The organism is Dawidia cretensis (genome assembly GCF_018598175.1).
In the GTDB taxonomy this organism is placed as follows: Bacteria; Bacteroidota; Bacteroidia; order Cytophagales; family Cyclobacteriaceae; genus Ohtaekwangia; species Ohtaekwangia cretensis.
Map to the genome: position 1 here is coordinate 173,015 of NZ_JAHESE010000006.1, position 57,671 is coordinate 230,685.

Sequence of the window (57,671 nt, forward strand, 5' to 3'; positions counted from 1 at the left end):
TTCATTCGCGACCTTGCCAACGCGCTGCACCCTATGGGTAAGATCATTACGGCTGCGCTATCGGAAGGATACGGGGGCACGAACGTACCCACGGCCACGCTTCAGCATTTCGATTTCATCAACATCATGGCGTATGATGCCACCGGCCCTTGGAATCCTAACGCGCCAGGTCAACATTCATCGTATGCCTATGCGCAGAACGCTATTACTTACTGGCAGGGACGTGGCCTGCCCGTAGCCAAGACTGTATTGGGCGTGCCTTTCTATGGATGGGGCTTTGGCGCAGCCTTTCGCAACGGCGATTATTCATATTCTGAACTCGTCAATACTTACGCTGGCGCCGAAAACCAGGATCAGGTAGGTAGCACGATTTATTACAATGGTATACCTACGATTAAAGCTAAGACTACATTGGCCCTGCAACGCGGTGCCGGTGTGATGATCTGGCATCTGGCTGCCGATGCCACCGGCGCGAAGTCGTTGCTGTTGGCCATCGATCAGGTTATCAAAGGCAGCGGTACGGACACGCAGGCTCCTACTGCACCTGCCAGTCTGCGCAGCACGACCACCAGCGCTACCAGTGTAGCCCTGGCCTGGAATGCCTCGACAGACAATGTGGCTGTCACCAGCTACGAAGTATTCCGGGGTGGCGTATCGGTGGGCACTACCGCGTCTACAGCCTTTACCGCGACCGGCCTTACCGCCAATACGAGCTATAGCTTTACCGTAAAGGCAAAAGATGCCGCCGGAAACGTGTCTGCGGCCAGCGCAGCCCTTACGGTAACGACCGGCACAATGGCAACAAACATTGCCCTGAATAAAACGGTGACGGTTTCATCGGTGGAAATAGCAGGGCTCGAAGGCCCGAAGGCTGTGGATGGCAATGCCACCACCCGGTGGTCCAGCGTACAGGCTGTCGATCCGCAATGGATCTCGGTGGATCTTGGCGCGAGCTATTCGGTAACAGGAGTTAAAGTAACCTGGGAAGCCGCCTACGCCACAGCGTACCAGATTCAAATCTCCGCCGATGGGTCAACCTGGAACGATCTAAAAAGCATTAGCGGCAATACGGCCCTGGTGAACGACCACGCCGGCCTGAGTGGAACCGGTCGATACCTACGCATCCTTGGCACTGCGCGCGGCACGGTGTATGGCTATTCCATTTACGAGCTGGAGATATACGGCACGGCTGCCCCAACATCGGCAAACCTCGCACTGGGCAAAACGGCGACGTCTTCCTCCATCGAAGGCACGGGTCTGGAGGCTTCCAAGGCCGTCGATGGCAACGCCACCACCACACGTTGGGCCAGCATCGAAGCGGTAGATCCGCAATGGCTGTCTGTCGATCTGGGCGCCAGCTATGCCATCAGTTCCGTTAGGGTTACCTGGGAAGCAGCGTACGCCAGCACCTACGCGATAGAGATTTCTACCGACGGGTCGACCTGGAACAATCTAAAAAGTATTACCGGCAACACGGCGTTGGTAAACAATCATACGGGTTTGAGCGGCACCGGCCGGTATATACGTATTTACGGCACCGCCCGTGGCACTGCATGGGGATATTCGATCTTTGAGCTGGAAGTTTACGGCACGGCAGCTGTCCAGGCCGCATCGATCGCGCCCCTTACTGACGCCAGCATCAGCGTTTACCCCACCCTGACCGAAGACCACGTAACGATACAACTGCCGGAAGGCGGGCAGCACCTGGCCGTCGTTACCGTAGTGAACGCTTATGGCAGGTCGTTCATCTCGCAGACGGTTACTGAAAACAAAACTACGTTACAGCTCTCGTCGTTACCGCAAGGGCAATACATCATCCAGGTAATATCCGGGCAGGCCAAAGCTGTCAAGCGGATCTGGAAGAAATAGATATGATAGTAGCCGGTAAGTATTTTCTTACCGGCTACTATTTCACCTGGGTGATGTGAGACTAAAACTACGCTATGTTAAAGGTAACGCCTGTTAATTTTTCGGTCAACTTCCACAGTTGTTTGGCGCTGGCTTCGTCTAACGAATACGGCTTTACACCATTGGGTATGGATGAATCGACCGCTAATTGAGCAATATCAACATCTTCGAGGTACACGCCGCCCATCTCTTTTAATGATGGAGTCGTTGCAGCCCACACTGTTGTCGCCGCACCCTGCGGAATAGTTTTTAGCGATGCGATCACTTCCGGTAAAAATTCTCCTTTTTCATCTACAAAGCCAAATTGCCGTAATATTTCTATTGGCGCTTCCCGGGTTAATTCTGTTCCAAAGATATTGCCGGGATGTATTGAATATACTCTTACCCCGAATGGTTTAGCACGTTCGTCCAATTCCAGTGAGAACAAGTTAACAGCGGTCTTTGAGTGTCCATAACCCTGCAACGTGTCATATGCACGATGCTCAAAATTGGGGTCTTCAAAATTGAACGGTGCAAAATGGTGTCCGAGAGACGATAGGTTGATGACTCTTGCACCATGTGCTTTTTTTAGCGCACTCCACAGTCTGGCAGTAAGCTGAAACACGGACAGGTAATTGGTCGCAAGCTGCGATTCTATCCCTCTGGCATCACGTCGCAGCGGTACAAACATGATTCCTGCGTTGTTGATGAGCAGATGCAACGGTCTGCCTGAAGTCAAAAACTTATTGGCGAAGGTGTCTATAGATGCCGGATCGATGAGATCCATTTCTTCTATTTCAACACGGGTGATTCCTTGCAGGTTTTTCTTTGCTTTTTCAACGTCTCTTGCCGGTACGATAACGGTTGCCCCCGCGTTAGCAAGGGTTTTTACCGTTTCTAACCCTATGCCTGTGTTACCGCCTGTAACGATGGCTATCTTTCCTGTAAGATCAATCCCTTTGATTACATCACTTGTCGTGGATGTGGCGTTAAACCCGGAACCCGTTGGTTTCTGTAACGCTCCTTCATAGTTGTTCTGTTTCATTTTGATCGTTATTTCATTAGAGTCCGTAAATACCGCCGGAAGCGGAAATTCTCTCCCCAGTAAGCCACGCCGATTCATCAGACGCCAGGAATACGGCTACTTTCGCATGTCTTCCGGCTGCATGCTACAAAGCTAGATCATGAACATATCTTTCGGTAACTTTGTTACAAAAAGTAACAGTAACCCTCAGGTAACAAAGTAACATATGGAGTGCAAACCGGAATTTCAGGACGATCGCAAAAAAGAAATGCGGGCTGTTCACGATGCCATGGATGTGCTGAACGGGAAATGGAAGATCTATATCATCTCCTCAATCTGCCACTACAACAAAAGAAGGTTCTCTGACATTTTGGAAGACGTAGTCGGTATCTCGAACAAAATGTTGAGCAAGGAGCTAAAAGAGCTGGAGATCAATAAATTAATTAAACGAACAGTTTTAGAGACGCAGCCTATAACGGTTCAGTATGAGCTGACGGAACACGGCAAAACATTAAAGACTATCATTAGCAATCTGACAGATTGGGGAATGAAACACCGAAAGGAAATTATCGGAAAAGATTAAATACCCCGTTACTGTTATTTAGTATCCACCCGTATATGTCCGCCGGATTTAAACACATCATGCGATACAAAGTATCCTTTCATGGTCTTTCCGTTCAAAACGATTTCACTCATACGCCGGCCGTTGCCTTTGTGCTCGACGATTAGCGTTTTGCCGTTTGGCTGTCTCCATTCTATTTTATCGAACATTGGCACTGTTACAATGTACGTCGGATCAGTTGCCGAAAAGGGATACAGTCCCAGCGCGCAGAATACATACCACGCAGACATCTCGCCGGCATCGTCCATCCCGCATAATGCAAGACCCTCGTCACCGATGCCGTAGAGGTTGTTCATGATTTGATCGATGATCTTCTGCGATTTCTCGGGTTTACCGATGAAATGATATGCAAAGGGAGCTTCGTGATCGGGTTGGTTGCCGTGACAGTATTGCCCTATCATCGATTCAACATTTCTTGCGATGTGTTTCGGATTCCACGGCAATGTGAAGAGAGAGTCGAGCTTCGACTCGAAAGCGGCATTTCCCCCATAAAGTGAGATGAGACCGGGCATGTCATGCGGCACATAAAATGAGACCTGCCATGCATTTGCCTCCCGGTACATATACTCGTAGTACGGATATTGGGGATTGAAATTTTTGATCCACTCCCCGCTCTCCAGTCGTCCTCGCATGAAACGCGTTGACGGGTCAAATACGTTTCTATAATTTTTCGACCGCTGCATGAACACCCTGTAATTTTCGGTGTCTCCAAGTGCCTCGGCCAGCTTCGCTACGGAATAATCGTCATAGGCATATTCGAGGGTCTTCGATACACCCGCCTTGGCCTTCGTTTCTACGTGCGGCTTCGCGATGTCAGGATCTGCTATGTACCCCTTCTGAATATATTCTTTGATATGGGGCCGCGCACCACCTTCCAGATTGGCATTTCGCAACAGCAATTGATACGTGCCCTTTACGTCAAAGTCTGTGATGCCGCGCAGGTATGCCCCTGTGATGGAGGATGCTCCATGGTCACCGTGGAAGAATGTCGGTATAAATCCCGTTTTATCGCCCACGTCCTTGAGCGACTTGATCACGTCAAGCGCCACGCGCGGAGAGACTATTTCCAGCAGAACATCCTTGTTGCGATAGGTATCCCAGAGGGAAGGCTCTGTGTAATAATTAAAATCGGCATGCACCACGTTGCGTTTAGCGTCGGTGTATTCTCCGTTGACGTCGCTTCGGAGCGCAGGCCAGAGGAGTGATCGGTAAAAGCACGAATAGAACATTGTCCTTTGTTTTGGTGTGCCTCCCGTCACCTTGATGGTGGAAAGAATATTCTCCCAGGTCTGCTCCCCTTCCTTCCGTATCTGGTCGAACGACTTAACACCGATTTCTTTCTCGAGATTCTTTTTTGCGTTCTCTATGCTCACAAAAGATAGAGCGATCTTCATTTCAACAGGCGTGTTGCTCCCGTTTTTCACATGTAAGATGGAGTAGCCGTCCTGACCCGATTTATTCTGCACGTCCAGCTTTTCAACTTCTGTATTGAGAATGGCATAAAAGAAGATTTTCTCGCCCCGCGTTGTCTGATAGCCTTTAATAGCCCGGGTGCCGTCCTGTTCGATTGTCCATTCGACTACCTTGTTATTAGCGCGTGCGAGATCGAAGATAATTTTCCGGTCTGTGTTGTTTTTGTATGTATAGCGGTGATAGCCGCACCTCAGCGTGGACGTAAGCCCGACGTTGACGTTGTAGTCATCGAGGTAGACTTCATAGTACGCAGGCGAAGCCTTTTCCCGCTGATGGCTAAAGTGCGATCCCGATTTGTATGAAGCGGCCTGGTCTGCCGATACCGGCAGCACGGGGATGTTACACAAGTTCCAATGCCCTTTGTTCGTGTGCGTGAATCCATAAATAACATTGTCTTCGTACTCATACCCTGCACCGGAGCCGTACTCTGTCATAGGACTTAGCTGAACCATGGCATTGGGCAGCGATGTTCCCGGAAACACCAATCCCGCCCATGACCGCCATCCTTCCGGCAGCTTGTAGCCAAGGATAGTCGAATCGGTAAGGGGTGCCGTCCCGATAAGAGGATTCACATAGGAAATGTATCGGTTATCGGTCTGGCTAAAACACGCATAGCCTGAGACAAAAAAGCAAACCGTCAGTGATAAAAATCGATTGAGCATATTCGGCAATGTTCTTGTAAATCCTTACGTAAAAAAGGAATCGTAATTTCGAATTTAGCATGAAGATGTCATCCGTGCAATCGAGAGCAGGAGGAATGGATGTATTAGCCTGTACAAGGTGCTAACGCATGGCTTATGGGGAAGTGGTCGACCTGCTCTGAAGCCCGTCAATGTGCCGGATCAGGTCAGTTCCTACACCAGAATCTTTGCCTGCGGCATGCCGTTCATGCAGGCGCCGACCAGGTTTTTTGGCCGACGCTGCAATGGGACAGTTACCGCTACTTCAGTTCTCTGATCTTAATATTCTTAAAGGACACTCCGCTGTCGTGATCTTGTAAGGCTATGTGTCCCTTCCGTGCTTTACCGAATCCGGGCATGTCCTTAAACTTGCTTTTGAACACCATCTCATCCCACTGTGTTGTATACATTTCGAAGTCAGCGATTTGATAGCCGTTGAGCCAAAACTGGCATTTGCCTTTGTTTACAATCAGGCGCGTGTTATTCCACTCTCCCGCCAGATTTGTTGCCACCAGTTTGCTTTCTATCAAATCATATAAGTCGCCGGCCCGATGTTTTTTAATTCTTGCATCCGGATGACAGAGATTGTCCAGCAGCTGCATTTCCGGGCCGGTCTCCCAGGGGTTGCTATACTCTTGTGAGCTCGTAACATGAAACATAATTCCGCTGTTGCCACATTTTTCGATCTTCCAATCCAGGGCCAACTCGAAGTTTTCGTATTCCCCGGCAGTAATGATGTCGCCGCCGGCAACATTATTCGGCTTGCCATACGATTTGTTCAATGTCAGGACGCCGTTGCGTGCCTGCCATGCGGGTCCTGCCTTTGCGCCTTTGAATGACTGCCAGCCGGATGTCGTTGTACCGTCGAAAAGCAACTTCCATCCTTCCTTTTGTTCTTGCTCGGTCAGGGTATTGACTGAAAGCGCCTTCGCCTGATTTTTAAAACCTGGTGTAGCTGCCGGTATACTGTTGAGGGTATACCATCCTTCCGTCGACCATAGGTTTCTACCGGTGTTGCTTCTAAACATTCCCTTCAAACGTATATACACCACGTGCCCCGGTTGCATGCCCTCGATTTCGAGGAATACCTTCTTCCGGTCGGGGGAAATATTGACGGTTTTGACTGTCAGGAATTTCTCATCGAGCTTTGGCCCACCGTAATCTGCAGTAGGCTTATAATACCATTGCTTGATTTCATAATCCGTTGCCGAGGTGCCATCGGTATCCGCGAGCGGCTCGGTCATTTCAATCTCCATGCCATTCGACCGGGCTCTGACAGCCAGCATTTCAAAGGCGGGATTACCCGTCCAGATCAATTTCTGAAGCCCAAACCATTTTCCGCCGGCGTGCGCCCAGTTGCCCGGGTTGCCAATCATGCCTGCATACAACGCTCCGTCAGGTCCCCACACAGCGCGGTTTACACCGCCTTCAAGTCCCTGGGTGAAACGAAACACAACGCCCTGCAAATTGCCGTCCACTTTCTCCATAAACACACGCTTAAATCCACCGTGCGTTACTTCTCCATGCAACATCTGTCCTTTATAGGGGCCAACGTTAATCGGTACCGGCTGGCTGGGCGAATTGCCGATCTCGTCTTGCGGAAGCCACACGATGGGCAGCTTTTCGGTTAGTGAAGCCGTCCCTGCCGGATCAACCGAACGCGAACCGTACCACGAGCCATTGGTAATATGTACCAACTTACTGGACGGCAGCCAGTCACCCTGGTTGTCGGCAACAAACAGCTCTCCTTCTGCATTGAAATTGATTCCATTGGGCGTACGAAGGCCGCTGGCGATAAATTCATGATGCCCATCTTTCTTGGAGATCTTAATTACTTTTCCGCGGTCGGGAATCTGAGGCTGTGTGCTGGCACCACCGGGATTGATGGCCGTCGCCAGCGCTGCGTAGAAATATCCGTCTTTATAGGCCAGTCCAAAGGCGAACTCGTGAAAGTTAGCAGAGACCTTCCATCCGTTGCATACTGATTCATATCGATCGATTATTCCATCCTGATCCGTATCGAGCAGTCGGGTCAGCTCATGCTTCTGGAGCACATAGATGGTATCATTTATCACCTTTATCCCCAGAGGCTCGGCGAGGCCGGAAGCAATGCGGGTTACTTTTATTTTCTCCGGCGCGTGACGTGTTACGCCTTCCAGCTTGTAGACCGGTCCTGTTGAATCCCAGGTGCAGAGAATCAAACTGCTATCGGATAAGAAATCCATTCCGCCGACCTTCGGCTCAAAAGAAGAAGGACGAGCCTGCTCCACCTTAAAGGATGGATGTATGCCGGCCTCATCCCGTCGATCACCGGGAATACTCCGCACCAACTCGCCTGCCGGCACGTACGGAACGGACCGCTTGAATTGTGCAGTAGTGTGCACCAGGCTCTTGTCGTCGATCACAGCAAACTTACCCGCATCATGCGTGGCCCACTGTAGCGACAATGCCAGGCCCCCGCCGCCCTGATAGAAAATAATCTCTACCGGATGCTTTCCTTTTTTAAGGACGATCTCTGCTTCCTTCGCCTCTGCGGCATGAAAGCCATCATTGTCAATGAATAGTTTGTTGTCCAGCCACATGCGCGACCCATCATCACTCACGAGGCGGAACACGAAGTTATCGTCCTTTTCTATAGTGATAAAACCTTTGATATGCAGCAGCATATTTTCACGCGACTTCGGGACATTCTGGAAGCTCTCTTCGTTAAAATGTATGGACGGCGCAACGGCTGTATAGATCGGATCTGCATGTTGGGGTAACTCGTATAGATTCGTATTTGCCGATTCGATGGTGTAAAGCGATACCGCCAGGCCGGGGTACTCTTTATTCTTGTCGCCCTTCTCAAATTCGTTCTTTTCATCCAGTTGAACCTGTGTGAAGGGTGTCGATACGCCGATGCCATTATCTGGTGGCGTTTCCGTTCCGAGTGTTTCGCCATCCAGCGATAGCACATAAGAGACCATCTTCGCGGCGTCCTGCTCCATCAGGTCCGGGTGTGGAGACATGGGAACGGCGCCCCAGTTACCCGCGCCACCTGCCATCACTTTTTCAGTCAGCATCTTCACGTTTGCTTCGGTGAAGGTGTACTTTTTAGCGATGTCTACGTAGGACGGCCCAACGGTTTTGACCTTTTCGTTATGGCAGGTTTTGCAATCGGAAGTTTCAATGAGCACCGCGCCTTGCGCCAACAGGTCGCCTGGCTGAGCATCGTCTTTTTTATCGGGCTGCTCTTCGAATCCGGGATGGAAAAATACCTTGAGGACAGTATTGTCCTTTTCATTCAATAGCACCTCCACCTCGGCGCCGTATGTCGTTCCAGCCTGGCTCTTGTTTTCTCCGGAGCTGATAACGTTTACTTCACCGTTGCACGCGTAATCATCCGCTTGCTGCATGTTTGAGAGCATTGTCCTGATCTTGACCCGTGTATTCGCGGGGGCATTGACGACCCGGAATGTACGGAGCAATCCCGGCTGATTCGATTTCGATTCATATTCCGGTGTCTCGTCGACAAAAATAGCATCGCCTTTTTCATTCTCCAGTTGAAAATGAAAGGTGACGTGATCGTTCTTTATACTATAGCCTCGAAACTGCGGAGCGACCGGAACATCCTTGCCGTTCATAACCAGATACCAGAACGAGCTCTTATCGGGTTGTGTGAAATAGGCATATCCTTTTGAGGAAGGTTGGGGGCCGTGATGAGTGGTGTAAACGGCGCCATCGAACACGACGCCACCTTTCCACGCCTTATACAGCTGACATGCTTGCGCATCGTAGCTCACATAGAGATTGTCATGTAACGCCACCGTGACCATTCTCGGCTTGTTGTCCAATACGGATCGAAATACCCAGGGATCGCGCGGTCGTTCGACCCTATTTCCAGATTCACAGCCGGCCATTACCGCAAACAGTAACGCCGCCAGTACTACACCTTTCACTTTACTAATTTTCACCATTGAAATAAGAATGATATGAAGACCCTGGGGGAAAACCACCCCTTGATGTCTCCGATGTTTTTTTATAAATTTGGTAGGTTTTAGTTCATGCAAATGGACATAACTACCCCGACAGTTTGGATACGAGCGGCAATTCATAGTCAAACCCGGGGATTCTTAATGCAAGTCGGTGATGTCCCAACATCACCGACTTTTTTTTGTATGTCTCTACTTCATAGGAACTTAGCGTTAAAATCAGCGAATTCATGTCGCCTTGACGAACAGAACAAGCGCTAATATATCCTCTTACTTTATAGTGCACAAACCTGGAGTTTTTTACTCTCTCCACGTAAAAAAAACGTCACGGCTGCTGAACAAAATACCAGAGGTGTAGTAACCAATATAAAAGTGGGCGCACAAAGCCGTGCGCCCACTTGTACAAACCAGCGTTTTACCCGCTGCCGTCGTCCCGATGCACTATTGGGTATCAGGAAAGCTGAATTACTGTTTTACGATAGAAATCGTCTCTTTCAATTGGTTGATGGTTATCTTATACGTACCGTCCTCACCTTCCTTCAGCTTGAAATTATTAATCGACGTACCGGTGGACGTAAACGATAACCGTGTCGCTGTCAGGTCAGCGCCGGAAGTTGGTGCGGCAAAAAATGTGGTATTCAACGCATCCTTCGCCACCGGAAATGTGAACTGGCCGCGCCCCGTTGAGGTAAGCTCGCCGGTCCACGTAAATACATGGGGATCGTTCGGATCTACCGTCATGGCTATTGCGTTCCCGGCGTCCCATCCTGCAGCGGTCGCGTCTCCGAGGATGTAAAGTTGCTCAAAGGGCTTATACTGCGTTATCATGATAGAAGGGTCCGGACCGATGTTGAGAAGAATTTTATAGGCATCTCGAACGGGAATATCCCATTTATTATCCGGGCTACCACCTTTAACAAGGTTGACCTCTGTGCTGGACAAATCGGGGTGATTCACCAGTGGCATATAGAAATCTCCCTGGTAGCTTCCTGTCGCAGTAGGAATTTTGAACTCGCCGAATATAACCTCGTTATACTTAAACTGATAGATATTGGTAGGGTCGGCAAACATTTCATCGGGGTTATTAATATCCCAATCTTTGGGTGTCGATTTACCTACAATCCACAGTTTTGTATACGGCGGCGGCGCAACATCCTTCGACACGGCTGTTGCCATGAAAGTAACCGGATCGGATTTAACAATTTTATCGGTTGCGAGAGCCTTCCCGGAAATTTGTGCCGTTACTTCCGCGGCCTGACCAACTTGCAACCCTAATTTATCGAGCAGGACATTATTAAGGTCCATATTTGCGAATTCTTTACTAACGTCGGTTGACACGTCGAACGTTGCAGTCTTTGCACCTGCGGTAAGGGTGAGCTGGCCTTCTACAAACATATACCTTAACGGTGCCCAGAACATCGTAACCGTTTCGCCGGAAGGATTTACCGGATCAACGACCACGTCCGCCTCCGAAACTGACAACGCAAGGGGCGGCTCAGGAAACTTACGAGCGGGTGTAACCGCAATTGTAACTACATTTGACGAACCAGTTTTGGTACTACCGACATATTTCCCGTATATGAAAACATCAACGTTCGTCTGTTTCCCTACTTCCAGTGAAAGAAGATCCAATAACACTCTATTAATTTCCGCCTGAACGAACCTTTTGCTGACAGCAGATAAAACGTTCACCGAGTCCGTCTTTCCATTTGCGGTAAAAACCAATTTATACTCGACGCGCGAAGTTTTCTCGGCGTGCCACGTAAAGGTAAGTGCCTCTACCGTTGGCCGATCGTAATCGATGACCACCTCAGATTCTGAGGCCGACAAAACGCCGACGTCTAATGGCACTTGTCGTGGGTCATCATCACTGCAAGAAATTAATGTCACCAGCGACAGAAGTGTCACCGCGTAATAAAAGCGGCTTACGTAGTTCTTATTTTTTTTCATACATGATTCTTTTTAGGATAGCCTCTCGTTCGACTGTTCGTTACCAAAAAGGATTCTGAACCAGGTTAGGATTTCTATCGATTTCAGATTGCGGTACCGGAAACCAGTAGTGCTTCTTGGTGAAGACGCGCGTTTGATACACCGTACGTTTATAAAATGCGTTCGGATTATTGCGGTCATCAGATTTCTCTTTGCCGAAGAAATTCATACCCTCAAAATCACCATTCAAAACTTCTTCGCCAATTTTCCATCTACGTATATCGGTATAGCGTATACCCTCACAGTTAAGCTCAACACGTCGTTCCCTCCGGATAGCGTCGCGCATGGCGCTCTGTCCCGGATCGGCAGCTAAAGGAGGTATGCCCGCACGCACGCGAACCAGGTTCAGGTAGGTAAGAACATCCGCGTGGCCGGGGTCTGTCTCGTTCAGGGCTTCGGCGTAATTGAGGTACGCCTCGCCCAGCCGGTAGAGAATTCCGGGTCTGTACGGGTTTGTTCCGTTCCGTGGATCATAATCCGGATGCACCTTCTTACGGACCAGATAACCATTTTGCGGCGCATCCCACGTTGGCCCGCCATCCTGCTGTTCTAAAAAGAAGTTCGTTTTTCGCTTTTCCCGACGGTGCCATTCCTCATTAAACATAACCGAGATATAAAAGCGGGGTTCACGGCGACAATACATATTATAAGTACCCGCCAGGGTGATCTTACCGGGCGCCTCCGCTATGTTCTCCCATTTTGTATTTGTCCGAACTTCGTCCGCAGCCGAAAAGCCGTCTGCCACATACCCGGAGGCCGGGTCCTTAATCGGCAGGCCATTTTCCATATAGAATGCATCCACGAGCGACTGGGTGACACCTAACCCACCGTTACCACCGGTGCCCCGGGGATTAGCATGTTTGTCATATTCGGAAGAGTTGACATCTGTCCGGGCGAACAGAATCTCATTATTGCCATCAATCGATTTTTTAAACATCATGTTCTGATAGGAAAGGAACGGATCAATGCTGGCGTCTTTATTATACTCGTAGTAAAGTTGGTGGCCAGCCTCATGCGCCTTTTCGATGAGCAACCTGCTTGCGTCGGTTGCACGTGTCCATTTTCCGGCGTCATAGCTGGAATTATAGAGCGGCATGCCTTTGTCGTTCACGAAGCCTTCGTAGTCGGGGTTACCGTTTACCAACGGGCTGGCCGCAAACAACAACATACGCGCTCTCACCGCCAGGCACATAATAGAAGTGGCCCTGCCAAATTTGCTGTTATTAGAATACGCAGCCGGCAGTTTTGTCGACAGATCTAAAAGCTCGGTATCGATCCAGCTGATCACGTCATCGAAAGGCGTTTGGCCGAGAAACAATTCTTCCGGCGTGGCATCGCTCTCGGTCAGGCCCGTAGTAAACGGGATAACACCATACATTTCCGTCATGAGCCAGTAGTAGTAGGCAATGAGAAAACGTGCTTCATACTTCATCAGCTCGACTTCCTCCTGTGTGACCTTTTGTTTTTCATTTGGCTTGACGTTATCGATAAAAATATAAGCCGATCGGATACGCTTCGGTAACACGTCCCAGTAATTAGGCTCCGTGTTGGCCGGCGTCCAAATCCCTTGTTGCCGGTCCACTACCCACCAGCCGAATTGTGCCCACCGGTAAGAAGGATTCAGGTCATCAGACAATGGATCATAGCCTATATGCCGGGTAAATCCCCAGTACGGGTCTGGAACACTGGAATAAACTCCGGCCAGCCAGTCTTCCGTGCGAACCTTGTCGTTAAATACCATTTCCAGTGTAAGTTGGTCATCTGGCATTTTGTCCAGATAATCCGAACATGACACAGCTGTAATCAGCAAAACAGCTAATAATATATTCTTCAGGAAATTCATACACATTCTGTTAAAGGTGTTTCAGCTTAAAATTCCAGGTTGATTCCCGCGGAGAAGGATTTCATGATCGGATACCGGAAACCGTTGCCCGTATTGATCTCCGGGTCCCACAGGTCAAATTTTGATAACGTCAGGATGTTGTTGCCAGAGACGAAGATCCGGGCGCTCTTTGCATGGGCCCTTTCAACAAATTTCTGCGGCAGGCTAATGCCTATTTCAACATGTTTCAGGCGCAACATACTCATGTCCTGAAGCCACCAGGTAGAAGGCCTGTTGTTGTTGCCGGCGGACTGAAATGATGCCCGTGGCCAGAATGCCTCCGGATTCGGGTTCTCTATCGTCCAACTATCGTCCAGCGCCGTTTCATATACATTGCCTGCAGCACCCCCACCAGAGCCCGGCAGGAAAAAGTCACCCCCTAACACTCTATACGTTCTGGCATTGCCTTGAAAGAAAAATCCAAAATCAATATTTTTATATCGGGCGTTGATGCCGAATCCATATACGATCTGCGGGTCAACGGTCCCTTTTAAAGCAGTCCGATCAATATTGGTTATGACACCGTCTCCGTTGAGGTCGGCATACTTAATATCGCCGGGACGAACCGGCCCGAGCTCAGCGCGCGGCAACGTACTGACCAGTACACCCTCCGCAATGTTTTCAAAATCGGCGTTGGTATATAATCGCTCCGCTACATAACCAAAATTCTGATCCACGGATTTACCGGTTGTAGAACGATATGTGCCGATTACGGAGGGGGCCTCATCCTGCTCAACGATTACATTTTTAGCATATGTAAAGGTGCCCTGTCCCGAAACAAACCAGTTTGAAGTCAATTGTTTATTTGCACTCAGCGAGAGATCAACCCCCTGATTCTTCACTTTACCATAATTTGCATTAGGCTTTTCAACAAAACCTGCCGAACTGGGAATTGTCTGGCGTTGCATGAAAATATCTTTGCGCTGCTCCTTAAAAAGGTCAACCTGAAGTAACACACTGTTCCAAAGTCCTAATTCAACACCCAGGTTTCCCTTCGTAACCGTTTCCCACGTGAGATTCGATACGCCTTTGATTCCTTCCCGTCGGCCAGCTCTGAAGTAGTCGTTATTCACGCCCCAACGATATCCATCGGTATCGCCGATCTTTGAGATGTAGGCGAAACGATTATTATCCCCAAACCTGTCGTTGCCTACCTGGCCGAGTGATGCTCTGAACTTCAGCCGCGATATGATTTCTTTAATCGACGACATAAATTCTTCCTCCGTTACGACCCAACCGAGCGCCGCGGAAGGAAAAAATCCAAAGCGGTTATTTTCTGCCAGGTTTTCAGAACCGTTATACCCAAAATTCGCTTCCGCGATGTATTTACGTTTGAAGGAGTAGGAAACACGCGCGGCAATACCTTGAAAGCGAAAAGGCAACGTTTGACCATTATCATAGCTTCGTTGGTTGTACAAAAACAGACCATCTAAATAATGGTTACCGATGTTATGGCTATAGTTTAAACTGCCTTCTATATAGACGCTCTTGTCGCCGAACTCTTGTTTAGGTTCATGACTTAGAAAAACCTGACCGAACCGGTCGATATCAAGCTCCAGTTCACCGTTTTCATCACGGCCTATGGCCGGCTTATAATAATCCGGGTCTTTTTTGCGCACCACGCTGTTTGCAGAATAGCGATCAAAAGAAAATAGAATGCGGCCGGTCAGGCCGGGGATAATCGCATCCATCGCCTGCTGAACAGAAAAAAGCGACTCAATCTTACTGGCACTTCCCCGTTCAAAACCCGTCTGCGTAGCAACGGACCAGGGATTTGTACGATCAGCATTCATCCGGGGAATTTCGCCACTTGAATACTGGGTTGGATGAACATGCGGCGCGGTTTGAAAAGCCTGATCAAACAAGAAGTCCATGGATTGTGGTGGACGGCTCGTCTCTTGCAAATAACCACCGATGTTTACCCGCAGCAACGTTGTGGGCGTAACGTCGAGATCCACATTCGAGCGGATATTATAGCGTTTTAATTTCATGGAGGAATCCCATTCCTGGTTGTGGTCACGGGCGACAACACCGGTTTCGCCATAATGCGAGCCCGTGATGGCATAGCGTAAAAAGTTGGTACCGCCAGAGGCCGTTAAATTGATCCTGCTGTTCGACGCGTTTGCATTCGTTATCGCATCCAACCAGTTCACGTCTGGATACAGATCCGGATCGACGTGGTTGCGCGTGTTGTTAATACGGTCTTCAGAGTAGTTTGGGAGTTGGCCCTGGTCTATCGAAATATCGTTCATCAGCGTCATATAATCGGCCGCTCCTATAAACTTGGGCAGCTTCACCGGGCTTGTAACACCTTGCTCATACCGCAATACGATGGAGGGTTTGCCCACCTCGCCCCGCTTGGTATTGATGAGTACCACCCCGTTGGCACCACGCACACCGTATACGGCACTGGCGGATGCATCTTTTAACACCGACACCGATTCTATTTCCGCTGGATCGATCGTATTCAACGAGCGCTCGACGCCATCTACCAACACGAGTGGCGCACGAGACCCCTGAAACGTAGAAATGCCGCGAATCCAGAAATTTGAATCATCATAACCAGGTTCGCCCGAACGTTGTACACCGATAATGCCGGCAACCTGCCCGGCAAGATTATTACTCAGCGATCGGGTTGTGCCATACTGAAGCTGCTTTTGAACATTCACTGACGAGATAGCGCCGGCGCTGGTATACTCCTTCTGTGTGCCGTAACCAACAATCACCACCTCGTTCAGCGCGGCTAAATCAGTAGTCATCTTCAAGTTCACGGATGGCTGCTCGCCCACCGCGACTTCTTCTGTCTTATAACCAATAAAAGAGAAGACGAGAACGACGCCCCTGTTGACATTACCGAGGGAATATTTACCATCGGCATCAGTAACTGTTCCAATCAGTGTCCCCTTAATCGTAACGCTAACACCGGGAAGTCCCATCCCCTCTTCGTCGGAGACTGTCCCCGTAATGGTTTCCACGAGCTCAATCGTCGACGACGCTTGCTCCGCGTTTTCAGCTTCGCTTTTAACATTCTGTTTCGTTAGAATAATGTAGTCTCCCAACAACCGGAATTGCACATCCCTCGGATTAAATATACCCATCAGAACATCCGACAATTTCTCGTCAGTGTACTCAACCGAAACTTCTTCATTAACTGAAATCGTTTGCGGGTTATAGGTAAATTTTATACCGACAGATTTTTCAATCTCCGATAAAATCTGCTTAATCTTTTTTCCTTGAGTATTAACGGATACGATCTCATCCAACACGCTCTGTCCGTATGCCTTGGTGGGACTTGCTGTCGCCATCCCTGATACTAAAACTATGAGCAATACCTGTAATACTGTAAGCCTCATAATCATCAAAATCAAACGCCAGTGTGTCTGACACGTCTTCATAAATTTTAGGTTTTAGGTCATGAAAAATGAACTTAACTACCTCTGGAGGATTGGATACGAGCGGCAATTCCTAGTCAATCCTCCTGAGTTTAATGCAAGCCGGTGATATTCTGACATCACCGGTTTTTTTTGAGTATTTATTATTTCATAGGCAAATCATTTCATTTTAAGTGGTGGACTTTATTGACAACCTGCACTATTGATGACAACATTGGCATCAATAATTTCATAGCTGGCGCCGATCGTTTCACATATTATTTTGAGCTTGTCACGCAGGGATTCCGACCCGAGCGGAGCCGTTATATAGCAGTTCTTCATAACCTCCTCATTGAAGATTATTTCAACTCCGTATGCAGACTCAATCGTCTGAAATGCCCTGGCAATCGGCACATTGTCAAATACAAAGTCCCTGGGTGCGATCCCGGTCGCGCCCAGAAACTCAGGAGATTCGATCAATGTCTTTTCAAATTGACGATTCTTTCGTTCATATGTAACTTGCTGATTCGGCAACAGTATGACCCCGCCCTGCTTGTTATTTTTGATAACATCAGTCGGTGCAGAGACAGATACCTTGCCGGTCTTCACAGACACGAGAATATTTTCGCCGTTTTCAGGAGACTCTACGCGGAAACTGGTTCCCAATACCTTGACTACGATTTCATTGGAATGTACAATGAATGGTTTATAGGGATTCTTTGTCACCTTAAAAAAGGCCTTTCCAAACATGTATACCTGGCGGGAGGAGTCATTCAAAAAATCCTTTTTATACTTCAGCTTACTCTTACTCTCCAGCACGATCGTACTTCCGTCTTCTAATTGAACTTCCAGCGGCTGGTCCGTTTCGTTTATTCGCTCGATGAAGTCATCACCCTGCTGATTATACGCAGACGGATGCTGATCATTGACGACCAATCGTGACTCAAACCAAAACACAACGGATGCAGAAAGGAGAAGAACGGAAGCCAGGACTACTGCCCATGTCATTTTTGAAACAGTACGTTGGTGAGAAGGCTCCGTTTTCGCTTCTACCCTATTCTGGATTTTAGCCCACATGGAATCAACCTGCGCGCCGTCGTAGTCAATCTCTTCCGCTGCCTTCAGGTTAAGGACTAACGTCCGGGCTTTGTCAACTTTTTCCTTTATTTCAGGATGCGTAGAGATATATAAGTCCCAATACTTTACAGCTTCGGGATCTGATTGTTTGACCCAATCTATAAAGCTTTCATTTGAAGCAAGATCTTCAACGGTGAGATTTTTGTGGTCCATTCGGTGTAATGTAGTTCTACTTGCTAAGCGCTTTCAAACATCTAGTGCACGAAATGGCGGGGTTTTACTCTCCTAACTCAAAAAAAATTTAAGAAAAAGAAAAAACTGGTGACAGACACCTTAAGATTAAGCTTGAGCTTGCGGATGGCTAAAAAAATGAAGTTGGCGGCCGACTGATAGTTTACGCCCATTATCTTCGCAATTTCCTCGTTCGAAAAGTCATGATAATAGCGAAGATTGATCGCTTCCTGCTGCCTTTTGGGCAGTTGCTTGATGAGCGTTCGGAGGTTTTCCATTTGCTCCGACTGCACCTCAAAGCGTATCAATTTGCTTTCGTGCGAAGGAGAGGCGAGGTTTTCGAACAACTCAAGATCAAGTGTATTGGTAAAGTCGTTTGATTTTGTATTCCGGTAAATTTTGTAGCGAAGCGCCTTGAATAGATACAATTTAATAGAGTTGGGCTCCGTGATGCGCTCGCGGGTATTCCATAATTCAAAAAACAAATCCTGAATGCTATCCTCTACAAGCGTACGGTCCCATGAGATCTTGCTGCCGTAGTTAAGCAATGCCCCCGCATAAATGCGGTATAAGGCGGCAAATGCCGTCTTGTCTCCGCCTTTAAATGAACGCCAGATGTTATCGTCGAGCTGCGTATCGCCTTTGGACATGCTACACAGTTTAAGGGTACTTCCATGCAAGTTAAAATAAAGTTCCGTTTCCGCAAACGATTTTTCGTAGCTTTAAAGCGTAACGACATCCCATGCTCAAACACACATTTGCCTGGACCCTTACTCTGTTGCTGTGCTCGCTCAGCTTGTTCTCTTGCCGCCATGCTTCGGAGAATAAACACTATACCATTGGTTTTTCGCAATGTACCGGTGGTGATGCCTGGCGGAGGCAGATGCTTTCAGCGATGAAAGGAGAGCTTCTCTTCCACCCTGAGATTGAATTGCAATATCGGGATGCACATGGCGACAACGCCAGACAGGTTAACGACATCCGCGACCTTGTCAAGAATGGCATTGACCTGCTGATCGTGTCACCCAACGAGGCCAGCCCAATCACGCCCGTGGTGGAAGAGGTCTTTAAAATGGGAATCCCCGTCATTGTAGTCGACCGGAAGATCAGCTCCAGTTTTTATACGGCTTACATCGGCGCAGATAACTATGAGATCGGCGAGCTGGCAGGGTCATACGTTTCGGAAGTGCTGGGTGGCAAGGGTAAAATTATTGAGATCTGGGGCCTGCGCGGATCAACGCCTGCCGTGGAAAGACATAAAGGATTTGTACACGCACTGTCAGGCTTTCCAAATATAGACGTTGTAGCCGAGTTTGATGGTGCCTGGGAGATTGATACAGTCAAGCATGGACTGGCTGCAGCGACTACGCAAGCGACCACGGTAGACCTGGTGTTTGCGCATAACGATGTAATGGCCTACGGTGCTTACGAGGTCTTTAAAGAAGCCCGACCCGGTAATGATACAAAGTTCATTGGCATCGATGGCCTGCCGGGGCCAGCGGCAGGAATCCAGCTCGTCGACGACAAGATCTTGTCTGCAACGTTCCTATACCCCACGGGCGGCGAAGAAGCGATTCGCACCGCGAGCAAGATTCTAAAGAAAGAGCATTTCGAAAAAGACAATGTACTGCTCAGTACAGTCATCGATCCAAAGAATGTTCGCGTCATGAAACTGCAAACCGATAAGATATCGAGTCAGCAGGCGGATATCGTGCGGCAGCAGGAGAAGATCAATGAGCAGGTCAATGCCTATACCAAGCAATCTGTGCTTATTTATATACTGTTGGCCAGCCTGGTGGCAACGATCATTGGGGGCGCTGCCGCAATCCTCGCCTGGCGTGAGAAGAAAGAAATAAACCGGCAGCTTGAAGCCAAGCGAAACCAGATACTCGAGCAGAAGAATGAGATCGCGGAAATGGCAGAAAAAGCTGAGCTGGCCACACAGGAAAAGCTGAAGTTCTTCACGAACATTTCCCACGAATTCAAAACTCCCCTGACCTTGATCCTCGGTTCGATCGATGAGATCATCGCAAAAAATACCGCCGACAGAGTAACGTCAACCGACAACCTCCGGCTCATCCGCAAAAACGCTATCCGGCTGTTGCGGCTGGTAAACCAACTGATGGACTTCCGGAAGATCGAGGACCGGAAAATGCCGCTACGGGCCAGCGAGCTGGATCTCGTAGCCTTTATCGAAGAGGTCATGGCGGCTTTCAATAAGACGGCCGCCCGGCGCAACATTCGGTATACGTTGCTGGGCAATGCTGATCGACTGCTGGCGTGGTTTGATCCCGATAAGCTCGACAAGGTGATCTTTAACCTACTGTCGAACGCGTTCAAGTTCACCCACGACAACGGAAAGATAACCCTGACCATTTCGGTGGATGAATCTGGAAAGAATGCCGTCATTTTTGTAGAAGATAACGGCGTGGGCATGTCGAAAGACGATGCAGACCATGCGTTCGACCGCTTTCATACCGGCGAGCATTCTGCCGGCACGGGCATAGGGCTGTCGTTGTCAAAAGAGTTTATGGAGCTGCACCATGGCAGCCTGATGCTGAGCAGCGAGCTGGGAAAGGGGACGCGCTTCTGTATTATGTTGCCGCTGGGCAAAGTCCATTTGTCAGACAACGAGATCGCCAGTCGCGACGTAGCCTTTGTACACGACATCGACTACGAGGCCATAGCCGATGACACACACCTGCCTGCCGCAGAGATCGACGTTGAAAACGACGTGACCATCAAGGAGCACACTATTCTTATTGTGGATGACAACCAGGAAATGCGTTTCTTTATTCGAAAGAAATTGCAGCCGTTCTATAATATACAGGAAGCACAAGACGGCGTTTCGGCCCTTGACAAGGCTTTCAGCACGGTGCCCGACCTGATCATTTGCGATGTCATGCTGCCGGGTAAGAACGGTATCGATGTGACCACCACCTTGAAGAACGATTTGCGAACCTCGCACATACCGTTAGTCATGCTCACGGCGCGAGGCTCTATTGAGCACAAAATTGAAGGTGTGAAGACCGGTGCGGATGAATATATCGCCAAACCATTCGTTTTTGAATATCTCAGCGAACGTATCAAGGCCTTGATCAAAAGCCGCAAACTGCTGCGCGACCACTACATTCATGGCCTGAATGTCAGTACCGTTACCACCGCCCCCGGCAACCTCGACCGAAAATTCATCAACGACTTTACCGCACTGATCGAAAAGAACGTAGCCAACGCCGACCTGGCGGCCAACGAGATTGCCCATGAGCTCGGCATGTCCCGGGTACAGGTATATCGCAAAGTCAAGGCCCTGCTGGGATTCAGCATCAACGACTACCTGGTAAACGTACGACTCCAGAAAGCAAAATACTTGCTCATGAACACGGATAAAAGTGTTGCGGAGATAGCCCAGGAAGTCGGCTTTTCATCTCCGGCCTATTTCTCAACCATCTTTAAGAATAAAGTGAGACAGTCGCCTACAGAGTTCAGGTCGAATAAAATGAACCTGCACCCCACGAATTGAAACAAATTTAGAAGGCTGGAACAATATTAGAAGTCAGTGCCCGCATTTCCCAACCCGGATTTGCATCAATAGCCTGCAAGCGCGCTGCGCTGCATGCGTTTGCGACGGTTTCTTCTTTTATAAAAGATTGATCCAATTCTGAAAAATGTTGGTACTTCATCGCAAACCGTATTCCGGTTGCGCCGATACTTTGCAAGAAACTTCCTGTGATGAAAAAAGTTCTTACCTGGTCAGCGATCGCTGCGTTTGGCGGTTTTCTTTTTGGACTCGACACTGCCGTTATCTCCGGAGCTGAGCAAAGTGTGCAGCGGTTGTGGAACCTGAGTGTTTTCGAGCACGGGTTCACCGTGTCCATTGCGCTTATCGGCACCGTGATGGGTGCCATGCTCGGAGGATATCCTTCCGACAGACTGGGGCGACGAAAAACATTGTTCTGGATCGCCGTGCTTTTTCTCATCTCCTCGCTGGGTTCGGCGCTCGCCATCGATTGGTACACATTCCTGATGTTCCGCTTCATGGGTGGCATTGCCGTCGGGTGTTCTTCTGTAACCGCCCCCCTGTATATCAGCGAAATTTCGCCCGCATCGCATCGCGGAAGGCTCGTGGCCATGTTCCAGTTCAACGTGGTACTGGGCATTCTCATCGCATTTGTTTCCAACTACCTCTTACAAGACGTCCATGCCAATGCCTGGCGATGGATGCTCGGCATCCAGGCGCTTCCATCAGCCGCTTTTCTGGTGGCCGTCTTGTTCATACCCGAAAGTCCGCGCTGGCTGATCTTCAAAAAAGGAGCTGTCGAAGAAGCAAAAAACATTCTCCGGCAGATCAATCCCGCACAGGCAGCGGCCGAGCTGCAGGCCATTCAGCAGGCATCCACGCGGACCGCCCACGGCGAGCGATTGTTCTCGAAGAAATACGCGTTCCCGATTGCGCTTGCGTTTCTCATCGCATTCTTCAATCAGGTGTCGGGCATCAACGCGATCATATATTATGCGCCCCGAATCTTCGAAATGACCGGCATGGGTGCTAACGCTGCATTTCTTTCAAGCGCCGGAACAGGCCTGGTGAATTTTATTTTTACACTCATTGCCATCAACGTGATCGACCGGTTTGGAAGAAGGAAACTGATGCTGATCGGCTCCGTCGGGTTGATCATCACACTGGCTATCGTAGCACGGGCCTTCTACCTTTCCGACTTCGGCAGGTTTATCGTGCCGTTAAGCTTGTTCCTATACATAGCGTTTTTCGCATTTTCGCAAGGGGCTGTTATCTGGGTCTTTATTTCCGAGATCTTCCCCAATGAAGTGCGTGCGCAAGGTCAGGCACTAGGAAGCTTCGTTCACTGGTTCATGGCGTCGGTGATCGCCTTCAGCTTTCCGTATATTACTGAAACACTGGGCGGCGGAAATACATTCCTCATCTTCGCGGGCATGATGGTCCTGCAACTGATATTCGTGATCCGGCTTATGCCCGAAACACGCGGAAAGACGCTGGAGCAGGACGTGGTGCTGAGCGAAAGAAGCGCTCATGACGACGTACCACAACTTGCAGAAAAAGGCTTGAGAACAGGCAAATAAAAAACAGAAGCAAATCTAAACACATGAGACATATACTTATTACAGTGTGCTGCATGGCCTTCGTATGGGGCGCACTTGCTCAAACACCTCCCGAGATTAAAAAAATAAAGATCAGGAAAGGCGATCTATACCTGAACCTTCCCGTCAACGCTGCCGATCCGTCAGTAGAAGCTACCGTTACGGTTAACGGCAAACTACTCGACCGCTTCACGATCCACCTAGCCAAAGGAGCCCCCCAGTTCTGGACGTACGTCGATGTATCGGCATACCAGGGAAAGACATTGCAGGTAGCACTGAAAGAAAGTGATGTTAAGGCCACGGCAAGCGGCCGGTTGAATAACGTCGTGGCGGGTGCTACGTATCCCGGCCAGGACAGCGTTTACAAAGAGAAGGCTCGCCCCCAGGTTCATTTCTCCGCGCAACGTGGGTGGATCAACGACCCCAACGGCCTGTTGTATCACGACGGTGAATATCACCTGTTCTTCCAGCACAACCCGTACGGATGGCCGTGGGGAAATATGCACTGGGGACATGCCGTCAGCACCGATCTTCTCCACTGGAAGCAGTTGAAAGAAGCTATCTTTCCCGTAGTGAAAGAAGGCGTTGTGGACGACGCCGCATTCTCCGGCACAGCTACTGTTGATCCCGACAACACCGCGGGCTTCCGCAAGAACGGTATAGATCCGATCATCGCAACGTACACCAGCACCGGGCGTGGCGAATGCATTCAACTTAGCTATGACAACGGCAGGACGTTTGAAGACTATGCCGGCAATCCCGTCTTGAAACACCGCGGCGAAGGCCGTGACCCAAAGGTATTTTGGTATACCCCTGGCAAACATTGGGTAATGGTGGTATGGGATGCGAGCGTGCCCAAAAAGATGAGCCCGGGACAGGAAGTCATGGTACGCGAGCATTCAATCTATACCTCTCCCGATCTGAAAAAGTGGACGTACCAGTCGGGCGTAGAAGGATTTTTTGAATGCCCCGATCTCTTCGAGCTGCCTGTGGAAGGAAAGCAGGGTGTGAAGAAATGGGTCATGTATGACGCCAATGGCCGCTACGTTGTGGGCGACTTCAATGGTAAGGCATTCACCGTAGAGCAGCACTTTACAAAATATGAGCACGGCGGAGGACACTTCTACGCCGCGCAAACGTTCAATCATGCACCCAACAACCGGAGAATCCAGATCGGCTGGGGTCGGGATATCACGCATCCCAATATGCCTTTCAACCAGGCCATGCTGTTCCCCACAGAGCTTACCCTTCGAATGACAGATTCGGGTTATCGCCTGTGCCCTACCCCGATCAAAGAGATCAGCACCTTGCACAAAAACAGCCAACGTGTGAGCGACCAGGTGGTAAATGCCGGTAACAATGCCAGCATAACCGTAGGCGCGGATGCCCCTGTGCACATCGTGGCGGAGTTTGAGCGCGGAAATGTACCGATGGTATTGAATATATTTGGAAACGAGATACGGTTCGATAACGAATGGATCTTTTCAGCCACCACCACGCGAAACGAGCAACCTGTGATATATGCGCCTAAGTCTCCCATCTTCAAAATAGAAGCGATCGTCGACAAGAACATGCTGGAGTTTTTTATCAACGACGGCGAGCTATATTATGTAACAGCATTCAATGGCAGAAAGAACGATAAAGTAGAAGCGCTGGCGACCGACCGTGATCCTAACCGTAAGTTCCTTGTCAAAAAGCTGGAGGTTCACGAGCTAAATTCGATCTGGACCACGAAGTAATCCGCTATGAGCATTCGTTCCTTAGCATACGGTGAGATCCTGTGGGATATCATCGAAGGCGAACCCTTCCTGGGAGGGGCGCCTTTTAATTTCGCAAGCCACCTGGCGCGATTTGGCGCCACATCGTATATCATTTCGCGCGTGGGCGATGATGACCTGGGTAAAAAGGCCACTACCATGGCCCTTCAATACGGCGTCGGCACACGCTATATCCAGCAAGACGCAACATTGCCGACGGGGACTGTAGAGGTAATACTGCAGAACGGCCAGCCCGACTATACCATCTTTGAGAACGTTGCCTACGATAATATTCAGTATCAGGAATTCGCGGAGAAGCCGGACACTGCCAGCTTCGATGTATTTTACTTTGGCTCGCTGATTCAGCGAAACAGCGCGTCTGCGCTAACACTGAAAGGCATTTTGAGCAACTATTGCTTCCAACACGTTTTTTATGACGTCAACTTACGGAAAGGCGGATACTCAAAAAGCATCATTCACGAATCGCTTTCCAAATGTACCATCCTGAAGCTGAACATCGACGAGGTGCCCGTGGTATCGGAAATGCTTTTTGATCAGACACAAGATCTCAAGAGCTTTGCTGAGCAGATTTCCAAAAAATATGAGATCTCCGTTGTTATCATCACTGCCGCCGACAAAGGGTGCTTTGTATTTCACCAAGGTATACTTCACGAGGTGGCGGGCATTCAGATCGAGCTATGCGACGGCGTCGGAGCAGGCGATGCTTTCAGCGCTGCCTTCGTCTATAGCTATGTGAACGGAAAGAATGTTGCGGAGGCCGCCCGGATCGCCAATCGCATAGGTGCCTTTGTCGCCAGTAGGCAAGGCCCCATACCGGATTATCCGGACGAGATCATTCATCTTGTCACAGCCTCCTGACAGGTTTATATAATCTCCAGGATCATACGTATACCCCGCTAACCGGCGGGGTATTTTTTTGCCGTACAACTCCTCTTCCGGGTTGTTACACCGTGCTTCCAGCGTTGTTACTTCCACGCGTGATACAAAACTCGAAGTATGTATCAATTTCAAAAGCCCCGGCATTCAAAAACAGCAGTATACCGATTTAGAAAAGAAGATTCTATGCAATCGTTGGCGGAATTTCCACTAAACGTGCACACTTGGTCCAATACTGAAAAACCTTGATACAAGACGGAACATGGATCGCTGCCGGGCGCTATACTTTTGATCGTCTTCGTACCCCTATCATAACTCCTAAACTCTAAACCTATGAATGTAAGAACTTTACTAGTAATGCTTCTCACCTTCGCGATGCCCTATGCGGCGCTGCCCCAGTCGATGGTCACCGGCACGGTAACAGAAGCCGGCTCCGGTCAGGGCTTGCCCGGGGTTAACGTCTCCATACAAGGAACAAGCTCGGGAACGGTGACCGACGCCGACGGGAAATTTTCCATCGCCGCCTCTTCTAACAATGTGTTGTTGTTCTCCTTTATTGGCTACAAAACCCTGCAGGAAAAGGTCGGCGACAGAACGCTCATCAACATCGAGCTGGCCGCCGACGTTTCGGAACTCGACGAGATCGTCGTTACCGGCTACTCCACACAAGAAAAGAAAGATCTGACCGGCGCTGTATCGGTTGTAAAAATGAATGAGATCAAAGACATGCCAACCGCAAACCCGATGAGGGCGTTGCAGGGTCGCGTACCCGGCGTAACGGTTACCGCCGATGGTTCGCCCGGCGGTGTTGCCACCGTACGGATCAGGGGTATCGGCACGCTCGGCAACAACGATCCGCTTTATATTATTGATGGCATGCCAACAAAGAATGGGCTCGAGCAGATAAACCCTGCAGACATCGAGTCCATGCAGGTTTTGAAAGATGCTTCCTCCGCCACGATCTATGGCTCCCGGGCGGCTAACGGTGTGATCATCATCACGACCAAAAAAGCCAAAGCAGGTTTCAGCAAGGTGACATTCAATTCTTCTCTGTCGACGCAAAACTATACCACGCAGCTCGATATGCTCAACACACAAGAGCGTGCGCGCGTATATTGGCAATCGGCTGTGAACGATGGCGCCGATCCGAATAATCATCAGATCTATAACTTCGATTGGACGACAGTAGACGGCACGCCGGTATTGAACGGGGTAATCCTGCCGGAGTTCATTGATGCGCAGCAAACCATGCGGCCTGCCGATACCGACTGGTATAACGAGATATCGCGTACGTCGGTGATTCAATCGTACGACATCTCGATTGCCAACGGTGGCGATAGAAGCAGCACATTCTTCTCGCTCAGCTATTTTGATAATAAAGGTATTGTCAAAGAGTCGCAATCGAAGCGCTATACAGCACGGTTGAATTCTGAATACAACTTTTTTAATAAAAAGCTGAAGGTAGGTGAAAACCTCATGGCGACACACTTTATCAATACCCTTATTCCCATAAACGATGTGATGTATACAGCCCTGGTGCAACAAACGCTTGTGCCTGTACATACTATGACGGGCGGTTGGGGCGGCCCCGCACCCGGCATGAACGACCGCCACAATCCTGTCCGGCTGATCGAAGACAACAAACAAAACAAGGGGTACTTCGTCCGGCTGATGGGCAATGCCTATGCCGATCTGGAAGTTATTCGCAACCTTCATCTACGAACGAGCTTTGGAATAGACTACCAGACAAATTATGAACGCACCCTACGGAAGTCGTACGTTTCGGGTTTCCTTTCAGACCCCTCCAACCAGGTCAATACCAAACAAGATGTGAGCGGAAACTGGGTGTGGCAGAACTCGCTTACCTATGATCTCGAGCTCGGCAAGAATGCCTTCAACTTCCTGTTAGGGTCCGAAATGATCCGGTACGTGGGCCAGGATTTTTGGGCATCACGCAGAGGATATGCACTGGAAAACATCGACTACGCATATCTCAATCCAGGGTCTTCTAACAAAGACAACGGAGGCGGCGGATCAAGCAATGCATTGTTGTCGCAATTTGCCAAGGTCAACTACTCCTACGACGACCGTTACCTGGCGTCTGTTACCGTTCGGAGAGATGGATCTTCACGTTTCGGAAGCGACAACCGCTACGGTATCTTTCCCGCGTTCTCCCTGGGGTGGAGGCTAAGCGAAGAACGATTCATCCAGGAGAACCTTCCCGCCGCAAGCAACCTGAAGCTGCGGTATGGCTGGGGAAAAACCGGCAACCAGGAGATCGCCAACAATGCCACCAATACTCTGTATGAATCCGTTTATGCAACAGACGGTATCTGGAATTTCGACCGCGGCACAGCCTACGACATCGGCGGCGCAGGTACAGGGCAGTTACCCACAGGCTTCGCGCTGATCCAGCAGGGAAACAGCGGACTGAAATGGGAGACTGCCATTCAATCGAACTTCGGTATCGACTTTGGATTCCTGGACGAGAAAATTGCGGGCTCCGTTGATTACTTTATTAAAAAGACCTCCGACATTCTGATTGAGCCGGCCTACCTGGCCGTTATTGGTGAAGGTGGCAAACGATGGGCAAACGGCGCATCCATGGAGAACAAAGGCATTGAAGTGTTGCTCTCGTACAGCGAAACGATCAACGATGTGAGCTTCACCATCACCGGTAATATCTCTACCTATCGCAATAAAATAACCAGGCTCCCCGACGAAATATTGGGTTCCTATCCGGGCAACGGCACCGACAAGACAATCTTGGGCCGTTCCGTCAATTCGATCTTTGGCTATGTAGCCGACGGGATATTTAAATCACAGGACGAGGTAGAAGCACATGCCGAACAGGTAGGCAAAGGCATTGGACGTATGCGGTATAAAGACCTGGATGGAAACGATGAGATCACTGACCGCGACCGGGACTATATCGGTATTAAAGATCCAAAATTCAGCTACGGTCTTAATGCTTCGGTGACCTATAAAAATTTCGACCTTAATTTCTTCTGGCAGGGCGTTCAGGGCAACGATGTAGAGAACTCCTACAAGACACTGACAGACTTTCCCACACTCTGGGCCGGAAGCAACTGGGGCGCCCGATCACTGGATGCCTGGACGCCGCAAAATCCAAACTCAACTATCCCGGCCGTTACGCTCGTCGATTCCAACAACGAGGGAAGAGTATCTACCTACTTCGTCGAAAACGGGTCTTATTTAAAGCTTCGGAATGTACAGCTGGGGTATACCGTAAAGGGATTGGCCAAGACGGGCATTCAAAACCTCCGGTTCTATGTGCAGGCGAACAACCTGGTCAACATCAAGAGCAACTCATATACCGCACCCGATCCCGAAAACGCGGGTAATGCATATCCCATACCGGTTATTTATACCGGCGGCCTCAACCTATCCTTCTAAACTACAAAGACACTATAGCATGAAAAAAATAGCACGGTGGTTTTTTGTCATCACCTGTTTCGGGGTGACATCCTGTGAGGACTTCCTGAATCAAAAACCTCAAGGCTTTGTTTCGGGAGACGATCTGAACACACCTGAAAACCTGGAAAAGATGGTCATCAGCACATACGCCCTACTCGGCAGCGATCAATGGCCGTTTGTAGCATCACTCTGGCCTCAGGGCAGTGTGCGGAGCGATGACGCCTATAAGGGCGGCGACGGGCCGAACGACCAGGCAGAGATGCATGCATACGAAGTATTTGCATTGAACAGAATAGATAACCCGCACATCGATGTAACGTGGTTTCGATTATACGTAAACATTTCGAGAGCGAACGATGCATTAAGAAGGTTGAACGAGGTGGATGAAGCAACATTTGCACTAAAGAAAGTACGGCAGGCCGAAGTGCGCTTTCTCAGAGGACATTTTTATTTCAACCTGAAAATACTCTTCAAATACATGCCGTATATCGATGAAACCATTCCCAAGGAGCAATACGGTACAATCTCGAACGACGTCTATTCGAACGACGAGCTCTGGACTAAAGTCGCGGACGATTTTCGGTTTGCCGCGGAGAACCTGCCCGAAGAGCAATCAGAACCAGGAAGAGCGAACAACTACGCCGCCAGGGCTTATCTCGCAAAAGCACTTCTCTTCCAGGCTTACCAGCAAAATGAGCAAAATCAGGTGACCAGCGTCGACCGTGCGAAACTGGAGGAAGTGGTTACCTTGTGCAGCGCGCTGGAAGGGGTGTATAATCTGCACGACGACTTCGCCAGGAACTTCCTGGAAGAATATGAAAACGGCACCGAATCGATCTTTGCCATCCAGTATTCTAAAGACGATGCAACACCACTGGGCCGGATAGACTGGAGCCACAAGCTCAACTACCCCATGAATCCTGAATTCGGCTGTTGCGGATTTCACGCCGCCAGTCAGAACCTGGTAAATGCTTTTAAAACCGACGCAAATGGACTTCCATTGTTCGAAACATTCAACGACGAAGATGTCCGGGCCGGAACGACTGATTTTCAGACCTTCACATTCGATCCGCGGTTGGATCATACAGTCGCTATACCCGGCCATCCATACAAATACTCAAGCTATACGTTCGCCAACGCGTGGGTGCGCTCGCCGCAAATCTATGGCTACTACATGAGCTTAAAAGAGACCGTGGCGCCTGACGATGCATCCTTTCAGAAAGCGCCACCTTTTATGTCGAGCTCAAAGAACTGGGATATATTGCGTTACGACGAAGTGCTGCTCTGGAGAGCGGAAGCCCTCATAGAGCTCGGTCGGCAGGACGAGGCATTGCCCTTTATCAATGCATTACGAAAACGCGCAGCCGAAAGTATGGCGTTGCTGGAATATGAAAATAGCACGACCTTCTCGAATTATCACATCGACGAATACCAGCCCGGTGTTAATTGCAACTGGACACAAGACTTTGCCCGCCAGGCGCTGCGTTGGGAAAGCCGGCTGGAACTGGCCATGGAAGAAGATCGCTTTTTCTATCTGGTGCGTTGGGGTATCGCAGCAGAGACGCTGAACGCGTATTTTGATCAGGAAGAAGAAAAAGCCTCTTTCCTGAAAGATGCTATATTTACAGCAGGACGAGACGAATACCTGCCGGTTCCACTGGCACAAATGAACCTCAGCAGAAATTTGTATAAACAAAATAGCGGTTGGGAATAACGGATAGCTACCGATGGTACTGGTAAATAAAGATAATATGAAGGTTATAGGTATAGTGCTTTTAGGGTTGATCTCCTCGCTGGCTGTTGCCCAGAAATCGAAAACTGTCATTACGTATGCAGACCTGATCGAGCGGGTGTACGACCTGGACCATCTCGCGGAGCCTCCGTTGAAAGGCGAGCGATCAGGGACGTTCACCAGCTACGACAGGGCTGCGAAATACGATGAGAAGACCAATACCTACGTCAACTGGGAAGCCAATGACGACGGGCGCGGGTTCATTCGGAAAGAAGACGGCGGATATGTTGTCTTCGAGAGCGACGGCCCTGGTGTGATCTGGCGTATTTGGAGTGCGCTGGCCAAAGAGGGAAAAGTGAAGATTTATATTGATCATGCTGCCGTTCCTGTCATTGACGAGCCCTTCCGGGCATTATTCGAAAGCTTTAATAATACGATGCCACCCATGAACCTCACAAGCTTTGTGATGACGCTTTCGCGTGGGCGAAATCGGTTTTTACCGATACCCTATAACAAGCATTGTAAGATCGTGCTGGAAGAAAACTGGGGCGCATACTATCACATCACCTATTCCACAATGGCCGATGGCTCGGTACTTCCGGTGTTTACCGGAAGTTATACACAAGCAGATGCTATCAAGCTCGCCGAGGCAGATCGTTTCCTGTATAATAGGGGCTTCACAAGAAAGCGATACGACGGTGAGAAAATCGAAAACATGACTATTGTGGCGAAAGCCAACAGCGTGGCCCCCGTAAAGACGATTGTTGGAAACAGGGCGATAAATCGTCTTGATCTTATTCTCGACGAAACCTACCCGGCCGATACCACAAAACAAAGACACCTGTTGGAAAATGTGTGGATCAGTGTTACCTGGGATAACGCCGCCAAACCTTCCGTTATGGCGCCGATAGGCTTGTTCTTCGGGGCGTTAACGGGTACACAACCCTACCGAACACATACTGTCGGCAGTGTCGATGGAAAGTCATTCTATTCAAACTGGTATATGCCCTTCTCGGAAAAGGCAACCATTGCCCTGGTGAGCAAAAGCCGCAAAGCGCACACGCTAAAATGTTCCATTGCACATGCGCCCGTCAAAAACGCTGCAAAAGACCTGCTGCGCTTCCACGCCACATGGACTGACGGCAATGGCTTCGATGCGATCAAAGCACAGGGAAGAAAGATCGACTGGCCCCTCCTGATCACAAAAGGCGAGGGACGGTATTGCGGCATAACGTTGCACGTCACCAATACATGGAAAGATCCGGCAGCCCTGCCAAAAATGTGGTGGTATGGAGAAGGTGGTGATAAAACAATAGACTGGTGGTGGGGCGAAGGCGATGAGAAGTTTTTTGTGGATGGTGAGAAATTTCCTTCCTCCTTCGGAACGGGAAGCGAAGATTACATAGGCTACGCATGGTCGGCCGAACCCCCTTTCCCACTATTCGACAGCCCCTTTGCTGCACAGCCCTATACCCCTATCGACGGCAACGGCCACACCGTGGTGAGCAGATTCCAGATCGCAGACAACGTTCCTTTCTTTGTTTCATTCGAGGGCACGCTGGAGAAATATAAAGATGACAAATGGGGCAAAAACCTGGAGAATGTTTGTCGGTATGAATGTGTGCGCTACTGGTATCAAAAGACGGAGCAGCAGAAGTGATATTAACCAAAACGAAGAGGCTGTCTTCAAAAGGCAGCCTCTTTATGTTCACATAACGGAATAGCGTCTTACTCTCCCCGGAACTTCGCGTACAGTTTGGGGCAAATCTTTTTTTGGCTTTCCAGATTTTCTTCCTCCCAGGTGAATTCCATTTCCTTCACGGTATAGGAAATGGTTTCAACATAATCATAGAGATCCTGGCCGGTCTTATTCTCAAAGGACGTTATGGGCACATAAGTCAGACTTTCGAACTCATAGTCGTTTCCTTCTTCCACCAGATCCGCCAGCGAGTCGGGATGCTCAATGGCCTTATAATAGACGTCTTTACCAGCCGATATGAGCCAACACCTGAAGTATTCAAAACCATCGTCAGAGGCGCCGCCGTTAATGATATACGCTGCACACCACAGCTCAGAAGTATAGGCCTTCTGCTCCAGGTCGCTTGTTCGCAAATAGAATCCCACCATTTCCTTGGGCGTGAGCTTTTCAACCTCGCCAATCAGGTGTTCTTCCATTTCCTCCAGGTCCTCAGTGGCCTCTTGCGCCCGGTGAATAATGGACCAATACCGGTCTTCATCCAGCAGGTCTGCAGTCTTTTCGAGCGGAGGTGCATTTGATTCCGATGCCATTTATAGAATGTTTAGGCTCCCAAATTACTAAAAAGTCACAAGTTCACTGAATTTGACACCGCTGTTAACAATAAAATAATTCCCCGCTCTAAATAGCGATTGATCCGGTCAACTATTCGCACCGATCGTTCATCCGAGACGAACCGTTAAAAGATTAGTTCTGATTGGTTTTTAATTGCTTCATTAACGGAACGGAATAACCAACCTGTATTTGGTGGAAGCCTGTACGCCAAAAGCCATGCTGCCAGTTGTATTGGTAGCGAAAAAATAATTTACCCGTGCCTTCCGTCTGGGGTTTCAGCGAAAGCTGCATCAGCACATGCTTATAAAGAATTTTCGAATCTCCGCCATCGTCCGGCGTTTCGGCAAAAGTTGGAATGTTTGCCACCTGCGAAAATGAATTATCGCGCAGAAAGTAGAAATTGAGACCGCCACCCAAACTAAATGTATATCGCTCATCTGTTCGAACTTCCCAAACAGCCTTGAAGGGCGTAACAGTGTACGTATTCACACCGTACTCATTGACAAAGTCTGTTGTCTCAACAGCATTGTTAGAAAACACCCTCAACGAGTCCCGCACCGAAACTCTACCATACCGAAAACCACCATTGACACAAAGTGAGCTCTTCATCGGCGGCACATCGATTATAAACCAATTTATATCCGCACCCACACTAAAATTCTCAAATCGTTTTAACTCGAGTGTAGAGGTAAATTTTATTGGATCGTATGCATTGTTGGTGAATTGATCTTTATAATTCAAAATAAGGAATTTATTGTTATCCTCAATCTTAGACACCACAATAGATGGCAGGAGAAACTGAAACGCTCCATAAGAATATTGCGACTTTTTAAATCTTCCATTGCGTCGGCTATTCAAATTCAACCGTTTATCTACTTCAAACTGAATCAATCCATTCGGCTTGTCTTTATCAAACCCCACAAAATCACTAAACGTTTTTAATTCAAATAACTTGGATGTACTTTCCTTGGAAAGCTCTATTTGCCTGCGAGGGTCCGTCTTGAAGTCGAGGGTTATGACCTGGTTCGCAGGACTATAATCCCGCCGTCCAACCTCATGTTTTTGCTCATAACGGGTTATCACATCGCGAAGTCCCATATAGTATCTATCCTTATCTTCCGTCGCATACAGACTTACCCCTTCTATGATTCTGTAGTCTCTTTTTGATGCAAAACCTATCGGATAGGCGTTTTCAAATTTAAGAACAATATTGCCATACGCTACGTCCACTTTGACATTCTCGATATATCCCTCATCAAATTCAATTTCTACATTCATTATATCATACCGATTAACCGTGTCGGTTATTACCTTATCCCATTTTTTTGTCCACTTGCTAACGACCACATCGTTTCCAAAGAAAATTTCACCAGCTTTTGGCCGGTAATCGAAAGATCCGATCATGATCTCAGCGCCTTGAAAAAACAAGAAGATCGACTCCAGGTTTATCTTATCAAATTCCGCCATAAGCTCTTCGTACGTTTTCCTCGGAGCGGATGTGATAGTCGAGTCTTTTTCAGTAGCAGTCGAGTCTTTCTCCGTAGAAGTCGTGTCACGCTTGTGCTGACCTGAATCTGGTTGGACGACTTTTTTAAGCTCGCTTGCCTTGGGGACCTTCCCTTTCACCAACAACGCTGAGAATTTTTCTCTCGCCTTCGCCACAAAGGATGAAAGATTATTCGGCCGAACCAGAAAAGTCTCTTTCATATCGGGATCATCATCCATCTGTATTGTATACTCAAAGGCTTGATTTCCAACGACGCGCGCACGAATGGAATAATCTACAATCGTACCCAGCTCGTGTGGATTGAGCTCGAATGGATACGACAGGTTCGTACGATTGGGCGATGTGGTCTGCGCGGCAACGTTGCCTGCTGCCGCCAGCACAATACCAAGAAAAAAGAGGGACAGGAATTTCATTGTATGCGCGAAAGATTAAGCGTCAGTGTATCGTAATCAGAAGATGCCATTTTAAACTTCGCTGTCAGGAAAGAATCACGCACATGCAATGTATCCACAAGCGAAGCAATCGTGTCATTTTTAGCGGTCATGAAACCGCCGGAGAACATAAAGTCCGTTGACGCCGCATCGATACCATAACCCACCAGGCGATTGAAATCACGCGGGCTTTTAAACTCCAGAGAAAGCTCACCATCGTAAGCAACAAATCCCTCGACCCTTCCCAAACCGACCGGGACAGAAGCGAGCGTAAGCAAAAATGTACCGCTATAATAGCCACGACATTGCGGCTGACCGGTGATACCCGCGCCGGCATCCAGTATCTTCAGATCGACATTTGCCCCGTCAAGAATAGTTCGCACAGAATAGCCCAGTGGTATAACTTCCGTATCCTGGGTAGACTCACTGATTTGAAACAGCAGAAGGCTGTCGACGGCGTTCCCGGGTTTTCCATAGACCTTTGTAAAAAACCACATCGCACTCTTCTGTGCGGAGGGAAACTTCGTAATGCTAACAGAATTAATAAACGAGTCTGCAGGAAGCTCGATCGTTGAGAGTATCTCCTGGTAGACCCTGAATTCAGCAACGCCCGGATATACTTTTGTGAAGGCTAATGACGGGGGCTGTGGCTGATTGAAATTATCGTCATAATAGCCCTCAAAAATCGAGCAGCCAACGGCCACGAACAAGATTACAGGTAGAAAATAAAAAGTTTTCATAAGCAAAACATCCTCCGGCTGGTTCGATTAAAAACAAAAAAGCCCATCCCTCCATAACCAATAGATTGGTTACATGGAAAGATGGGCTCTACTTTTGTTACTTCGAAAGTATAAAATCCAGCTACATTTTACAACGTCAATCGATACTAATTACGTCCATGAATCCTGATACTATGTCCCAGTTTAATGTTCGATAAACACTTAATCTATTTCAATACTTTAAACCTCTTTACAACGCCATTTCCTTTTCCAAAAGTTTCACCAATTCGTCTTTATGGCTCGGCTGGGGCGCATTGAAATTTACGATCTCACCTCGTTTATTGATGATCACGAACCTGGGTATGAGGTTCGCGTTGTACGCTGCCTGTACCTTGCCTTCGCTATCGATCAATTGTAACCACGTGGGCTTGTCCTTCTTGAGGGCATTCAGCCATGCCTGGCGACCATCCGCCACAGCAATGCTTATAAAAGCGATGCGCGAATCGTCCTTATACTGATTATATACCGCTTCCAGAAAAGGAGTCTCTTCCCGACATGGTTTACACCAACTGGCCCAGAGATCGATATAGACAACCTTACCTTCAAAATTAGCCAGGCTATACGCCTGACCCTGCTCGTTCTTCAGCGTAAAAGCAGGGGCGGGTTTTCCAATACTGGTTTGCAAAAGATAATCCGCTCTCTTGGTAAATTGTTCAGCAATTGATTTTCGATAAAAGTCATCCGTGAAATAAGGAAGATAAGGTTGGAAAAGGTTCCCCAGCGTGTGTAGCCTTTCGAGGCTCTGGCACGAACCAACCTCATTTGACATCTTGCGGTACAGCGAATTATCCCTGACTTTTCCAGAATATACCTGAGCGCTTTTTTTCAGAGGATAAAGATCCTCACCTTTTCGCGCAGGTTCTTTCAGGTAATCAAGTCTAACCAGGTAGTTCAGGTACTCCCCAATAATCCAGGTTTTGTATTGCGTCGATATCAGATATGCATCGTTGTCAATCTTAGGCAGCTTACTATCACTTTTCCCAACCAGGTCTTCGCTTTCAGCAACACTCAATTGATAAATATTGGCATGCGCCATCAAGCAGTAAAGCTGCGTGAAGGCATTATCCAATTCAATACTGCGCTTAAAAAAATCAACATAAGCATCATCTTTCGGTATAGGGCCTGAAAATACAACCTGCGCAATGGAGTCGTTTATTCGCTTTTCCCGTTTAGCGTATCGCACCAGGCTTCTCTTGCTGCGTTCATACCAGGACGTATCGGGTTTGTGATTTCGGTACCAATCATTCTTAAGCTCCCGGTACCGGTTGCTGGTAGCGCCCTTACCTGTAATTTTAACCGTTGCAAAAAGTGTCTCGAAGTTCGTAGCGTCGCCTGTGATCACCAGATCGTACCCGGGCGCGATAAATATATCATTGATCTGCGTTTGATTCTGCTGTATATTGGTTCGTTGGGGATGTGTACACCGATAAGTCTTCAGAAAAAATGTGCCGTCAGGATCTAAGAAAATAGTATCGATGCTGTGTACACCATGCTCATCATAAAAACCTATTTTAAGTTTCCTTTCCGGGCTGTTGCTTAATTTACCTCGTATGATCAGAGGCTCCGGCGTGACTTTATTTGTCTGAGCCGTCGCCAGCAGGCTGTTGACGAGCACTAGTATGATCACCAATTTTCTCATGACTAAATATCTAAAAAAATTGTAGATTTTACCTATGCGTCAGGTCATTCATTATTTCCCGTCGATGCCAAAATAAAATCAACAATGGGCGTAGGATTCGGAAGGCTATGCGGGTGATGTTTAAAACCCGGCTTAATTAACACGATAATATTCCCCTTCAGAGCCCTAACCTTCTCCGCAAAAAGCAATGTGTTTGTTTCTATAGGCACTGCCTCGTCGGCGTCACCACAAACGTGCAACATGGGGTAATTTCCCTGTACAATCTGCGGCACCTTGTCAATGGGGCCAACCCGCGCGACCTGTTCTTCGGCGGCGGACTGCCGCACCGGCCACCACCGCAAGTCCAGCAGGGGGTTGTCGACATATACACATGCCACATGTGTGGGATTTTCAGCTGCCCAGTTATATACATAAACAGCTCCCCGACTCATGCCCTCCATCACAGCCTTTTTATGCAGCCCGTCCCGGGTGAGCATGTCGTAAAATGCATTCCAGGTATCCACGGCCTCTTTGTTGCCCAATAACTCGGCCACGTCACAGTAGACTACGTGAAAGCCAAGCTCTAACAGCGCAATCTCCGTCTGTGGCTCATGACCCCAGAATCTCGCGCGCCAGATCCACCGGTGCCCCTTATTGGCCAGTTTCGGCTTCACAACCTTGCAGTCTCTCCCCTTCCAGGTAAACTCCACACATTCGTAGCCATGATACGATACCGTCTTCCCTTCTATCTTTATGCGTGCCGGCAGATTGAAGCCAACATCGCGCGTTTGCCGGATCACCGCCTCAAGCTTTTCCGCCATCAATGTAGTCCCCTGCAGGTTGGGATGAATTTTATCGGGGAACAAACCCGCCTTATCCATTAGAATAGAATGCATATCCAGCACCTCCACCCTTTCTGAAAAAGCCACGTTCCTCACCCGCGGTATAACGCGATTAACAATCACCGGATCCCAAATGCCAGTTGAATCCGTTACGAACGAAGGCACCGGCAGTAGCAAAATGATCCGCGGGTTTGACGGTAAAGCTTTGAACGCAGCAATCATTTCCCGGTAGTCAGCTTCATACTCATGCAGATAGATGCGGTTGATCAACTTGCTGTCATTCCCACCCAGATCGATGATCACGAGGTGGGGATTACGTTGCAGGGCTTGTTGATACTCCTTCGTTTTATGATACGGAAGATCGCCGCGTTTAAGCAAGGTAGCTCCCGGCACGCCATAGTTTGTCACGGCGTAACGCTCACCCAGGGCCATTTGCAATTGAGCGGGGAAAGACTCGCGGGCAGGATTCTCCAAAAGTGAACCGTGGGTAATACTGGCGCCCAGGCAGGCTACGCGAATCTGCGGCTGAGCATGGAGCTTTGATACCGGCACCACCACCAGTATGGCAGCGTAAAGCGATAGTCGGATAATGACATTCATGACAGCGAAGATACCGTCACACAATTAACAAGCGCTTAATCGCACAATTAACAAACGCGTCGGGTGTTCTGCTTCAAGGAAAATTATTGCCGCTTGTATAAGCGTACTAAAAACCGGGCTGAGCGGTGTCAGAAGTTTCCAGGCCGTCCGGTTGGAGAGTCCGGGATGTTTGTGTTATTGAACGGAAAAAAGATGCTCCCCTCCAGCGCTGGCAGACAGCGCTGTAAAGGCACTTAATCTCGCAAACCTTTGTCAGCAGGCCCGCTGGGTTCGTCCAATCGGCCTGAACGCTCGCATGCCCCATCAAATGAACCGTTTCTGCCGCCAGCCGGTCGTTGGACCGTGTGTCAAAGACATCGCCGTAGGAGCATACAAAAACCAACAGAAGGGTTCCTGCGATGAGCGCCATGGCGCGACAGAAGCTTTTTCGAAGAAGGATCATAATGTGGTCACGTTGTACTATATAGTACCGAAACACTCCAAAAAGGTTGGAATGCCTCCATCTTCATGGTGGTACCTCAACGGTGGCCTCTTTGCGTTGCGGCGACTTGTTCGGTGGCTGTCGCCGTCGACACAGCATCACTATCCGGTTCGACATGACGTCCATGCGCCTCCGCATACACCTGCGTAAACTCGGCACCAAACAGTACGATCAACCCGGCATAGGAAACCCATAGCATAATGAGAATGACTGTTCCCGCCGCGCCATAAGCAGAGCCTGGATTTGTATTGCCGAAATAAAGACCCAAGGCAAACTTTGCCACTACAAAAAGAATGGCCGTCAGAAATGCGCCGACCCACACGTCACGCCAGCGAATCCTGGCATCCGGAAGAAACTTAAAAATTGAAGCAAATAAAAGCGTGATGACACCTACCGAGACAGCGATATCGAGAACATAAAATACGACCGCGAACGCTTCCGACAGCATACTATTCACCCATTCGCTCACCGCGGTGAGCGCTGCGGAAAGGAACAACGAAACCAACAACAAAAATCCTACAACCAGGATCAACCCGAACGAAAAGACCCGGTCCTTCACCAGCTTCAGGATTTTGCCTTTCGGCTTCGGCTTTACATCCCACATTCTGTTAAGCACCTGCTGCATCTGGTAAAATACACCTGTCGCACCAAATAGCAAGGTTGCTATACTTAGCACGGTTGACAATACAGTGCCTTTACTTTTGCTCCCCTCCAGGATCATCGCTTCAATATCCTTCGCGGTATCTTGCCCTACCAGACCACTGATCTGGCCGCTGACCTGGTGTGTCACTGCATCAGACCCAAAAATAGCACCGGCGAGGTTGATAATGATGACCAAAAGCCCTGGCAGCGAAAAGATAGTATAGTATGCAATAATAACACTGTTATTAAAAGGCTCCCGATCGCTCCAACGCGAGAAGGTTTGTTTGAGCAGCTCCCAGAATGACGAAATTCCTTTCCACAGTTTATTCATAGTAGAAGTATTATGCGTTCTTCCGTTTGTCCAGATACCCTTCCAAAAGATTACCCGTAACCGCACGCGCGCTCTTCCAGAGCGTACGCGCACTGATAACGTTATCCAACGATGGCTTAACGGATCGTATAAACGCATTTTTGAATATGCCCAGCAACGCCGCCCCCACACTTACATTCGGATTCTCCAGCGTTCCCTGGAAAGGGATCTTCGTAGCAATCTCGCCCTTCCGGTGATTTTCGAGCAGCTTGAGCGCCAGGGACACACCACGCTCCCACACTTTCTGTAAAAAACCACTGCGCCGGTCCGATGCACCGGTAAAGTCCAGATCCTTGAAGATCGGCTTTATGTACCCCTTGAAAGCACCGCTCGCCAGGCCCATCTCCGCATAAACATCCAGCCTGCCGTTGCTGACATCCACACGGGCATAGCGTCGCAGAAAGCCGTTGAGCAATACCAGGTTCAAGCCCTGAAGCTCTAACGTGACGGCAAACGTCAACGTGTCGGCCAGCGGCAGAAGATTGGCATGAAGAACGGCGTGGCCTTCGTATACGGTTGCCGTTGCTTCTATGGGTGAAATGTGTTTGGGTATCGAGCGATTTGTCAGACTGTGAATGCTAAAGAATAGTGATGTGATCGGAATATCGGCGTGCACATCCGCAACGGTGCCGATATACTGAAAGTATCCGTCACGCACTTCAATGTCCGCGTGAAACGCGGGGAGCTGCCCTAACAGGGTTTTCAGATTGGCGGGTTCTTTACCATGGGCTGCCGACGTTTCAGGGTTCTTATCTTCGACCATCACTACGCGCGGCTCGTTCACCTGAATGATCAAATCCTGCATGTGCCGGAAAAGCGCCGACCATCGAAAGGCGATGACAATGTGGGGAATGAAAACAACAGGCTCTTGCCCAGGTGCACGACGACGGTCCATCCGAAGATCGTACACGTTGACCCTACTGGCGAAGAGATTGATACCGACACGATCTACCTGCCCTGTAAAGTCGTCCAGTCCGCGCAATATTCGGTTAAACTTCCTGCGAAGAAGAATTGGCAGTGATAAAACTACTACAGCGACTGCCAATACAATTATTGCCGTTATGGAGAGCGTCCATACCATAACAACTGACAAAAAAATACCGTGCCCATCGGGTTACGATAAGCACGGCGCTGTGCTTAGTGCACTATGCGAGCTTCATTCCGCAGGAATGTTTCTTATGACTGTCGTCGCGTCGGAATGTTGAAGCCTGCCGACAGCATGAACTGTGTCGAAAAGAAATGGTGCTGGGCACGTCCCCGTTCGTACAGCTTGACATCGGTATAGTTGGCAAAGGATTCCCGAATGGATGGCTCAACGAAGAAATACTCAAAAAAGTCGTAGTGTATAGCAGCACCGGTACCAATCACCCAACCTGAAAAACGGAAAGGCCCGTCGTTATGCTTGCCCATGATGTTGGACTCAGTCTTAGGCACCAACGCACCACCGCCCAGGCGCGCTACCGCGCTGAGCTTGTGCTTCTGGTTCTTAGACGTTTTCAGCGTGTACCGCTTCAGTAAGCTGATCATAAGATAATTGTTGCCGTTGGTGTGCTCGAGGTGAACGAAGTCTCGCGTAACCAGCGTATCACGATCGTAATACTGGTCGTCGATCCATCCCTTCATATGTAACATCTGGTTGTCGCGCACCACATACTTCAAGTGGTTCCAGCTTACTTCGATTCCCAGGTCGTGCTTGTCGTTGAAAAAATAACCAGCGCTGATGACGTACTGTGGCACCGTGGGAGCAGTCTTAAAGAAATTATCCCAGTCAGGCTGATCTTTAGCCTTCGCATGATAGAAGGTAAAGTCATAATTCCCCGTCTGCCGATCCAGGAAACGGATCGTACTGTTGGAGTATACATCCCGATGATACCCCCAGTTAACGAAGAACGTACCGTGTAGGCCCTTTTTCGCCGCCGGCGCAGAAGCTCCTTCAAGTTGCGCGTACAGAGACTGGATGAATGACAAAACAAAAACTAGTGAAATAATGACAAGCCGCATAGAATCAACCCTTCGTGAAAAACGGGTGCAAATAAAGGGAATATTTTACCCAAAATGAGTATCCCTTCAAGAACAGAAAATATTTGTGTGTATTAAATAGCCCAATTTGGGCATTATTTCAGGTAGCACAAACGTTGTAACACATCAATTCCCCCCTAAACGCGGGACATTTTTAAGCGTACCATAATGATGCTTTTAGTGCCCATCAAATGACTTTTTAAATGGGACCGAAACAAATACATTTAAGTTAACATACGCCCGGCCCATGATCATCCGGAAAAACACCAAAGCCTTTAAATCGATTGTAGAAATCATCACGGCCTGCGACCAACGTGCCGACCGCAACAAACTGATCCGGCTCTACATTACGAAGGCCGGACACACGGTCGAAGATCGCATCAGCATCGAAGCGATCGAAGAAGAAACAGACGTGTTTTATAATCTTACATTCGCCGCGGTAATAGAAAATCTGAAATCCTCCGACCACCAGCTACACGGCAGCGACGACATTCCAGGCCTGTACTTCTTTCATACAACGTCCAACAAGGTCTGGGACCAGAATCCCTTCGAGTTCGACGACCGGGTAACAAAGGAATTCGCAGATCTAGAGCAGCTACCCGTCACACGGAAGAAAGGCACGCCCATCAAACCTCCCGCGCCTGCCAAACAAAAAGGCAAAGCCCAAAAGAAAGAAGCTGCACGCAAATCCGCACCCAAACAACCGGCCTATAAGCTCAAACAAAAGATCGAGTTCACGGACCTGAACAAAGTAGTGTTCAAACGCTCGGGACTTACCAAGCGCGACATACTCGATTATTATAACAACATTGCCGATTATATACTGCCTTACCTCAAAGACCGCCCACAACTCATCCGCTTGCGCTCCGAGCGCGGCGGCCTCAACGAATACCGGTCTGCCGAAGAGCTGACATCCGGTGCAGATGATCTCCCCACAAGCATCCAAACAACAATTGCACACGGCAAGACAAAACAAAACGTGCTGGTTTGCAACACCAAAGATCACCTGCTGTATTATATTGAAAGAGGGGCCGTAGATTTTTACCCGCAGCTTGTCCGCATTAAATCGCCATCCTATCCGGACTACTGTGTGATCGGCATCGAGGCCGGAGGAAATACTCCCGATAAAGTCATCGACGTCGCCCGCATGGCCCATCACATGCTCACCGCACTGAATGTCCCTTCCTTCATCAAGACCGATGGCGTTTCCGGCTTTCAGGTATACATACCGCTTGATGGAAAAAGTAATTTTGACGACAGCCTGACCCTTGCTCAAAACATCTGCCGGCTGATCCTGCTAAAATTCCCGGAACGCGCCATCCTGCGCGAGCCCGGTGAATACAGCCTGGGAAAGATCATACTGGATTATCATCTCAACGAAGATCAGCAAGCGATCATTGCCCCTTACGCGCTGGCGGCAGACACCGCCACGGTCGCCACTCCCCTCTACTGGGAAGAAGTAACAAAAGGGCTCTCGATCGAGAAGCTCCAGTACAAAACTCTTCTCAAACGGCTAAAAGAAACCGGCGATCCCTTCGACGATTTCTTCAAAAAAAGAATCAACGCCAAAGAGATCGCCGGGTATATCGAAAAGTACTACGCCTTTCTTTTTTAAAATGCACTTCTGGCGTCACCACAGGTCACGCAAATATCCTACATCAAGCCTTCCCTCTCAACAACACTTCCAAACTGATCGGCATCAAATTTACCTCAAACTTGCGCACGATCAGACTCATGATGGGGTCGTTCTGAATCTTCTGCAAGATCCGCTCGGTTTGTTTTTCCGTTTCGCCCATCACCATCTGGTCTTTCAACCCCAGGTGCTTGACAGCAAAAAAGAATCCGGCGATCACGTATGGACCGAAGGGTGTATGCGGAATGTCGAACGAGGTGCCCGTCATGTTAAAGACTGTATTGGGAATATACTCGCCGGTGTGCTCGATGTTGCGCAGTCGCATATAGTAGTTGGCGGCTTCCGTCCGGGAGGCCATGCGCGGATCGCTCATACACAGCAGGCCCGCCAGGGGCTTTTGCTTTCGGTTCTGATTAATGAGAATCTCCTTGGCAGCACGATCGTTCTGCGCATGCTTGCGTATCTCGGTCTGCACGGTGTCCCAGAAGGGCACGGCGGGCTCGCCACCATCGACGCGGATCAGCGAGTGGATAGCATAGTCCAGAATACCACAGGTGATCTCGATGTTCAGCATCTTCAGCTCTAGGTCGGTGCTGATGGCCTTCTCCAGGATAGTACGCTGGTGCCGTGGGTGCGTTCGCAGCAGGTCAATGCTGCTGATCCAGTCACCCGCCAGGTAGCCGTCGTAAGCATAAAACTCTTTCAGCAGGCGTTTGATCTTGGTGTCGTTGTCGATCACCATCGCCTGGCCGCGGATCTCGACCGAGGGTCGCTCTTCCACCAGCATCTGTTCGATCTCCACTCCGACCGATGAAGCACCCAGCATACCGCAATTGAGCGGCGATCCTTCTACGATCTTCAATTCGTGCACGTGACTGATATAGTGATCGTTGGAATCTTCCGTCAAGTGGCCGTGGGTCTGAATGTGCACATAATAGCGGATGGGCACCCGTGGGTCGGCCTGGCGTTGCGCCTGCTCGAAGATACGCTTGATATCCATGACGATATCGGGCGAAACAAAGGAACCCGCCGCGCGCACGGTATGCAGCTCTACCGCTATACCCTGGCGGGCAAACTCGTCCGTAATGCGCTCGATAACATCCAGTTGCAATTGGCTCTGGTCGCGCGCATCGGCGCAGCCCACGAGTACGTGTACTTGTTTTTCGTTCATGTCAGCAGATCTGCTCGTTTTGGGGTGTCAAGATACGGCAAACCAGCCGTCAGTTGCCACGGGGTACGTGCGATTCCATAAACTTTTTGCTCGCCGCATCCCGGTTATTCAACACTTTTTCGCATTCCTTGTTCACATCGGTGAGCGTTGTATTGGCCGCCGTCAAAGACGTGTTGATCTCGTTTACCGCCTTGGTTGATTATTTCGCAGCATGGGGACTAAGCTCGATCATATCAGTCAGTATATTCACAGCTTCTTCCACGTATACATCTTTTTGCAGGTTGGTAATCCACGACTGATTAAAATCTTTTGCATAATCATCGGCCGCCAGGCGCTGACGGTCCACACTGCCGTTGCTCACCGTAAACACGCGGCTGGTTTGCTCCAGCGATTTTTCCAGCATCCGGTATTGCCGCTGCATGACAACCTCGCGGGCGTACAACGCCTCCCATAACAGCGGCACGGGCTCGTTTTTAGCGTGGAACTCGTCCGCCAGCCAGCGCCGGCCCTTGACAATATGCTGAAACGTTGTCGACGTCCCTACGCGCACACCACTGCGCGCGCGCAGCGAATCCAGCGGCAGCGGCGGCAAGGCCCGGAAGTACGTGCGTTTCAGGATCGAATCGGCCGGCAGCGCAAAAGGCATCGCCGACTCGCGCACACCCGGTATATCAAATACCTCCGGCAACGAGATGTCAGGCGTTACGCCCGCACCCTGTGCAGTGCCTCCAGTCACGCGGTATATCTTGTCGGTCGTAATGCTTGCAAAGCCGGGACCATCCTTGATCGTCGCTAAAGAAGGGCCCTGATCCTGCGTGGGATCCAGCGGAAAGAAATTCTGCGCCGTAGCCTTTCCAAACGTGCGTGTACCCGCAATCACCGCGCGGCGATAATCTTGTAACACCGCCGCCAGAAATTCCGAGGCCGAAGCACTCTGTCCATTCACCAACAATACCAGCGGGCCGTCGTATACCGTACCACGGTCGAGATCCTTGAGCGTGATGATATCCTGTTGCCGGTTTCGCAACATGCCCAGCGGACCTTCGTCCAGGAAAATGCCGGCCATGGCCACGGCTTCCATCAATGAACCGCCGCCATTGTACCGAATATCGAGGATCAACCCGTGAATGTCCTCTTGCCGCAGCTTCATCACCTCCTTGGCCACATCGCCGGCACACCGCGAGCCTTCGCTCTCGTCATCCCAGCGGGTATAAAAATCGGGCAGTGCGATATAGCCAATCCGGTGCCTGCCATCCAGCACGTAACTGCGCACGTAATTCTCTTCCAAAGAGATTTTCTCCTTCTGCAGCCTTACCTTCTTCACCACGCCGCCCTGACGACGCACCGTAAACTCCATATACCGGTGGTTGGCATCTGCCAGGATGGCGTTGGCTTCGTCCAGCGTAAAACCTTCAATATTCGCTTCCTCCTCGCCGTCCCAACGTAAACCGGTCAGCACATCCGACGCATGGATATCACCCGACTTCCACGCCGGGCCTCCCGGCGCCAGCGCCGTGACCAGCACATCGCCGCGTTCATTCTCATCGAGCGTGATACCAAAGTAATATCCCTCCGTGCTGAGCGTGGACAAAAAGTTCTCCATTTCCGTCACCGGCATATAGGTGGTATGCGGATCGAACACCGCTGCAATACTTTGGAAGTACTGCGCCGCCACATAATTTTCAAATGCACCCGGGTGTTGCAGAATACGGCGCACCGTGCGAAGCTCGTATGCTGTTACGCGCCGCCGCGCGTCGGGCTCATGCCGCGTAAAAAACCCTTTCTCGGGTCCGTCGTACCCCACCCGCACATCCACCAGGCGTTGTAAGGTTTGGTGCTTGAGCCACAACCGCCACTTAGCCTGTAGCGCTGACGGATCGGCCGGCCAGTGAGCGGTGTCGATGGAAACATATTCTTTAACCGTGCCGGTAAAGGCGGCAGCGCCGATTTGCGTAATCATGCGTTCGGCCCGTTCGAGCGCCTGCCGGTACAATGTCGTTACCTGCGGCAGAAACGCCCAGCCGATGCCCACCAGCTCGTCGTCGAGATGGCCTTCGTGGGCAGTCAACGTCTGCAGGTCGGCAGCGGAGAAATACAACTTGTCGGGATCGAGCTGACTGGTAAACTGCGCAAACACCTGACGCGAAAACTTGTCGTCCAGCGCCTTGGGCGCGACGTGCTGCTCACGCAGAATCTTTGCCAGCAAAAGCGCTTCCTCGTGGTGATTGCGAGGCTTCTGTGCATATACCGAAGTGGCCAGGAAAGCCAGAAAAACAAAAGACAGACGATACGCCATGACGGGGTAATTTCATGAAATTTTCCATCTTTACCTAAGCAAAAAACCGGCGTCATGAATCGTCACCACAAGGCTCTCCGCAAGACCGCGTCACCAGAAAACAAGAAAGTTCCAGTGTAGTGTATACTAAAACCAAAGCGACGGATGCCGCACTGGCAAATTCCGCACAACCTCATCCTCTTTCGGAGCATGCCCCAGCTTCTTCCACGTATCAAACCAACTCCCCTCCCCAAACACCCACGCCCCAAACAACAATGCCGGCCCCGCCACCGGCCACTGATCAAAGTACATCACATCCTTTGCATAAGGCCACGCCTGCTTATCATGCAGATAAGGATATAAAAACGCAATCCCCTTCCCAATAGACCGCCCATCCGCCGTCTGATAATGCCACAGATCCTCTCTTTTCGTCGAAAGAATCTGACAGACCATCACCATAGCGTCCAGATTAAAAATAGAATACCCATACGGCTTCGTCCTTTTCAACTCCAACGGAAAGCTTCCATCCACCGCCATCTGCTCCGGCAACAACACCGTCTTAAATCGCTCCCGGCAAAAGCTCAGTAAGCGCTCATCTCCCGTCAGCCTGGCAAACGCAGCCACCTGCATCACCCAACACGTCCCGTGATTATTCTTCGCATTCATCTCCTCCTTCCCATACGCATGCGTCGTCAGCCAGACGAGATACTCTTTAAACCAGGCAGTAACCCCTCGTCGCGTATCCGCATCAAATGACTTTGCCCCCATCATCACCATCACACCCTGCGCCACCTCCATTAAATGAATAGTATCAATGATACCAATCCCCCTTCCCGTAGCACGCCCCTGAATCGCTTGCGCATACAACAAGTGCGGCGCCATGCGTGTAGCCGGGTCGATAAACCATGCCCGCAAGTGCACCAGCGCCTGCTGCACATACCGCACATCCCCCGTAACTTTATAAGCTGATGCCAACGCCCCCACAATCGTACTAAAGCGAATCATCGCCCGCCGATGCGCTGTAAAGTTATCGGGATTGGTCATGCCGTCACGTTGAACATAAGGCGCCCGCGCATCCGTAGAATCCGGCCACCAATAATCGCCTTCAGAATAAAAGTCATGTATACCACCGGCAGACCGCGGCGAGCGCTCCGCTGTAACCGTCACAGGTGCCTGGCCCAACGCCCAGTCAGCCTCTTGCAATAGCTGCGGACGCAGAATATCCGTCGCCTCCTGCTGCAAATTGCTTTGCCCACAGACGTCCAGCACGGCCACCCACAGAAAAGCTGCAACAATAACGACTCCCTTACACAAAGAACTATAACGATTACGCACAATCATCTGCTCTCTATTTTTCAAAATGCACTGTCACGGGCGAAGTCAATCGCTGCGCAAAATCCTGCAAGTAAAGATCCCACGTTTCCGCAGAAGCAACCTTCCCTGCCTTCTTCCAGCCAAAGCCGGTATAATAGACCACAGCATCCTGCCGCGGCGCAGCCGCCATCACATAGAGATGACTCATATCCTTCTTCGTCGTGCGATAATCTGCATATCGCAGCACGCGTGCCGGGTCGATCACAATCGCCGTACCGAGCTCCGAGTCATCCATCGGCTCCCAATAACGGAACCAGCCCTGTGCACTGTCGGTCTTCACCTCACCCTTCTTATCGTGCAGCGTAATGCCGAGCGTCACGTTCACCAATGTACTATCGGAGGTCACAAAAGCTTCTATCCGACTCAATTGATTGTTGCGGTCAATGGACACAACCTTCCGCTCCCGCACCATCGCCCCCGCAGCCGACCACGGCGCATACGTCAGCTCAAACGTCGTGCGCAACGGGCCATCGGCCAATACGCGGTGTGTAACAAAGTTCTTCGACACATACAACGAGTCGCCTACAAGAACGCCCAGGCCGCCACATCCGCGACTGGCCCCCACGTGGTAAGGATCATATCCCTCGCCATCGTCCTTGTGATAGCTTCCACCCTTCGTATTCTTAGCATACCAGGCGTCGATAACACCATACTCCACGCGCTTCAGCCAGCAATCAATCCCGCTCGACAATGTACCACCCTTCTCTCCCGCATCGACCAACCGTTGCGCCTCGGGGCCGTACGTCCGAAAAGCCACCCGGTTGTTCTCCCAGGCAAAGTCATCAATACGTTCCGGCACAAACCTGCCATACGTACCTTCGAGCGTTGTGTCGCGTACAGAATGCTCACTTTCTTTTAAAATATAGGTCTTGCGCTCCTTCCCCTTCAGCGACGCCTCAAACAGAAACGCCTCCGGCTTACCGTCGCCGTCCTCATCTATCCACTGCGCCAGGCAGTGTTCGGTGTCATCTTCCGAGGCCTGCACAATCAGGTTCCCAGGCGTAAAGGAGGGAAACAGACTATCGAGTGTCACCACCGGAATTGACACAATCTCCGTACGCTCCGTCTCCAACGGATTCTGTACGGTGAGAAACTTATGCCGCGGCTTACTGCAGGCCGCCAGGGCAACTATGGAAAATAGAAGAATGCTGTTTTTCATCATGACAAGTTAAAAAAAATGCGACTGACCCAAAGGGCCAGTCGCATCGACTCAACCAATTAACCCAATGCTCATTTCTTTTGGGCATTATCTTTCAGGCGCTGATAACGCAGCAGCCCTTCGATGTAATAGTAGTCGGCATACACCAGCGGTACATCGATCTCCGACTTCGCCGGCTTATGGCCCACCGAGTGCAGTAAAATAAAGTGATTGTTCTCACCCGGCTTGGCCAGGTACGCCGGCGAGCCCAGGCTCGTCAGCATCTGCTCGGCCGCCGTAACGTAAGGCTTACCGTCCTTCACGTAGGTGCTCAGCTCCAGCAAGCCCGACGCCGTAATCGCGGCCGCCGAAGCATCGCGCTCTTCCTTCGGAATACCCGTGGCATTGAAGTCCCAATAAGGCACTTTGTCCGCCGGAAGGTTCGGATGCTTCAGATAAAAGCTCGCGATCTTCACCGCCTGGTCCAGGTAGCGTTTGTCCTTCGTCTCGCGGTAAGCAACGGTATAGCCATACAAACCCCATGCTTGCCCACGCGCCCACGCCGATTCGTTGGCAAAGCCCTGGTGCGTCACGCGTTGAATGACCTTACCGGTCAGCGTATCATAGTCCACCACGTGATAGCTGCTGTTGTCGCTTCGGAAGTGATTCTTCGACGTCGTGTTGGCATGCGTCACGGCAACCTTGTAGAAGCTCGAATCACCCGACACACGCGTGGCCCAGAACAACAGCTCCAGGTTCATCATATTGTCGATGATTACCGGAAACTGCCACTTGCCGTGGTCCCACGATTTTATACACCCTGTCTTTGGGTTAAAACGTGTCGACAACGATCGCGCGCCTTGCAGCATGACCTCTTTATACGCCGGATCATTTGTGAGGCGGTAACCATTGCCAAACGGGCAATAGAGCATAAATCCCAGGTCGTGCGTATGGGTATTGAACTGTTCTTTCTCCATCCCCGCCGTCCAGCGTCGCGCCGCGTCGGCCCATTTCTTGTCCTGCGTGTACTCGTACATATACCACAGCGTGGCGGGGTAAAAGCCGCTCGTCCACTCCGACGACTTGGTGCCGCGATAACTGCCGTCGGCTTTCGCGCCACGCGGAAACTGTGTCAGGTCCGTATACGCCGTCAGGCTTGTCTCCAATTGTGCTTTCGCTTTCTCCAACGCCGCACGGGTATCGAGGCCGGGTTTAATCGTACAGGCTATAAGAGCACTCATACCAACAGTCACCAACAGCCCCCAGGGTTTCATTCGCTTCATGACAAAAGATTAATTATACAGATCGTTTTGAGGCAAAAGATTTGTGTTCAAATCCAATTCCAATTGCGGCACCGGGAATACTTGATGATACTCTTTGATGTTTGTGTTGCCGATAGCCTGGATGGTCGACACTAACCGGCCGGTACGCACGAGGTCATACCAGCGGTGGCCTTCAAAGCACAGCTCACGGCGGCGCTCCAGCAACACCGAGTCTCGGAATTGCTCCTTCGTCAGATTCTCCAGTTCCGGCAGACCGGAACGTATACGAATCGCATTCACCGCACCATACGCATCATCATTCGGGCCGACATCTTCATTCGACGCCTCCGCAAAGTTCAACAGCACTTCCGCAAAACGCATATGCGGGAAGTTGTTGTCCGACTGGTTGGCCGTTGTGGCGTCGCTGTCCACCCATTTGTTGCAATACCACTTGTTATCCGTCCCTTTGACAAAGAATTCAGTTTTGCGCTTATCATACGAAGCAAAGCTGTTGTAAATACCATCCGTAGGTTTGAACGATCCAAAACCGCGACCCGCGATCGAGTTGTTCTCCTGAGCCCAGAAAGCGATCAGGTTACTACCTTGTCCACCAGGTCCGCTCACAAACTGCGCGTCAAACATCGCCTCCTTGCCAAACTCATTCTTCACGTCAAATACCTCCTTATACGTATCCCAAAGGCCATAGCCGTACGGTCCCTCCATGGTTTCTTTTGCCTTGGCAGCCGCCAGGCTCCACTCCTGACGGGTAAGGTATACCAACGCCAGATAGCCCTTCGCCATGCCACTGGTGACGCGGCCACGGTCCTCGTTCTTGGTATACTTATCTGGCAGTCCGGTTTCGGCATCCTGAAAGTCCTTGATGATCTGCTGATAGATCACTTCCGGCTCTTCACGCTTGGGGAATGTCACTTCCGTCGGCAGCTTCGTCTCCTGCAGCACCAGCGGCACTTTGCCAAAGAGGCGCACCAGGTGGAAATAATAAAAGCCACGCAGGAATTTCGCCTCCGCCACCAGGCGGCTGCGCAGCGCCTCGTCCATGGCGATCGACGGCACGCGTTCCACCACAATGTTGCAGCGCGTAATGCCCAGGAAAAAGTTCTGCCATGACTCCCGCACAATAACGTTCTGGGAAGTATGCGTATAGCTGTTTAACTGTACCCGGTCGTTGTTGTTGGCCAGTGGCGTGAGATCGTCCGTCGTGATGTCGCCCAGGATGTTGAAGTTACGGTTCGTATCGCCGTTGGCCTTGCTGGCCGTATACGCCGCCGTCACTGCCGCCATGGCGTCGGCCTGGGTCTTGTAAAACTCTTCAGCCGGAATGAACGAATGTGGCTCTTCTTCCAACACACTGCAAGATGACAGACATACAGTCAAAAGTCCGAGAATATATTTTTTATACATAGTCGTAAGTCGTTTAAGATGATCAGAAACCAATGTTAACACCAATCAAATACATCTTGGCGGAGGGATAGCTTCCATAGTCGGTACCCTGGCTGAGGGTTTCCTGTCCATAGCGGCTTACCTCGGGGTCGTAACCCGAGTAGTCGGTAATCGTCAGCAGATTCTGTCCGCTGATATAGATCTTGGCCGAAGTCAGCTTGATACGATCCAACACTGTAGACGGCAGGTTGTACGCCAGCTGAACGTTGCGCAGGCGGATATACGAACCATCCTCGATCTGCCGGCTCGTAACCTGGTACGACGTCGTCGCGCTGATCGCGCGCGGAATAGTATTGCTCGGATTGGTCGGCGACCAGCGATTCAACACCTCCGCCGATTGGTTACTGATACCCGTCATGGATTCCAGCTCATACCGGTTGATGTTGTAGATACTATTGCCTTGTACACCCTGGAAGAATACATTCAGATCAAAACCCTTATACGAAAAGCTGTTGCTGAAGCCAAAAATAAACTTCGGAGCCGCCTGTCCCAGGATGACCCGGTCCGAAGAATTGATCGCACCGTCCTCCTTGACATCTACATAGCGGCGGTCGCCCGGCTTGGCATTCTTCTGAGCCGAGCCGGCAATCTCTTCGGCGTTCTGAAAAATACCGTCGAAGATCAAACCGTAGAATATACCCACCGGCTCCCCTACACGTAGTATACCTGAGTTGGCGAGCTGCAGGTGACCACTGGCACTACCCGTTGGAACATCCTTGGCATTGCCCAGATCCAGCACTTTGTTGCGGTTAGCAGCAATATTGAAATTGGTCGTCCACGTAAAAGCGCCCTCTACGTTGATCGTGGCAAGGCCCAACTCGACACCCTCGTTCTGTACCTTACCAATGTTCTGCAGCGAGGTGGTATACCCCGACGTTACCGGCAGCGGCACATTAAACAATAGATCCTTCGTTTTCTTTTTATACCAGTCCGCCGTCACGAGCAGGCGATCGTTAAAGAAGCCCGCATCGATACCGACGTTCACCTGCTCCGTTGTCTCCCACTTCAGGTCCGGGTTGGCCATACGACTGGGTGCATACCCAATAAAAAGTTTGTTATCGAAGTTAAAGTTCTGCGTACCCAACGCGCCGATCGATTGATAGTTACCGATTTCCTGGTTACCGGTAATACCGTAGCTGGCGCGGAGCTTCAGATCGCTCACGGCCTGTACATCCGACATAAAGTTCTCTTTGGAGATCTTCCACGCTACCGAACCTGAAGGGAAGAACGCATTCTTATTCCCCTTACCGAATTTGGACGCGCCGTCCATACGCCCTGTCAGCGTTACCAGGTATTTACCGTCAAGGTCATAGTTAACACGTGCCAGGTACGAGCGCAGGCCCCAGTCAAACACCTCCGACGAACCGGGGTTCGCCTGCTGCGCGGACGCCAGGCTGTTATTGTTGAGAATGTCGTTGGCAAAGTTCTGCGCATTGGCACGAAACTCCTCCGACGTACCCGATTGCAGCGTATAGCCCGCGAGGATATTGAACGTGTGGCGGTCGTTGATCGTTCTATTATAGGTCAGCGTGTTTTCGTTCAGCCACTCTGCGCTCTGACGGTTGTTCAGGTATGCGCTGCCCGATACTTGCAGGCCGGCAAACGTCGACCGCGGCAGGTAAAATCCCACCTTTTCATACACGAGGTTTGTACCAAACAATACTTTTGCAGTAAGGCCCTTTGCAAGAATATATTCAGCCGATACCGTACCCAGCACACGGCTGGTGGTGTTTTCGTTTTCGATATCGTTGGCCATCGCCACCGGGTTGCTGATCTTGATCGCGCCTGTACGGTTGTCAATGGTGTACGTACCGTCGGGGTTGCGCACCGGCACCGTCGGCGAAAAGTTCAGTGCACCGTATACCACGCCGGCGCCACCACCACCGTCCGTGTCCGACGTGATTTGGTTGCGCTTGCTGCGCGAAAATGTCAGGCTGTTGCTGAACTTCAGCCGCTCGCTCATCTTACGATCCAGGTTCAGCCGGAACGACGCACGATTATAATTGGAATTGATCACGATACCATCCTGATCGAAGTAGTTGCCGGTAATGGCATACTGCATCTTTTCATCGCCACCGCTCATGGCCAGGTAGTAGTTCTGGATCGGAGCCGTACGAAATATTTCGTCCTGCCAGTCTGTACCTTTGCCCAGCGCGTCGATCTGCTCCTGCGTAAAGGCAGGTGCTACCGCAGGCTTCGTAGGATTGTCAGCGTTGGTGTTGGCAATACCATCATTAATCAGCTCCGCCAACTGCGTAGCGTTGAGCATATCAAGCTTCTTCCGTACTTCCTGGAAACCCACGTATGTTTCAAACTGAACGTTCGCTTTACCGGGCTTACCGCGCTTCGTCGTAATGATCACCACGCCGTTGGCGCCACGCGAACCATAGATCGCTGTAGCCGACGCGTCTTTCAGAATCTCCATCGACTCGATGTCGTTCGGGCTAACGGTCGGGCCTGATTCATTATAGAGCGGATAACCGTCTACAACATACAGCGGTTCGTTACCACCCTGGATCGAGTTGCCGCCGCGGATGCGCACCGTCACACCGCCACCGGGCGAATTCGACGACTGCATCACCTGCACACCGGCTGCACGGCCCTGCAATGCCTGCGAAAGCGAAGCCACCGGCACCGAACGAATTTCCTTCGACGATATCGATGATACGGAACCCGTCAGGTCACTTTTCTTCTGTGTACCATACCCGACAACAACGATCTCGTCGAGCTCGGAGATGTCCGCCTCCATCGCAACATCCAGCGTCGTCAGGCCACTCACCGGACGTTCCATCGGACGCATGCCGATAAAGGTAAAGACCAACGTGCCGTCGGCCGGAGCATTGAGCGTATACTTTCCGTTTGAATCAGTGGCTGTACCGTTGGCTGTGCCTTTCACCAGTACATATACCCCGGGAAGGGGCGAGCCATCATCGGACGTAACGACGCCCGATACACTGTGGGTCTGTGCCTGCCCTGCCAGCGGAGCCAGCAGCGCCGTGACCAGGAACATGAATAGCCATGCCTGGCAGCTTTTACGTAGAGCTTTTGTCATAAGAACAATTTAGGTTTGGGTTTTACATGGTTGCGAAAACCTGCGGTGTGCCGCCGACAGGTCTCCCCCAACCGCCGCACGCGCGAACACACACAGCGGTTTGTTATATGACGTTGTAAAAAAATGCTTACCCCTACATGCAATCGTTTTAATTATTTGTGTGTCCCTACACAGGCAACACCGAGGCAATACCCAATTCGAGACCGCGCAGTTCGGCCAGGCCTCGCAAACGGCCAATGGCCGAATACCCTGGATTTGTTTTCTTCTGCAGGTCGTCCAACATCTGGTGGCCATGATCCGGCCGGAAAGGAATGCGTGTTGCGCGCTTCCGTTGTTCGATAATAAGTGCCTTCATGACGTGCGGCATATCAACATCGCCATCTAAATGGTCAGCTTCAAAAAAATTACCATCGCCGTCGCGACGTGTGCTGCGCAAATGAACAAAGTTGATGCGAGCGCCCAGGCGTTCTACCATGCCCGCCAGGTCGTTGTCGGCACGCACGCCATACGAGCCCGTACAAAAACATAGACCATTATAGACAGAGTCATACGCCGCCAACAAGCGTACCGCATCGGATTCGGTACTCACCACCCGCGGCAGCCCAAACATCGGGTACGGCGGGTCGTCGGGATGAATCGCCAGACGCACACCGGCTTCTTCGGCTACCGGCGCTATCGCGCGGATAAACGTATATAAATGTTGCCGCAGGCGTAGCTCGTCTACGCTGTCGTATTCTTCCAATACCTGGCGAAATTGATCCAGGGTATACCCTTCCTCCGCGCCGGGAAGACCGGCCAGTATATTTTTACGCAAGGCATCCAACGTCTCGTCGCTCGCCCCGTCGTAATACCGCTCGGCGGCTTCAATACGCGCCCGCGTATATTCCCGCAGCGCACCACGACGTTTCAACACAAACAGGTCAAACGCCGCAAAGGCCACGGCATCAAACCGCAATGCCCTTGAACCATCGGGTAGCACGTATGCCAGATCGGTACGTGTCCAGTCCAATACCGGCATAAAATTATAGCACACGGTACGAATGCCGCAGCTTCCCAGGTTGCGCAGACTTTCGCTATAGTGGGCGATATACTGCTCATAGCCGGGCTTCTGTTTTTTAATATCTTCGTGTACCGGTATACTTTCGACGACCGACCACGTCAGGCCCGCCGCTTCAATCAATTCTTTGCGTTTCAAGATCTCCTCCACCGGCCACACCACACCGTTTGGCAAATGGTGTAACGCAGAGACTACGCCCGTGGCACCCGCCTGTCGTATATCTTGCAGGCTGACCGGGTCGTTGGGCCCGAACCAGCGCCATGTCTGTTCCATCAACATCGTCGCTTCCCTCTATAATATGTATTGTTATTCCCGCAAGCCCCGCGCCTTCAACTTGCCACTCACACGATCCAGGTCTTCTTCGATCGTTTTACCGTCGGCGGCGCCATAGGCCGTGCCTGCCGGCAGGCAGGCTTCCGCCCAAAGGCCCCGCATCAGCTCAAACTCGGCACACCAGGCCGGATCTTCATCGCATAACGTTTTCAGCTGATGGATATCTTCC

36 protein-coding genes (2 of these 36 running past the window's edge) are annotated in these 57,671 nt (G+C 50.2%); 10 read left to right on the forward strand and 26 right to left on the reverse strand.

Annotation, left to right across the window (positions count from 1 at the left end):
• Positions 1-1,869 carry the 3' portion of a discoidin domain-containing protein gene (locus KK062_RS09320; RefSeq protein ID WP_254084013.1) on the forward strand. 447 nt of this gene lie to the left of the window's left edge, so 1,869 of the gene's 2,316 nt are visible here — the last part of the coding sequence; the start codon falls outside the window, past its left edge; the stop codon is at positions 1,867-1,869.
• A gap of 67 nt (positions 1,870-1,936) precedes the next feature.
• Here the strand turns inward: KK062_RS09320 and KK062_RS09325 are convergent, their stop codons facing one another.
• A complete protein-coding gene (locus KK062_RS09325) occupies positions 1,937-2,932 on the reverse strand; it encodes an SDR family NAD(P)-dependent oxidoreductase (RefSeq protein ID WP_254084014.1) in 996 nt (331 codons plus the stop codon).
• 205 nt (positions 2,933-3,137) lie between these two features.
• Between KK062_RS09325 and KK062_RS09330 the strand changes: the two genes are divergently transcribed.
• Positions 3,138-3,494: a winged helix-turn-helix transcriptional regulator gene (locus KK062_RS09330; protein WP_254084015.1), complete on the forward strand. Its 357-nt coding sequence runs from the start codon at positions 3,138-3,140 to the stop codon at positions 3,492-3,494.
• 14 nt (positions 3,495-3,508) lie between these two features.
• On the opposite strand, the gene KK062_RS09335 is transcribed toward KK062_RS09330, so the two are convergent.
• The 7 genes from KK062_RS09335 to KK062_RS09365 form a co-directional block, all read right to left on the reverse strand.
• Positions 3,509-5,668, reverse strand: a complete 2,160-nt coding sequence (locus tag KK062_RS09335) for a GH92 family glycosyl hydrolase (RefSeq protein ID WP_254084016.1) — start codon at positions 5,666-5,668, stop codon at positions 3,509-3,511.
• Positions 5,669-5,946: 278 nt separating this feature from the next.
• Positions 5,947-9,642: a 3-keto-alpha-glucoside-1,2-lyase-like domain-containing protein gene (locus KK062_RS09340; protein ID WP_254084017.1), complete on the reverse strand. Its 3,696-nt coding sequence runs from the start codon at positions 9,640-9,642 to the stop codon at positions 5,947-5,949.
• A gap of 480 nt (positions 9,643-10,122) precedes the next feature.
• Entirely contained in the window at positions 10,123-11,607 is a 1,485-nt protein-coding gene (locus tag KK062_RS09345) for a SusE domain-containing protein (protein WP_254084018.1), read from the reverse strand.
• A 40-nt stretch (positions 11,608-11,647) separates the two neighbouring features.
• Positions 11,648-13,495, reverse strand: a complete 1,848-nt coding sequence (locus KK062_RS09350) for a RagB/SusD family nutrient uptake outer membrane protein (protein ID WP_317195757.1) — start codon at positions 13,493-13,495, stop codon at positions 11,648-11,650.
• 20 nt (positions 13,496-13,515) lie between these two features.
• Complete coding sequence (locus tag KK062_RS09355; protein ID WP_254084020.1) at positions 13,516-16,833, reverse strand: SusC/RagA family TonB-linked outer membrane protein; 3,318 nt, start codon at positions 16,831-16,833, stop codon at positions 13,516-13,518.
• Positions 16,834-17,103: 270 nt separating this feature from the next.
• Positions 17,104-18,189, reverse strand: coding sequence for a FecR family protein (locus tag KK062_RS09360; protein WP_254084021.1), 1,086 nt, complete (start codon positions 18,187-18,189; stop codon positions 17,104-17,106).
• A 77-nt stretch (positions 18,190-18,266) separates the two neighbouring features.
• Positions 18,267-18,857 carry an RNA polymerase sigma factor gene (locus KK062_RS09365; protein WP_254084022.1) on the reverse strand — a complete coding sequence of 197 codons (591 nt, stop codon included), beginning with the start codon at positions 18,855-18,857 and terminating at the stop codon, positions 18,267-18,269.
• Positions 18,858-18,949: 92 nt separating this feature from the next.
• Here KK062_RS09365 and KK062_RS09370 point away from each other — a divergent pair, with 92 nt between their 5' ends.
• Complete coding sequence (locus KK062_RS09370) at positions 18,950-21,727, forward strand: hybrid sensor histidine kinase/response regulator transcription factor (protein WP_254084023.1); 2,778 nt, start codon at positions 18,950-18,952, stop codon at positions 21,725-21,727.
• A gap of 7 nt (positions 21,728-21,734) precedes the next feature.
• Here the strand turns inward: KK062_RS09370 and KK062_RS09375 are convergent, their stop codons facing one another.
• Positions 21,735-21,887, reverse strand: coding sequence for a hypothetical protein (locus KK062_RS09375; RefSeq protein ID WP_254084024.1), 153 nt, complete (start codon positions 21,885-21,887; stop codon positions 21,735-21,737).
• 49 nt (positions 21,888-21,936) lie between these two features.
• Here KK062_RS09375 and KK062_RS09380 point away from each other — a divergent pair, with 49 nt between their 5' ends.
• From KK062_RS09380 to KK062_RS09405, 6 genes are all read left to right on the forward strand, one after another.
• Positions 21,937-23,304, forward strand: coding sequence for a sugar porter family MFS transporter (locus tag KK062_RS09380; protein WP_254084025.1), 1,368 nt, complete (start codon positions 21,937-21,939; stop codon positions 23,302-23,304).
• Between the two features lie 23 nt (positions 23,305-23,327).
• Positions 23,328-25,061, forward strand: a complete 1,734-nt coding sequence (locus KK062_RS09385; protein ID WP_254084026.1) for a glycoside hydrolase family 32 protein — start codon at positions 23,328-23,330, stop codon at positions 25,059-25,061.
• A 6-nt stretch (positions 25,062-25,067) separates the two neighbouring features.
• Positions 25,068-25,958 (forward strand): carbohydrate kinase family protein, encoded by an 891-nt coding sequence (locus tag KK062_RS09390; protein WP_254084027.1) that lies wholly within the window; start codon positions 25,068-25,070, stop codon positions 25,956-25,958.
• Positions 25,959-26,309: 351 nt separating this feature from the next.
• Entirely contained in the window at positions 26,310-29,393 is a 3,084-nt protein-coding gene (locus KK062_RS09395; protein WP_254084028.1) for a SusC/RagA family TonB-linked outer membrane protein, read from the forward strand.
• 19 nt (positions 29,394-29,412) lie between these two features.
• Positions 29,413-31,128 (forward strand): RagB/SusD family nutrient uptake outer membrane protein, encoded by a 1,716-nt coding sequence (locus KK062_RS09400; RefSeq protein WP_254084029.1) that lies wholly within the window; start codon positions 29,413-29,415, stop codon positions 31,126-31,128.
• A gap of 37 nt (positions 31,129-31,165) precedes the next feature.
• Positions 31,166-32,806 carry a glycoside hydrolase family 172 protein gene (locus tag KK062_RS09405; protein WP_254084030.1) on the forward strand — a complete coding sequence of 547 codons (1,641 nt, stop codon included), beginning with the start codon at positions 31,166-31,168 and terminating at the stop codon, positions 32,804-32,806.
• Positions 32,807-32,874: 68 nt separating this feature from the next.
• Here the strand turns inward: KK062_RS09405 and KK062_RS09410 are convergent, their stop codons facing one another.
• The 8 genes from KK062_RS09410 to KK062_RS09445 all read right to left on the reverse strand — a co-directional run bounded on the left by KK062_RS09410 (position 32,875) and on the right by KK062_RS09445 (position 42,695).
• On the reverse strand, positions 32,875-33,435 hold the full coding sequence (locus KK062_RS09410; protein ID WP_254084031.1) for a DUF4240 domain-containing protein: 561 nt from the start codon (positions 33,433-33,435) through the stop codon (positions 32,875-32,877).
• Positions 33,436-33,589: 154 nt separating this feature from the next.
• On the reverse strand, positions 33,590-35,377 hold the full coding sequence (locus KK062_RS09415) for a hypothetical protein (RefSeq protein WP_254084032.1): 1,788 nt from the start codon (positions 35,375-35,377) through the stop codon (positions 33,590-33,592).
• Entirely contained in the window at positions 35,374-36,135 is a 762-nt protein-coding gene (locus KK062_RS09420) for a hypothetical protein (RefSeq protein WP_254084033.1), read from the reverse strand. Before KK062_RS09420 ends, KK062_RS09415 begins: the two co-directional genes overlap by 4 nt.
• A 229-nt stretch (positions 36,136-36,364) precedes the next feature.
• Positions 36,365-37,813: a TlpA family protein disulfide reductase gene (locus KK062_RS09425; RefSeq protein ID WP_254084034.1), complete on the reverse strand. Its 1,449-nt coding sequence runs from the start codon at positions 37,811-37,813 to the stop codon at positions 36,365-36,367.
• 44 nt (positions 37,814-37,857) lie between these two features.
• Positions 37,858-39,234, reverse strand: a complete 1,377-nt coding sequence (locus tag KK062_RS09430; protein WP_254084035.1) for a GDSL-type esterase/lipase family protein — start codon at positions 39,232-39,234, stop codon at positions 37,858-37,860.
• Between the two features lie 518 nt (positions 39,235-39,752).
• Complete coding sequence (locus tag KK062_RS09435) at positions 39,753-40,688, reverse strand: YihY/virulence factor BrkB family protein (RefSeq protein ID WP_254084036.1); 936 nt, start codon at positions 40,686-40,688, stop codon at positions 39,753-39,755.
• Between the two features lie 10 nt (positions 40,689-40,698).
• Positions 40,699-41,808 (reverse strand): DUF748 domain-containing protein, encoded by a 1,110-nt coding sequence (locus KK062_RS09440; RefSeq protein WP_438835851.1) that lies wholly within the window; start codon positions 41,806-41,808, stop codon positions 40,699-40,701.
• Positions 41,809-41,903: 95 nt separating this feature from the next.
• The gene (locus tag KK062_RS09445) at positions 41,904-42,695 is read right to left on the reverse strand and encodes a hypothetical protein (RefSeq protein ID WP_254084038.1); all 792 of its coding nucleotides are present in this window, start codon (positions 42,693-42,695) and stop codon (positions 41,904-41,906) included.
• Positions 42,696-42,993: 298 nt separating this feature from the next.
• Between KK062_RS09445 and ligD the strand changes: the two genes are divergently transcribed.
• Positions 42,994-44,361, forward strand: a complete 1,368-nt coding sequence (ligD, locus tag KK062_RS09450; RefSeq protein ID WP_254084039.1) for a non-homologous end-joining DNA ligase LigD — start codon at positions 42,994-42,996, stop codon at positions 44,359-44,361.
• A gap of 43 nt (positions 44,362-44,404) precedes the next feature.
• Here the strand turns inward: ligD and KK062_RS09455 are convergent, their stop codons facing one another.
• The 9 genes from KK062_RS09455 to KK062_RS09495 all read right to left on the reverse strand — a co-directional run.
• The gene (locus KK062_RS09455; RefSeq protein ID WP_254084040.1) at positions 44,405-45,550 is read right to left on the reverse strand and encodes a hypothetical protein; all 1,146 of its coding nucleotides are present in this window, start codon (positions 45,548-45,550) and stop codon (positions 44,405-44,407) included.
• Positions 45,551-45,749: 199 nt separating this feature from the next.
• Positions 45,750-47,846 carry a carboxy terminal-processing peptidase gene (locus tag KK062_RS09460; protein WP_254084041.1) on the reverse strand — a complete coding sequence of 699 codons (2,097 nt, stop codon included), beginning with the start codon at positions 47,844-47,846 and terminating at the stop codon, positions 45,750-45,752.
• A 126-nt stretch (positions 47,847-47,972) separates the two neighbouring features.
• Positions 47,973-49,166, reverse strand: a complete 1,194-nt coding sequence (locus KK062_RS09465) for an alginate lyase family protein (RefSeq protein WP_254084042.1) — start codon at positions 49,164-49,166, stop codon at positions 47,973-47,975.
• Between the two features lie 7 nt (positions 49,167-49,173).
• Positions 49,174-50,361 carry a BT3233 family polysaccharide utilization protein gene (locus tag KK062_RS09470; protein ID WP_254084043.1) on the reverse strand — a complete coding sequence of 396 codons (1,188 nt, stop codon included), beginning with the start codon at positions 50,359-50,361 and terminating at the stop codon, positions 49,174-49,176.
• Positions 50,362-50,429: 68 nt separating this feature from the next.
• The gene (locus tag KK062_RS09475) at positions 50,430-51,620 is read right to left on the reverse strand and encodes a glycoside hydrolase family 88 protein (RefSeq protein WP_254084044.1); all 1,191 of its coding nucleotides are present in this window, start codon (positions 51,618-51,620) and stop codon (positions 50,430-50,432) included.
• Between the two features lie 9 nt (positions 51,621-51,629).
• A complete protein-coding gene (locus KK062_RS09480; RefSeq protein ID WP_254084045.1) occupies positions 51,630-53,021 on the reverse strand; it encodes a RagB/SusD family nutrient uptake outer membrane protein in 1,392 nt (463 codons plus the stop codon).
• A 22-nt stretch (positions 53,022-53,043) separates the two neighbouring features.
• A complete protein-coding gene (locus KK062_RS09485; protein ID WP_254084046.1) occupies positions 53,044-56,112 on the reverse strand; it encodes a SusC/RagA family TonB-linked outer membrane protein in 3,069 nt (1,022 codons plus the stop codon).
• Between the two features lie 166 nt (positions 56,113-56,278).
• Positions 56,279-57,448: a mannonate dehydratase gene (gene uxuA / locus KK062_RS09490; protein ID WP_254084047.1), complete on the reverse strand. Its 1,170-nt coding sequence runs from the start codon at positions 57,446-57,448 to the stop codon at positions 56,279-56,281.
• A gap of 27 nt (positions 57,449-57,475) precedes the next feature.
• On the reverse strand, positions 57,476-57,671 hold the 3' portion of the coding sequence (locus KK062_RS09495) for a hypothetical protein (RefSeq protein WP_254084048.1). Its footprint extends 71 nt past the window's final position; only the last 196 of its 267 coding nucleotides appear in the window; its start codon lies beyond the right edge, outside the window — the gene reads right to left on this strand; its stop codon occupies positions 57,476-57,478.

Excerpts from the sequence above, each read along its gene's own strand:
- KK062_RS09330 (WP_254084015.1), top strand. The coding sequence starts at position 3,138 with ATGGAGTGCAAACCGGAATTTCAGGACGATCGCAAAAAAGAAATGCGG.
- KK062_RS09440 (WP_438835851.1), bottom strand. The coding sequence starts at position 41,808 with ATGGTATGGACGCTCTCCATAACGGCAATAATTGTATTGGCAGTCGCT.
- KK062_RS09435 (WP_254084036.1), bottom strand. The coding sequence starts at position 40,688 with ATGAATAAACTGTGGAAAGGAATTTCGTCATTCTGGGAGCTGCTCAAA.
- KK062_RS09425 (WP_254084034.1), bottom strand. The coding sequence starts at position 37,813 with ATGAGAAAATTGGTGATCATACTAGTGCTCGTCAACAGCCTGCTGGCG.
- KK062_RS09405 (WP_254084030.1), top strand. The coding sequence starts at position 31,166 with ATGAAGGTTATAGGTATAGTGCTTTTAGGGTTGATCTCCTCGCTGGCT.
- KK062_RS09395 (WP_254084028.1), top strand. The coding sequence starts at position 26,310 with ATGAATGTAAGAACTTTACTAGTAATGCTTCTCACCTTCGCGATGCCC.
- KK062_RS09355 (WP_254084020.1), bottom strand. The coding sequence starts at position 16,833 with ATGGCGACAGCAAGTCCCACCAAGGCATACGGACAGAGCGTGTTGGAT.
- KK062_RS09380 (WP_254084025.1), top strand. The coding sequence starts at position 21,937 with ATGAAAAAAGTTCTTACCTGGTCAGCGATCGCTGCGTTTGGCGGTTTT.
- KK062_RS09340 (WP_254084017.1), bottom strand. The coding sequence starts at position 9,642 with ATGGTGAAAATTAGTAAAGTGAAAGGTGTAGTACTGGCGGCGTTACTG.
- KK062_RS09390 (WP_254084027.1), top strand. The coding sequence starts at position 25,068 with ATGAGCATTCGTTCCTTAGCATACGGTGAGATCCTGTGGGATATCATC.
- KK062_RS09400 (WP_254084029.1), top strand. The coding sequence starts at position 29,413 with ATGAAAAAAATAGCACGGTGGTTTTTTGTCATCACCTGTTTCGGGGTG.
- KK062_RS09385 (WP_254084026.1), top strand. The coding sequence starts at position 23,328 with ATGAGACATATACTTATTACAGTGTGCTGCATGGCCTTCGTATGGGGC.
- KK062_RS09430 (WP_254084035.1), bottom strand. The coding sequence starts at position 39,234 with ATGAATGTCATTATCCGACTATCGCTTTACGCTGCCATACTGGTGGTG.
- KK062_RS09410 (WP_254084031.1), bottom strand. The coding sequence starts at position 33,435 with ATGGCATCGGAATCAAATGCACCTCCGCTCGAAAAGACTGCAGACCTG.
- KK062_RS09460 (WP_254084041.1), bottom strand. The coding sequence starts at position 47,846 with ATGGCGTATCGTCTGTCTTTTGTTTTTCTGGCTTTCCTGGCCACTTCG.
- KK062_RS09480 (WP_254084045.1), bottom strand. The coding sequence starts at position 53,021 with ATGTATAAAAAATATATTCTCGGACTTTTGACTGTATGTCTGTCATCT.
- KK062_RS09465 (WP_254084042.1), bottom strand. The coding sequence starts at position 49,166 with ATGATTGTGCGTAATCGTTATAGTTCTTTGTGTAAGGGAGTCGTTATT.
- KK062_RS09375 (WP_254084024.1), bottom strand. The coding sequence starts at position 21,887 with ATGAAGTACCAACATTTTTCAGAATTGGATCAATCTTTTATAAAAGAA.
- KK062_RS09370 (WP_254084023.1), top strand. The coding sequence starts at position 18,950 with ATGCTCAAACACACATTTGCCTGGACCCTTACTCTGTTGCTGTGCTCG.
- KK062_RS09325 (WP_254084014.1), bottom strand. The coding sequence starts at position 2,932 with ATGAAACAGAACAACTATGAAGGAGCGTTACAGAAACCAACGGGTTCC.
- KK062_RS09345 (WP_254084018.1), bottom strand. The coding sequence starts at position 11,607 with ATGAAAAAAAATAAGAACTACGTAAGCCGCTTTTATTACGCGGTGACA.
- KK062_RS09420 (WP_254084033.1), bottom strand. The coding sequence starts at position 36,135 with ATGAAAACTTTTTATTTTCTACCTGTAATCTTGTTCGTGGCCGTTGGC.
- KK062_RS09365 (WP_254084022.1), bottom strand. The coding sequence starts at position 18,857 with ATGTCCAAAGGCGATACGCAGCTCGACGATAACATCTGGCGTTCATTT.
- KK062_RS09360 (WP_254084021.1), bottom strand. The coding sequence starts at position 18,189 with ATGGACCACAAAAATCTCACCGTTGAAGATCTTGCTTCAAATGAAAGC.
- uxuA (WP_254084047.1), bottom strand. The coding sequence starts at position 57,448 with ATGTTGATGGAACAGACATGGCGCTGGTTCGGGCCCAACGACCCGGTC.
- KK062_RS09470 (WP_254084043.1), bottom strand. The coding sequence starts at position 50,361 with ATGATGAAAAACAGCATTCTTCTATTTTCCATAGTTGCCCTGGCGGCC.
- KK062_RS09485 (WP_254084046.1), bottom strand. The coding sequence starts at position 56,112 with ATGACAAAAGCTCTACGTAAAAGCTGCCAGGCATGGCTATTCATGTTC.
- KK062_RS09350 (WP_317195757.1), bottom strand. The coding sequence starts at position 13,495 with ATGTGTATGAATTTCCTGAAGAATATATTATTAGCTGTTTTGCTGATT.
- KK062_RS09455 (WP_254084040.1), bottom strand. The coding sequence starts at position 45,550 with ATGAACGAAAAACAAGTACACGTACTCGTGGGCTGCGCCGATGCGCGC.
- KK062_RS09415 (WP_254084032.1), bottom strand. The coding sequence starts at position 35,377 with ATGAAATTCCTGTCCCTCTTTTTTCTTGGTATTGTGCTGGCGGCAGCA.
- ligD (WP_254084039.1), top strand. The coding sequence starts at position 42,994 with ATGATCATCCGGAAAAACACCAAAGCCTTTAAATCGATTGTAGAAATC.
- KK062_RS09475 (WP_254084044.1), bottom strand. The coding sequence starts at position 51,620 with ATGAAGCGAATGAAACCCTGGGGGCTGTTGGTGACTGTTGGTATGAGT.
- KK062_RS09335 (WP_254084016.1), bottom strand. The coding sequence starts at position 5,668 with ATGCTCAATCGATTTTTATCACTGACGGTTTGCTTTTTTGTCTCAGGC.